General features: G+C 53.4%; 49 protein-coding genes (1 of these 49 running past the window's edge). 14 read left to right on the top strand and 35 right to left on the bottom strand.

The features are described 5' to 3' along the window. Positions 1-103: 103 nt before the first annotated feature. From BLR09_RS12740 to BLR09_RS12715, 6 genes are all read right to left on the bottom strand, one after another. Positions 104-1,405, bottom strand: coding sequence for a vanadium-dependent haloperoxidase (locus BLR09_RS12740; RefSeq protein ID WP_093202531.1), 1,302 nt, complete (start codon positions 1,403-1,405; stop codon positions 104-106). Further along, positions 1,402-4,653 carry a VCBS repeat-containing protein gene (locus tag BLR09_RS12735; protein ID WP_093202528.1) on the bottom strand — a complete coding sequence of 1,084 codons (3,252 nt, stop codon included), beginning with the start codon at positions 4,651-4,653 and terminating at the stop codon, positions 1,402-1,404. Before BLR09_RS12735 ends, BLR09_RS12740 begins: the two co-directional genes overlap by 4 nt. 79 nt (positions 4,654-4,732) lie before the next feature. After that, on the bottom strand, positions 4,733-6,346 hold the full coding sequence (locus tag BLR09_RS12730; protein WP_093202525.1) for a SusD/RagB family nutrient-binding outer membrane lipoprotein: 1,614 nt from the start codon (positions 6,344-6,346) through the stop codon (positions 4,733-4,735). Between the two features lie 9 nt (positions 6,347-6,355). Next, the gene (locus BLR09_RS12725; RefSeq protein WP_245689922.1) at positions 6,356-9,433 is read right to left on the bottom strand and encodes a SusC/RagA family TonB-linked outer membrane protein; all 3,078 of its coding nucleotides are present in this window, start codon (positions 9,431-9,433) and stop codon (positions 6,356-6,358) included. Between the two features lie 1,011 nt (positions 9,434-10,444). Then, the gene (cysM, locus tag BLR09_RS12720; protein WP_093202520.1) at positions 10,445-11,320 is read right to left on the bottom strand and encodes a cysteine synthase CysM; all 876 of its coding nucleotides are present in this window, start codon (positions 11,318-11,320) and stop codon (positions 10,445-10,447) included. Positions 11,321-11,353: 33 nt separating this feature from the next. Further along, positions 11,354-11,929, bottom strand: a complete 576-nt coding sequence (locus BLR09_RS12715) for a thioredoxin family protein (protein WP_093202518.1) — start codon at positions 11,927-11,929, stop codon at positions 11,354-11,356. Between the two features lie 111 nt (positions 11,930-12,040). Between BLR09_RS12715 and BLR09_RS12710 the strand changes: the two genes are divergently transcribed. Then, a complete protein-coding gene (locus BLR09_RS12710) occupies positions 12,041-13,012 on the top strand; it encodes a polyprenyl synthetase family protein (RefSeq protein WP_093202515.1) in 972 nt (323 codons plus the stop codon). A 102-nt stretch (positions 13,013-13,114) separates the two neighbouring features. Here the strand turns inward: BLR09_RS12710 and BLR09_RS12705 are convergent, their stop codons facing one another. From BLR09_RS12705 to BLR09_RS12670, 8 genes are all read right to left on the bottom strand, one after another. Continuing rightward, entirely contained in the window at positions 13,115-13,885 is a 771-nt protein-coding gene (locus BLR09_RS12705; RefSeq protein WP_245689921.1) for a TPM domain-containing protein, read from the bottom strand. 17 nt (positions 13,886-13,902) lie between these two features. Continuing rightward, positions 13,903-14,325 (bottom strand): TPM domain-containing protein, encoded by a 423-nt coding sequence (locus BLR09_RS12700; RefSeq protein ID WP_093202510.1) that lies wholly within the window; start codon positions 14,323-14,325, stop codon positions 13,903-13,905. Positions 14,326-14,330: 5 nt separating this feature from the next. Continuing rightward, positions 14,331-14,912, bottom strand: a complete 582-nt coding sequence (locus tag BLR09_RS12695) for a LemA family protein (RefSeq protein ID WP_093202508.1) — start codon at positions 14,910-14,912, stop codon at positions 14,331-14,333. Between the two features lie 176 nt (positions 14,913-15,088). After that, a complete protein-coding gene (locus tag BLR09_RS12690; protein ID WP_093202505.1) occupies positions 15,089-16,036 on the bottom strand; it encodes a glycosyltransferase family 2 protein in 948 nt (315 codons plus the stop codon). Positions 16,037-16,087: 51 nt separating this feature from the next. Next, positions 16,088-17,749 carry a hypothetical protein gene (locus BLR09_RS12685; protein WP_093202503.1) on the bottom strand — a complete coding sequence of 554 codons (1,662 nt, stop codon included), beginning with the start codon at positions 17,747-17,749 and terminating at the stop codon, positions 16,088-16,090. Next, a complete protein-coding gene (locus tag BLR09_RS12680) occupies positions 17,733-18,692 on the bottom strand; it encodes a glycosyltransferase family 2 protein (RefSeq protein WP_093202500.1) in 960 nt (319 codons plus the stop codon). Before BLR09_RS12680 ends, BLR09_RS12685 begins: the two co-directional genes overlap by 17 nt. Before the next feature lie 12 nt (positions 18,693-18,704). After that, positions 18,705-20,111, bottom strand: a complete 1,407-nt coding sequence (locus BLR09_RS12675) for a hypothetical protein (protein ID WP_093202498.1) — start codon at positions 20,109-20,111, stop codon at positions 18,705-18,707. After that, positions 20,111-21,247, bottom strand: a complete 1,137-nt coding sequence (locus BLR09_RS12670) for an acyltransferase family protein (RefSeq protein WP_093202922.1) — start codon at positions 21,245-21,247, stop codon at positions 20,111-20,113. The genes BLR09_RS12675 and BLR09_RS12670 overlap by 1 nt, the downstream gene beginning before the upstream one ends. Positions 21,248-21,708: 461 nt before the next feature. Here BLR09_RS12670 and BLR09_RS12665 point away from each other — a divergent pair, with 461 nt between their 5' ends. Next, positions 21,709-22,458 (top strand): polyprenol monophosphomannose synthase, encoded by a 750-nt coding sequence (locus BLR09_RS12665; protein ID WP_093202495.1) that lies wholly within the window; start codon positions 21,709-21,711, stop codon positions 22,456-22,458. 40 nt (positions 22,459-22,498) lie between these two features. Here the strand turns inward: BLR09_RS12665 and BLR09_RS12660 are convergent, their stop codons facing one another. Further along, positions 22,499-23,242: a glycosyltransferase family 2 protein gene (locus BLR09_RS12660; RefSeq protein WP_093202919.1), complete on the bottom strand. Its 744-nt coding sequence runs from the start codon at positions 23,240-23,242 to the stop codon at positions 22,499-22,501. Between the two features lie 226 nt (positions 23,243-23,468). Here BLR09_RS12660 and BLR09_RS12655 point away from each other — a divergent pair, with 226 nt between their 5' ends. Further along, positions 23,469-27,338 carry an AAA domain-containing protein gene (locus BLR09_RS12655; protein WP_245689920.1) on the top strand — a complete coding sequence of 1,290 codons (3,870 nt, stop codon included), beginning with the start codon at positions 23,469-23,471 and terminating at the stop codon, positions 27,336-27,338. Here the strand turns inward: BLR09_RS12655 and BLR09_RS12650 are convergent. The 4 genes from BLR09_RS12650 to BLR09_RS12635 are packed head-to-tail and all read right to left on the bottom strand — an operon-like array spanning position 27,332 to position 29,194. Further along, entirely contained in the window at positions 27,332-27,820 is a 489-nt protein-coding gene (locus tag BLR09_RS12650) for an NADH-quinone oxidoreductase subunit C (RefSeq protein ID WP_093202490.1), read from the bottom strand. The genes BLR09_RS12655 and BLR09_RS12650 overlap by 7 nt on opposite strands. Beyond that, positions 27,817-28,353, bottom strand: coding sequence for an NADH-quinone oxidoreductase subunit B (locus tag BLR09_RS12645; RefSeq protein ID WP_093202488.1), 537 nt, complete (start codon positions 28,351-28,353; stop codon positions 27,817-27,819). Before BLR09_RS12645 ends, BLR09_RS12650 begins: the two co-directional genes overlap by 4 nt. After that, entirely contained in the window at positions 28,350-28,814 is a 465-nt protein-coding gene (locus BLR09_RS12640; protein WP_093202485.1) for an NADH-quinone oxidoreductase subunit A, read from the bottom strand. The genes BLR09_RS12645 and BLR09_RS12640 overlap by 4 nt, the downstream gene beginning before the upstream one ends. Further along, entirely contained in the window at positions 28,811-29,194 is a 384-nt protein-coding gene (locus BLR09_RS12635) for a DUF4296 domain-containing protein (protein WP_093202483.1), read from the bottom strand. The genes BLR09_RS12640 and BLR09_RS12635 overlap by 4 nt, the downstream gene beginning before the upstream one ends. A 79-nt stretch (positions 29,195-29,273) precedes the next feature. Between BLR09_RS12635 and BLR09_RS12630 the strand changes: the two genes are divergently transcribed. The 11 genes from BLR09_RS12630 to BLR09_RS12580 all read left to right on the top strand — a co-directional run bounded on the left by BLR09_RS12630 (position 29,274) and on the right by BLR09_RS12580 (position 39,452). Next, on the top strand, positions 29,274-30,131 hold the full coding sequence (locus BLR09_RS12630) for a DUF58 domain-containing protein (RefSeq protein WP_093202480.1): 858 nt from the start codon (positions 29,274-29,276) through the stop codon (positions 30,129-30,131). Beyond that, on the top strand, positions 30,128-31,036 hold the full coding sequence (locus tag BLR09_RS12625) for a hypothetical protein (protein ID WP_093202478.1): 909 nt from the start codon (positions 30,128-30,130) through the stop codon (positions 31,034-31,036). Before BLR09_RS12630 ends, BLR09_RS12625 begins: the two co-directional genes overlap by 4 nt. Before the next feature lie 15 nt (positions 31,037-31,051). Beyond that, positions 31,052-32,059: a VWA domain-containing protein gene (locus tag BLR09_RS12620; RefSeq protein WP_093202475.1), complete on the top strand. Its 1,008-nt coding sequence runs from the start codon at positions 31,052-31,054 to the stop codon at positions 32,057-32,059. Positions 32,060-32,219: 160 nt separating this feature from the next. Then, complete coding sequence (locus tag BLR09_RS12615) at positions 32,220-32,870, top strand: ribonuclease HII (RefSeq protein ID WP_093202473.1); 651 nt, start codon at positions 32,220-32,222, stop codon at positions 32,868-32,870. 208 nt (positions 32,871-33,078) lie between these two features. Continuing rightward, a complete protein-coding gene (locus BLR09_RS12610; RefSeq protein ID WP_093202471.1) occupies positions 33,079-33,918 on the top strand; it encodes a MotA/TolQ/ExbB proton channel family protein in 840 nt (279 codons plus the stop codon). A gap of 110 nt (positions 33,919-34,028) precedes the next feature. Then, positions 34,029-34,649, top strand: a complete 621-nt coding sequence (locus BLR09_RS12605; protein ID WP_093202468.1) for an ExbD/TolR family protein — start codon at positions 34,029-34,031, stop codon at positions 34,647-34,649. 33 nt (positions 34,650-34,682) lie between these two features. Then, complete coding sequence (locus tag BLR09_RS12600; protein WP_093202465.1) at positions 34,683-35,225, top strand: ExbD/TolR family protein; 543 nt, start codon at positions 34,683-34,685, stop codon at positions 35,223-35,225. Between the two features lie 96 nt (positions 35,226-35,321). Further along, a complete protein-coding gene (locus BLR09_RS12595) occupies positions 35,322-36,161 on the top strand; it encodes an energy transducer TonB (protein WP_093202463.1) in 840 nt (279 codons plus the stop codon). A 68-nt stretch (positions 36,162-36,229) separates the two neighbouring features. Then, positions 36,230-36,457, top strand: a complete 228-nt coding sequence (locus tag BLR09_RS12590; protein WP_093202460.1) for a hypothetical protein — start codon at positions 36,230-36,232, stop codon at positions 36,455-36,457. A 2-nt stretch (positions 36,458-36,459) separates the two neighbouring features. After that, the gene (locus BLR09_RS12585; RefSeq protein ID WP_176785532.1) at positions 36,460-37,410 is read left to right on the top strand and encodes a PstS family phosphate ABC transporter substrate-binding protein; all 951 of its coding nucleotides are present in this window, start codon (positions 36,460-36,462) and stop codon (positions 37,408-37,410) included. 233 nt (positions 37,411-37,643) lie between these two features. Next, positions 37,644-39,452, top strand: a complete 1,809-nt coding sequence (locus BLR09_RS12580; protein WP_093202455.1) for a tetratricopeptide repeat protein — start codon at positions 37,644-37,646, stop codon at positions 39,450-39,452. 476 nt (positions 39,453-39,928) lie between these two features. On the opposite strand, the gene BLR09_RS12575 is transcribed toward BLR09_RS12580, so the two are convergent. The 16 genes from BLR09_RS12575 to BLR09_RS12500 form a co-directional block, all read right to left on the bottom strand. Further along, complete coding sequence (locus tag BLR09_RS12575) at positions 39,929-42,739, bottom strand: T9SS type A sorting domain-containing protein (RefSeq protein ID WP_093202452.1); 2,811 nt, start codon at positions 42,737-42,739, stop codon at positions 39,929-39,931. A 217-nt stretch (positions 42,740-42,956) separates the two neighbouring features. Beyond that, entirely contained in the window at positions 42,957-44,684 is a 1,728-nt protein-coding gene (locus BLR09_RS12570) for a hypothetical protein (RefSeq protein WP_093202449.1), read from the bottom strand. Between the two features lie 21 nt (positions 44,685-44,705). After that, positions 44,706-45,713: a GTPase ObgE gene (obgE, locus tag BLR09_RS12565; RefSeq protein WP_093202917.1), complete on the bottom strand. Its 1,008-nt coding sequence runs from the start codon at positions 45,711-45,713 to the stop codon at positions 44,706-44,708. Between the two features lie 220 nt (positions 45,714-45,933). Next, positions 45,934-46,512: an adenylate kinase gene (locus BLR09_RS12560; protein WP_093202447.1), complete on the bottom strand. Its 579-nt coding sequence runs from the start codon at positions 46,510-46,512 to the stop codon at positions 45,934-45,936. A 105-nt stretch (positions 46,513-46,617) separates the two neighbouring features. Further along, the gene (kdsB, locus tag BLR09_RS12555; RefSeq protein WP_093202444.1) at positions 46,618-47,370 is read right to left on the bottom strand and encodes a 3-deoxy-manno-octulosonate cytidylyltransferase; all 753 of its coding nucleotides are present in this window, start codon (positions 47,368-47,370) and stop codon (positions 46,618-46,620) included. A gap of 101 nt (positions 47,371-47,471) precedes the next feature. Beyond that, the gene (locus tag BLR09_RS12550) at positions 47,472-48,485 is read right to left on the bottom strand and encodes a transaldolase family protein (RefSeq protein ID WP_093202442.1); all 1,014 of its coding nucleotides are present in this window, start codon (positions 48,483-48,485) and stop codon (positions 47,472-47,474) included. A 92-nt stretch (positions 48,486-48,577) separates the two neighbouring features. Further along, positions 48,578-49,099 carry a gamma carbonic anhydrase family protein gene (locus BLR09_RS12545; RefSeq protein WP_093202439.1) on the bottom strand — a complete coding sequence of 174 codons (522 nt, stop codon included), beginning with the start codon at positions 49,097-49,099 and terminating at the stop codon, positions 48,578-48,580. Between the two features lie 3 nt (positions 49,100-49,102). After that, positions 49,103-50,440, bottom strand: coding sequence for an argininosuccinate lyase (gene argH / locus BLR09_RS12540; protein ID WP_093202437.1), 1,338 nt, complete (start codon positions 50,438-50,440; stop codon positions 49,103-49,105). Positions 50,441-50,569: 129 nt separating this feature from the next. Then, positions 50,570-51,085 (bottom strand): NADH-quinone oxidoreductase subunit J family protein, encoded by a 516-nt coding sequence (locus BLR09_RS12535; RefSeq protein ID WP_093202434.1) that lies wholly within the window; start codon positions 51,083-51,085, stop codon positions 50,570-50,572. Positions 51,086-51,122: 37 nt separating this feature from the next. Continuing rightward, on the bottom strand, positions 51,123-51,641 hold the full coding sequence (locus BLR09_RS12530) for a NuoI/complex I 23 kDa subunit family protein (protein WP_093202914.1): 519 nt from the start codon (positions 51,639-51,641) through the stop codon (positions 51,123-51,125). Positions 51,642-51,732: 91 nt separating this feature from the next. Then, positions 51,733-52,881, bottom strand: coding sequence for an NADH-quinone oxidoreductase subunit NuoH (nuoH, locus tag BLR09_RS12525; protein WP_093202432.1), 1,149 nt, complete (start codon positions 52,879-52,881; stop codon positions 51,733-51,735). 37 nt (positions 52,882-52,918) lie between these two features. Further along, entirely contained in the window at positions 52,919-54,019 is a 1,101-nt protein-coding gene (locus BLR09_RS12520) for an NADH-quinone oxidoreductase subunit G (RefSeq protein ID WP_093202429.1), read from the bottom strand. Between the two features lie 28 nt (positions 54,020-54,047). After that, positions 54,048-55,397: an NADH-quinone oxidoreductase subunit NuoF gene (gene nuoF, locus BLR09_RS12515; RefSeq protein WP_093202427.1), complete on the bottom strand. Its 1,350-nt coding sequence runs from the start codon at positions 55,395-55,397 to the stop codon at positions 54,048-54,050. A 116-nt stretch (positions 55,398-55,513) separates the two neighbouring features. Continuing rightward, positions 55,514-56,011, bottom strand: a complete 498-nt coding sequence (locus tag BLR09_RS12510; RefSeq protein WP_093202424.1) for an NADH-quinone oxidoreductase subunit NuoE family protein — start codon at positions 56,009-56,011, stop codon at positions 55,514-55,516. 12 nt (positions 56,012-56,023) lie between these two features. After that, on the bottom strand, positions 56,024-57,298 hold the full coding sequence (nuoD, locus tag BLR09_RS12505; RefSeq protein ID WP_394331404.1) for an NADH dehydrogenase (quinone) subunit D: 1,275 nt from the start codon (positions 57,296-57,298) through the stop codon (positions 56,024-56,026). 51 nt (positions 57,299-57,349) lie between these two features. Beyond that, positions 57,350-57,671, bottom strand: partial view of an NADH-quinone oxidoreductase subunit C gene (locus tag BLR09_RS12500; RefSeq protein ID WP_093202422.1) — the 3' portion only. The gene runs 182 nt beyond the window's last position; 322 of the gene's 504 nt are visible here — the last part of the coding sequence; its start codon lies off the right edge, out of view; the stop codon is at positions 57,350-57,352.

Here is a 57,671-nt window from a genome sequence, read left to right as displayed (position 1 = left end):
TTCAACGGTGGTTTTATCTGCATGAACCGTTTTCTGGCATTCAAGGAGAAAGGAAAAAGGCCGCCTGGTGGCGGCCTGGCAGTACTTCCCGGCAACAGATTTGTCAGCGAGCGGGCCGGACCCCATTCTTTTGTAGCTTCTCCACCACAAACTGCCCGAGCCGGTAACCCTGTTCCTGTCCGTTTTCAATGGCGTCGCGGTAGTGGATGCCACCGTACAGACGGGAGATCGCCGCTTCGGCCGCTGCCGCGCGGAAAGAAGAAAACCGTCGCTCCGGCAGCTCAAAAAGTACTTCGGTGTTGTCAGTAAAGGCAAAACGATCCCCGAAGAAAAACGTCAGCAGCTCTGCCGCCGCAGTGGAGATGACACTATGCCCGCTGGTATATTCCGGAAAAGGCGGCGTCTGAAGGAGCGGTTGCCAGCGGCTGTCGATCAGCCGGTTGATCACCGTTTCAGGGCGGATACGGCTGCTCCGGTATTTCTCGTCCCAGCACGAGATAAACGCATCCCGCAGCGTCATGGCAGTGAGGGAGAGTATTTCCACCGATTTGTCAAACGAAATACCGGCCTGAGCCGTCGCCAGGCTCGCGATATTCATCCAGTGGCCGCCCGGGCTGATCTTTTTGAACCCGATGGACATATGCCCGGAAGTATTGATGGCGAACGGGTTGCAGTCCCAGTAGGAAGCGATAAACCGTTTTTCTTCCGTCAGGTTACGTCCTTCGGAGTACACTTCGCGGGTGAGTGCGTAGAAGGCGCTGGTTGTGTCCTTGCTGAAGGGTACCGGCGGCCTGGGTATGAATTGGGAACAGGAATCGATGAGCATCGGCCGGATGGTTTTCCAATGTGGCTCAATTCCTTCCATATAGCCGGGCGGCGTCGGATACCAGTAGCCTTCGCCTTTCAACGGGCGGTAGCGGAGCCGGGTACTGAGCCGGGAGTATTCGTCGGTCGCGGCGAGAGCGAGTACTTTTTTAGCCATTTCTTCTGCGGCAACTACCGCCGCCTTCAGCTCTTTTTCAGTATACCCTTCTTTCCGGAGCGCAGCGAGCAGTTTCGCTTCTTCCTCTTCAAGCATGTACCCCGACGGAAGGATCAGCCGGCCGGTTTCCAGTATGCAGTAAAGCGCCGCCAGCTGGTAGTTTCCGGTCCGGTTCAGTTCCGGTTTGTGAAATTCGCGGACAAAGGCAGCAGGCGAGGGAATAGCCGAATGCCCCGATACCAGTTCATGCGCACCCAGGAGGCAATAGGAATAAAACCGGCTGGCAGCAGGCGGGTTGACGACATCGTGAATCATCACCATCGTTACGGCAAAAACCGTCGGCTGCAGGTGGGTTTCGAGTTTCGGCGGACGGGCCAGTACGGTTCCGCCGGTCAGCGCCAGCAGAAGCAGCAATCGTTTCATGGTTTTTGGTAGCATTGAAGGGGCTGATTGAACGCCCCGATCAGGAAAAGGGTACCGGCGCCGGAGCTGAGTTCAAGTACAGATTTGACGTCTCCTGTCACCGACAGGCCGGAATCGGGTTGACGGACATACCGGAAGGAGCCGTCTCCGCTACCCTTGAGCAACGTACCGTAGCCCGCGTCGATACTGCCGATTTTCAGGCGGTTGTCCGATTTGTTACCGAAAAGCAGGAGATCCGTCTTTCCGTCTCCGTCAAAATCCCGGATCAGGGTATGGGTGACCGGCGAAAACTGCGCTTCCAGGGGAAGTACCTGTTTCTTGAAATGCTCTTTTTCCCGGAGATAGCAGACCGAACGGAGCTCGGTGACGGTCAGCTTCTGCGTTTTGTCGAGTTCCGCGGGCGTAAACAGGTTCTTCATGGTGGCGTCGGCATAGTCTTTGTAAAAGCCGAACTTCTTCCGCATGGCATACATCTGATCGTTGAGCTCGTCGCGGCTGACGAAGGGATACGACTTGCCCTGGATATAAAAATTGAAAAAAGGATCGATGGAGCCGTTCCGGTCAAAATCGGCGAAATACAGCTCGGCCGGTTCTTTTACGGACGCACGTATCTGGGAGTTGGTGCCGAAGTTGCCTGCAATCAGGTCGTTCTGCCCGTCGCCGTCCACGTCGCCGATGGCGAGCGACATCCACAGGCCCTGATCTTCACTGGGAAAGTACTGACTGGTTTTATCCAAAAACCCGTCCCGGGTATTCTGGTAGACTTTCACCGGCATAAATTCCCCACAGAGCAGGAGGTCTTTCCGCCCGTCGGAGTCAAGATCTTCCCACCGGGCATCCGTGATCATACCAATGTTGGAAAACGGAACGGAGATGGCTTTGAACTGCCCTTCTCCGTTGTTTTGCAGCAGGTAGGAGGTAGGCGCGAGCGGGTACCGGCCGGGAATGACCCTTCCGCCGACAAAAAGATCCGGATCGCCGTCGTTGTCAAAATCACACACACGGACGCAGGATTTACTGCTCGCCGACAGGTCAGGCAGCGCCGCTTTTTGCAGACGGCCGGCGCCGTCGTTGAGAAACAGTTCATCCTGCAACGAAGGCGTATTGGGTTCGAAGAGGGAATAGCCGCCTTTGGCTACGTAGAGATCGTCCCAGCCGTCGCCATTGGCGTCAAAAAAGACAGCCGCCGAAATGGCTGACATACTTTCGTCCCCGATCGTCAGGCCGGAGAGCAGGCGGAAACTTCCGTTTTTCTGCTGGATCCAGATGCCACCGGCTCGGCTTTGATCGCCGCTGACGAATACGTCTTCGAGTCCGTCGTGGTTGACGTCTCCCTTTGCCAGTACCGGTCCTGTTTGCGAGTACATAAACAGCATCAGCGGCTGGCGCTTGAAGTCGTTTTCGTTATAGCCCTGGTGGACAAGGGAGATAGGCGAGGTTACTTTTCGGAACAGACCTGCAACCGGCTGAAGCTTCGCCGGAGTCATTCCGCCTTCCTCTTTGATGACAAGCCGCTGATTGACAGGTACTGATGTCAGTTTTTGTACCCTCCTTCCCGGCCAGGCAATCAGCACAGAGTCGATCTGTGTGGCTTTGCCGAGACCGAAGTGCAGGGTTTGGGACTGACAGGAGAGGTAGCCGCGAACGGGAAATACTTCCTGGTACTGCTTCAGTCCGCCGGCATATACGGTCACCTTCGCGCCGATGGAAGACGATTTTCCTTCGAGTTGAAGGCGGAGGTAGGAAGTCTTGTGCAGCTCCCGGCTCATGTTCTGGTAAACAGAGGCGGGTTCGTTGATGTTGTTGACGATCAGTTCGAGATCACCGTCGTTGTCGAGGTCGGCATATACCGCTCCGTTGGACATGGTCGGCGTTTGAATACCCCAGTCGGCCTGTTTGTTCTGAAAAGTCAGGTCCTGGTTATTCCGGAAGATGTAGTTGGCGAGTTTGGTGGAAGGCATCGCCAGGACGAGGTCCATCAGCTGCACCGACTCCCGGTTCATGGCTTTCCGGACCTTGTAATCGCCCCAGTATTTCAGAAAGTCCTTGTTGGTGTAGTCGCGCAGGTAGCCGTTGGTGATGAAGAGGTCCTTGTATCCGTCGTTGTCAAAATCGGCGAGGAGGGGGCTCCAGCTCCAGTCGGTATTGGATACCCCGGCCAGCTGGGCTATTTCGCTGAAGGTGCCGTCTCCGTTGTTGAGTTGCAGCATGTTGCGCATGTACTGTTTGTACAGGCCCTGCTGGGTCATGAGTTCGAACGACTCGTAGTTTTCCTGGAGCTGCAGCAGTTTCTGCCGGCGGTTATCCTCCGGAAGCATGTCCAGGGAGAGGACGTCGGGGAGGCCGTCGTTGTTATAGTCAGCGATGTCGATACCCATTGAAAACTGCGCCAGGTGCCGGAAGCAATGCTGGCTGTCTTCGCGGAAGGTACCGTTGCCGTTGTTGAGGTAGAGGTAGTCGGGTTCGTTGTAATCGTTGGTGACGTAGATATCCGGCCAGCCGTCCTGGTTGATATCTGAAACGGCCAGGCCCAGGCCAAAAGTCAGCGGATACTGAAAGATTCCCGCTTTCTGAGAAATGTCGGTGAAGTGACCATTCTGGTTTTCCAGGAGGCGGTTGCCGGCGAGTTCGTCGGTTTCCTTGTGAAGCCGGGCGAGCTCCATGTTGTCGTACTTCTTGACGTTGTGATTGAGGAGGAAGCAGTCGAGGTCTCCGTCCCGGTCAAAATCAAAAAAAGCCGCCTGAGTACTGTATCCGGGGTGATCGAGGCCGTACCGTGCCGCCTGTTCTTCAAATGTCAAATTACCCTTGTTGATGAATAGCTGGTTCCGGCGGAGGGCTTCGTCGACCTTCCCCGAATAGCAGACATAAATATCCAGGAGGCCGTCGCCGTTGATGTCGGCGAGGGATACGCCGGTTTTCCACGCCCCTGTCCGGCCTTCGATACCGGCAGCCGCTGAGATATCCCGGAAAGACAACCCGCCCTGATTGAGGTAGAGCTTGTTTGGCTTTTGATTGGCGGTGAAGAAAAGGTCGTCGAGGCCGTCGTTATTGAAGTCTCCGACTGCTACGCCGGCACCGTTGTAAAAGTATTCGTATGCCAGGACGTTGAGACCTTCGTTTTCATTGATGGTATTGCTGAAGTCGATATGGGTTTGCGTTACCGGCAGAGGCCTGAACAGCGTCTGGGCGGATAGGAGCAGGGGGCTCAGCAGAAGCCCGGTCAGGAGGACAGCCGATCGGTGCATAGGTTTTGTTCAAGCAGGGGTCGCTAAAAATAAGAAAAGGTAAGGCACGTTGGCCTTACCTTTTCCGGTTTCGGAGTGGTTACTTATCCCACCAGACCCGGGAGGTAAGCAGATCACCTCCGCTCAACCGGTTGACTGCCTCGGTATACGACGTCGGATTGGTTGATATTTCAGTCGACAGATAAATCATCCGTCGGGGAATCGTGCTGCCTGTCACATTGCCGGGATAATTGATCGGCGTGAGAACAGGATAGCCTGTCCGGCGCCAGTTAGACCAGGCTTCGATGAAGTTGAACATCGTTCCGGTAGCCAGCCAGAACTGTGTGTTGATCGCTTTGAGCGAGGCGTCGGTGGACGTAACATCCAACGGGTGCGCGGCTGCCCAGGTCTGAGCTGCTTCCGCCTTGATTTCTGCGGAGGCATCCAGCTGAATCAGCGACGTCATTGCTGCAACAATACCATTTTTGTAGTGGTCCGCCGCTGTTCCGCTCACATTCCAGCCACGCACTTTGGCCTCCGCCAGCAGAAATTCGACTTCCGCATAGGAAAGAACCATCATTGTGCCGTTTTTCTTCAGGTAGACGCTGATCCGTGGGCGGGAGTACTTGCCCAGGGGAGCGTCAGAGTCCTTGTCGTTTGCTGCCGGAGACGGACCGGGATATCCGGCCGATTTCCGGATGTCCGTGGCGCCGCTTGCCAGATCGTATCCGTTCGGCAATCCCAGTTGGGAAGCTGCGGTATTGTCTCCGGAAAGCGTCTTGTTCGCATTATTGGCTGCACCGGTTTGGGGAACCTCGGCAACAGCACTCAGACGCGGGTCCGAAGTTGACTTCAGCGCATCAATAAACGTCTTCGCAAAACGAAGCTCCCGGTAATCATCCGTTACCTGATAGACATTGTAGATACCGGAGGCCGCGTAGTTCGCGTCGGCCTGGATATACGCGTTGTCATCATTGGATGTAAACACGCCGCCTGCAATGGCCTTTTCCGCATAGGTCTTTGCTGTTGCGGCGTCAACTTTAATAAGCCGCATTGCTGTGCGAAGCATAAGCGAGTAGCCAAACTTCTTCCAGGCCGTCATTTTTGCGGTCGAAGAGGAAAGCCGGCTATAGATCATGTCACCGGTAGGTGCGGCCTGGTTGACATCAAGCGCAGCTGTTGCTTCGTCGATCTCCTTCAGTAATGCCGTATAAATGGATTGCTGGGTATCGTACTTCGGAGCAGTAGTTCCTGCTTTGGCCTGAAAGGCCTGCGTATAGGGGATGTCGCCATAGGTATCTGTGCCGCGGAGCACGTTCATTGCCTGAAGAATCCGGCCGATCTGATAAAGATTCGCATATTGAGGCTTGTCTTTCGAAAGACGGATCATTTCAGCAAGTGTCGTGCCGGTTGAATAGGTCCGGTTAAAAATTGCCCCCTGATAGCTGGTCGAATTCTGCGTATTGACATACTTGTCCCCGTTTCCGTAGTAAGTAAAGGTCGACGCCAGAACCTGAAGCATAGGACCTTGATACAGCATCTGGTCATACCCAAGGTTCACATAGTTATTCTGCGCATTGGGAAGGAAGAAATTGGGATCCCATTGCTGCTCCGTCGCTTGATTCGGATCGGTATTGATTTCGTCGAATTTATCGGTGCATCCCGCCAGTGACAGCATGAGAAGGGATAACACATAGACAGAAGTCCTTTTCATGGTAGAGTCTTATTTTTTGAACTTGGCGTTCAGCGTGAAACCGAATGTACGGGTTGAGGGCAACTGGGCGCCTTCCGTTCCGGCGTAGTTGATATTGGAAGAGAAGCCGGCTTCCGGATCAAAGTTGTCCGTATGTTTCATGAGAACCAGCAGGTTCCGGCCGACTGCCGACAACGTGACACTTTCGAAAGGCACCTTGCTGTTGCTGAACCAGCGGCTCGGCAAACGATAACCGATAACCACCTGACGAAGCTTGATAAAGTCAGCATTGAAGACGGACAGCTTGGAAACGTTGGTAATGAGTCCGCGGTAGTAGTCCTGAGCAATGACGTTTTTCGTATTGGCTGTAGAGGAAGTTCCGTCTGCGGAAAGGACCACGCCATTGGCAACCACTCCCGTTTCGCGTCCGACAAGCGTAGCTTTGTTCAACCCGTCTACGTAAGAATAGTGGTTGGTAGCTGACAGTACTTTCGCCCCGAACTTGTAATCGATCAGGAAGGAAAAGGAGAAGTTTTTGTAGGAGAAGCTATTGTTCAAGCCTCCATACAGATTCGGAATCGCGGAACCCATTGGTTTCAGATCGCCGCGGACCGGAATACCATCGGATCCGATGATCATTTTGCCGGCAGCATCATACTTGAAATCGTAGGCCATAATCTGCGCAGCAGACATTCCCTTGACGTGGGCAACGTTACCGTTCAACGGGCGATACGTTCCGAGGGTTAGTATTTTTGTGTTGCCGGCTCCGTCGATGTCAACGATCGTGTTCTTCACGTAGGTTACGTTGAACGAAGCATCCCACGTGAAATTCCTGGTTTTTACAGGTGTCCCGGTCAGCAATACTTCGACGCCCGCGTTTTTCGTCGAACCCAGGTTAAGCACACGGGAGGTGAAGCCGGTTGTGATCGACAGAGGTCCGCTGACTATTTCACCTTCGGTTTTGCGGTTGAAATAGGCAACATCCAGACCAAGACGGTTGTTGAAGAACTTCGTTTCAAAACCAGCCTCAAATTCCTTCATGCGGTACGGCTTGAGATTGCTGTTGGGCATCTGGGAACTGAAACCACCCTGGGGCAGTCCGTTGTAGGTGTTGCCAAGAGAATAGTATTGCGTTGTCAGGTAAGCATCAAAAGCTTCACCACTGGTCTGGGCATAGGAAGCGCGGATCTTACCGAAATTCATCGCATTCGGTTTCAACAGTTCCGAAAAGACAAAACTGGCCGAAACAGAAGGTGCGAAAATTCCTCGGTTGGCTGACGGAAGCGTTGAATAGACGTCATACCGGCCCGTCGTCGCCAGCGAGAGTATATGCTTATAGTCAAATTCCGCCGTATAGTATCCCGATTGTACCTGACGCTCGTTGTATCCATAGCTCTGACTTCTGGAAAGCGTGTTCGAGATAGTATAGAGGTACGGAATACTGAAGTTGCTGCCTGAAATTCCGACGCTTTCCAGACGGTTTTTCCGAAGGTTACCTCCGATCGCTACGTTCAGGTTCAGGTCTTGCGCAATGTCACGGTTGAGACCTAACAGTCCATCGACGTTGAGTTCTGTCGTTTGTGATCTGGCCCGGTTCATGCTTCCCAACGCCTGGTAAGCTGTTCCCCAGGGCGTAATGCTGAAAGCGCCGTCGTTAATGACGTCATATCCGGCACGCCCCTGAAGATAAAGCCAGTCGGTAAATTGGTACTTACCCGTTATCGCCGAGATCAACCGTTTACGGTCCTGCTGGTTTTTGTATTGGTTGACAACAAACCAGGGGTTGGTCTTATACGAGTCATCACTGAACGTCATTTCAGCGCCCGTGATTGGGTCATATCCGGGTTTCAACGCCAGCTGGTTGAAGGAACTAGCCAGCAGCGTGATACCGTAGTTGGCGTTCAGAGGGGCATCACTCATCATCGGCCGGTTTTTATCTTGTTGGTCAATGTAGTTGGCCATCAAGGTTACATCCAGCTTGCTGGTGACTTTCTGGGTCACATTCAGGTTGATGGTTTTCCGCTTTACCGTGTTGTTCCGCATTACCCCGGAAGCATCCATTGAGGACATCGACAGGCGGAAACTGGTCTTTTCATTTCCGCCGGAAGCAGATACGGTATTGGTAAACGTCGGCGCCGTCTGGTAGAATTGTTGAATGTTGTCCTTCACCGGCGAATAGGCATATTGCTTTCCGTCGAACTGCGTGTACATCGCTCCGTCCATCTTCTCACCCCAGCTGTATACTCCGGAATTACGGGCACTTGTTGCATCCGCAGGACGAACACCTTGTTGTCCCTGTCCATAGACGTACTGGAAGTCTGTAAAATTAATCACCTTGTCGAACTGGAGGTTACCATTGTATTCAACCGAAAGACCGGCGTTTTTGCCGCTTTTGGTTGTGACCAGGATAACTCCGTTCGTAGCGCGGGTGCCGTACAGGGCAGAAGCCGTAGCTCCTTTCAGTACCGTCATGGATTCGATATCGTCGGGGTTGATGTTGGAGATACCATCGCCGTTGTCCGATCCACCCCATTCCCCGGCGGTTCCCCGGGTGGTGTTATCCATCGGAACGCCGTTGATAACGAAGAGCGGGCTGCCACCCTTAAAGTTACTGACCCCACGAAGGTTGATCCGGGAAGAAGATCCCGGCCCGCCGCTTCCCGGGCTGATATTCAGACCCGCTACGCGTCCCTGAAGGGAGTTGATGACGTTGGATTCCCGTGCCTGGTTGAGCGCCGAGGCATCGATCGATGTCACGGAATAACCGAGCGTACGGGTATCTTTTTCAATCCCGAGCGCGGTGACGACCACTTCCTGCAGCGCCCCTTCACCCAAAGCCATCTGGATGTTGATCACGGTACGGCTGCCTACGGCAACTTCCTGCTTTACATAGCCGATGTAGGAGAAAACAAGGGTGGCAGCATCGTTCGGAACGGTAATCCGGTAGTTTCCGTCCGCATCGGTGTTGGTGCCGCGGGTGGTTCCCTTGATCGAAATCGTTGCTCCGGCCAGTCCCGTTCCCTTCTCATCCGTCACTTTCCCGGAAATCTCTCTGTCCTTCCCGAAGGCCGGATGCATTTCTCTGGCCGACGCAGCGGTCAGAAGCATCCAGGCACCCAAAAAAGCACAAAACCTGAAAAAGGTTTTTGGTAGCTTCTGTTTCATAAGCCTCATTGAAGTAGTGTGTTAAGGTTAAACAGTTTATGGAAATGATGTGGGTTCGAATACCGTAGCCGCCGGGCACGTAAGGTGCTCGTTCAGCCTGAAAGCGTTACGGGTGTGAACAGAGAATGAAACGCCGTCCTTCCTGCCGCAGTGCGGCATTCCGGCGGGTACTAAACGGACGAATGTCCTGATCTGAAGTTTAGAGGAAAACGGATACTTTAACCTAACCCGGGGCAATTATCTCCGGGAAATCAGGCGTGTGTATCTGAGTAAATCCGGGCGCTCGTTTTCCCGGTTTTAGGGCATGAAATGCAGTCCGGAAGGACCGCTGAGCAGTTGGGGTGAATAATAGCTGGTTAAGGTTAAATATTCTGTGAAACAGGAAAAAACAGAAATGTTAAGAAACTACTGCTTGGCCTTGCCAACGTTTCTTCTGGTTTTACATACGTTCCTATGCAAAAGCCGGTTCGCAAATCTATCCATATTTTTAAAAATTTAACAATATGTTGACGAGACAGAAAAAAAATTTTCGTAACCCGTCTCCGGATAGAAATGCGCCAACCGGATTTTCTTTCCCGGCGAAGCCTGTCCCCGGCTCCCCGAAATACACCCGGCAGGAGATGCTGTATATGAGGCTTACTGCTTTTATATTGTCTTTTGACAGTGGTGGAAGAGAACAACGTTTGTGAGTGATGCGGATTTTTATGTAATAATTTAAAGAATAAAATTATTTATTCAAAGAAATAGTCTGTTTTTCTGACGCTTTTTGATCGCCTCGTAAAATAGCCCTAACTGGCAGGAATACTTATAAACCGGTTGGCGGCGGGAAATTGTGCATGGAGCGGTATGCGGGTACGGTACCGGTATGAAGAGAAATCCCTAACCCGTCTCAATGAGCACAAAAAAACGGATTCCCGGCAGGAAATCCGTTTTCGAAGCGGGATTTACAATGGACTATTCCCCGAAAAGATCACTGGAAAGATACCGGTCTCCCCGGTCGCAGATGATACAAACAATGACGCCTTCGGTGAGTTCTTCTGCCAGCCGGATGGCTGCTGAAACACAGCCGCCGGAGCTCATACCGGCAAAAATACCTTCGACTTTTGCCAGCTGCCGCGTCGTCTGAACGGCGTCTGCTTCCGAAACGTCCATTACCCGGTCCACGCGTGACGGATTATAGATTTTGGGCAGGTACTCAACCGGCCACCGCCGGATACCCGGTATGGAAGATCCTTCTGTCGGCTGACAACCCACTACCTGAATCGCCGGATTCTGTTCCTTCAGGTACAGAGAATTGCCCATGATGGTACCCGTCGTTCCCATCGAGCTGACGAAGTGGGTGATTTTTCCGTCTGTATCACGCCAGATTTCCGGACCGGTCGACTTGTAGTGCGCCATATAATTGTCCGGGTTGGCAAACTGGTTGAGCTGAAAGTGAGTACCGGCGTCGGCTTTTTCCTGGGCGTAGTCGCGACAGATTTCGATGCTTTCGAGCAGGGTTACTTTGGCGCCGAAGGCCTCCATCGTCAAAACCCGTTCACGCGTTGAGTTCTGCGGCATCACGAGCTCAATAGACAGGTTATACAACCGGGCGATCATCGCCAGCGCAATGCCGGTATTGCCGGATGTTGCTTCGATGAGGGACGTCTGCGGTCCGATATCTCCCCGCTCCAGCGCGCTGCGGATCATGTTGAGCGCCGGACGGTCCTTAACGCTTCCGCCCGGGTTATGCCCTTCCAGCTTCCCGAAAATGCGTACGTTGGGATTGGGGTTGAGGCGGGTAATTTCCACCAGCGGCGTATTGCCGACGAAATCGAGTAGGGTAGCCAAGGTAAAAAGGCGGATTTGAATGAAAAATGCAGGTTATTTCCCGTATACTTTCGGGTAGATCTCGTCTTTGTAGGTCTCCCACTCCGTTTCCTGTTCGTGGTAGTTTTCTCCGAAAAACGTAGCGACCTGATGGAATTCCAGGGCCTTGAGGTAGCCGGGAACGGCCTGAATGACAGCGAGCTCCTTTCCATCCATGAAAATCTCATCGATGAAGACGGTGGAAGGGTAACTCATCTGCCCGTCGAGCATAATCGCCGCCAGCTGATTGAACCCTTTAGCGCCCTGCGGAATGAACTTGAATGTATGAGGACCCAGCCTGATCGTCGACCGGCTTTCAGCGTTGAAGCGCACAGCGTAAAACTTCTTGTTGACATACTCCGCCACTTTCGGATCGGTATAGGTCTCCTTGTCCATCACCTTACACCAGTGACACCAGTCGGTGTATACATCCACGAGGAATTTCCGGGGCTCCTTTTTGTTCCGGGCATAAGCTTCCTCCATCGTCAGCCACTCGATTTTTGACGTGGCAGGCACGGGTTTTTCCGGCAGAAACGAAAAGCAGAGCGAGGCCAGGCCGGCCGTCACCAGGAAGGTAAGGATCGTTCTCATTGCAGGATTTTCGGTTTACGGCGTTAAAGTTGGTGAAAATAATCCTGTATTTTGCCGGTCGCAAACAGGAAAACCTGGCTGCTTTTTGACCACTCAAGTCTGGAAACGAACATGTCGCTTACGAAGTATACTGCCGCTCTGGAAGAAGCGCTGCTGACCGTCACCTACGGAAGTACGCCCCCCGAGCTCTATGAACCGATCCATTACATCATGAGCCTCGGCGGAAAACGCATGCGCCCGCTCCTGACGGTTCTGTCGGCAGAGCTGTTTACCGATGACTGGCAGAAAGCGGTTTTTCCGGCACTTGGCGTAGAAGTTTTCCACAACTTCACGCTGATGCACGACGACATCATGGACCGTGCGCCCCTTCGCCGCGGTCATCACACGGTTCATGAAAAATGGAATGATAACGTAGCAATTCTTTCCGGAGATGTCATGCTGGTTTCCGCCTATGAATTGTTGTCGGAAGTGGAGGACGGAAAGCTGAAACGTGTACTGAAACGGTTCAACCGTGCGGCTGCCGAAGTATGCGAAGGCCAGCAGTTTGACATGAATTTCGAGAAACGCCAGGACGTCACGAAAGAAGAGTACCTGGAGATGATCCGCCTGAAGACCGCCGTACTGCTCGGTTTTGCCCTGGAGCTCGGTGGTATTCTCGGTGGCGCCGACGAGCATACGTGCGCGTTGCTGAAGAAAACAGGTGATGCAATCGGCCTTGGTTTTCAGCTGAAAGACGACCTGCTGGATGTTTATGGTGATCCCGACAAGTTCGGCAAGCTCGTGGGCGGAGATATTCTGGCCAATAAAAAGACCTTCCTGCTGCTCGACGCCCTCGAAAAGGCCGACGGAACCATCCGGCAGGAACTTCAGTACTGGATCACGGCGAAAGAATTCAACGCCATCGAAAAAGTACAGGCTGTTACGGCTTTGTATGATCTCCTCGGCGTACGCAGTACTTCCGAGCAGGTGATGAACGCCTATTTCGACGAAGGACTGGGGTACCTCAGCCAACTTCCCGTCGCCGAAGAAAAGAAGCAGTTACTGCGGTTTTACTTCTCGGACCTCATTGCGCGAGAAAGATAAAAAGCGGTTTTCGGTTGACAGTTTTCTGTTTTCAGTTGTGGTCGGGGAAAGTTGCCGCCAACTGAAAACCGTAGACTGAAAACTGTCAACCGAAACCCGCCTTCAATAGTCTCCGCCTGCGCCGCCGCCGCCGAAACTGCCTCCGCCAAAGTCCCAGCCACCGCCGCCGCCTCCACTGCTCCAACCTCCTCCGGAGGAACTTCCCCAGCTGGACATAGTCGTGTAGGGGCCAAACCAGGGCATTCCGCCGCCGCCGGTATTCCGGCAGCCGCGCCCGAGCGTCCGGCTCAGCAGGAAGAAAATGACCAGACCAATGAGCCCGAAAGCAATAAGGGCGAAGATGGCTTCCCCATCGCTGACATCGCTTCCTTCGTTTTTGTATTCGCCGCTGGCCCGCTGAATGATCTCGGTGGTGGCTTCGTCGAGGCCACGGTACCATTCCTGTTGCTTGAACGCCGGAACAATGACATCCGAGACGATGCGTTTGGCGACGGCGTCAGGAATAGCACCTTCGAGGCCGTAACCCGTCGCGATGTAGATCTTTCGCGTTTCGGTCGCCCAAAGCAGAACCAGCCCGTTATTCTTTCCTTTTTGCCCGATACCCCACCGCCGGCCGATCTCAAAGGCGTAATCACCGGGAGGATAATCTCCGGTATTTTTGACGACGACGATAACAATCTGATTCGACGTCGAGTCCATATACCCCTTCAGCTTCGATTCCAGCATGGCCTGCTCCTGTCCGGAGAGGGTACCGGTAAAATCATTGACGAAGCGGGCGGGGACAGGTTTTTCCGGAAACTCCTGCGCCAACCCGGGCAATGCCAGGACCAGCAGAAAGAAAAGCAGGAAGGAACGGAACAGGGAGGAATGCATCGGTGTCGGGGAAAATATCATCCGAAAGAAATGTCGTCCGGGAGTTCATTGACATCGTCCGACTGATACGGGAAATAAGTCTTGAGCTGCTCGCCCGCCATCCGGATACCGGTACAAAGGGCTTGTACCAGATCTCCGTCGCGGAGGTGTATTTTCATGGCATCCCGGGTACTGTCCCAGAAATCAAGCGGCACTACCCGGTTGATCCCGTCGTCGCCCCAGATGGCAAACCGCCGGGCATCTTCGGCGAGGTAGAACAAAACGGCGTTTCGATCCGCCGTTTTGTACATTTCCAGCTTGACAAAAACCTGCCGGGCGCGGTCGAGCGCGTCGATATCGGCCGAGGCGCTTTCCAGGTGGACGCGGATCTCGCCGGAGGTATTTTTTTCTGCCTCCCGGATCGCGCCAATGACTGCCTTCTGTTGCTCTTCGGTCAGCATATGCCTTAGAATTCTACTTTCGGGGCCTTGTCGGCGCCGGCGTCCGCTTCAAAGTATGCCTTGGCCGGGAAGCCGAAAATGCCTGCCAGCAGGTTGGTCGGGAAAGAGCGGACCTTTTTGTTGTATACCTGAACTGCGTCGTTGAAGTCATTCCGGGAAACCTTGATCCGGTTTTCCGTGCCTTCGATCTGCGCCTGAAGATCCCGGAAGTTCTCGTTCGCCTTCAGTTGGGGATAGTTTTCCGCGACTGCCATCAGGCGGGAGAGGGAGCCGTTGAGCTGAGCCTGCGCTTCCTGGAATTTCTGGATGTTTTCAGGCGTGAGCTGATCGGCGGTAAACTTGATCGACGTAGCGTTGGCACGGGCGTTGATGACGTCCGTCAGGGTTTTCTGCTCGAAATTGGCCGCTCCCTTGACGGTATTGACGAGGTTCGGGATGAGGTCGGCGCGACGCTGGTAGTCGGACTGCACTTTCGCCCAGGCCGTTTTGACGCTTTCATCCTGAGAGACGAGGCCGTTATACGAACAACCGCCCATGAGGACGATCAGAATGAGAATACCAAGAATGGCAATGGTTCCGCGTGACATAGAAGTTGAAGTTTTTGGAACGAATGAACGTCACAGGCAAGGGATGTTAAGGGGTTGCTTGCCGGGGCCAAATCTATGCCTTTCCCTGAATTTTGCAACGCGGAAATGTGATGAACTAAAAATAGCCGGACTGGCGATCCGGCTATTTAGGGATGAATGGCGGCGATGCGGGAATACTACTCCCAGTTTCCGTTCCGGATTTTCGACTTGATGATGAACAGCGGACGCCCTTTCGACTGGAAGAAAATCCGCAGGACATATTCACCGATAATTCCCAGGCCGAAGAGATTCATCCCGCCAAAGAAAATGATCGTAAACAGCGTTGCAGGGAAGCCTTCCGGTACTTCCTGGCCGAGTACATATTTTTTGATGACGTTGTAAATGAAATACAGCATCGCAAAGGCAATCGCGGTACCGCCCAGGCGCGTCAGCAGCTTGATCGGAAATTCGCTGAAGTTGAAGATACCGTTGTAGGCAAGGCGGAACAATTGCTTGAAAGAGTACTTCGATTCGCCGGCAATACGCTCGTCGCGCTCATACTCAAAACCGATTTGCTTGAAGCCCACCCAGGTACGCATGCCGCGCAGGTACCGGCTTTCTTCCGGCATCTTGTTCATGACGTCCACGACACGACGGGACACCAGCGCAAAGTCGCCGCTGTCGAGCGGAATCTCGATATAGGAAATCGAACGAAGCAACCGGTAAAACAGGTGATAGCCCGCCCGTTTGATAAAGCCTTCCTTGCGTTTGCGCCGAACGGCGTAGACGACATCGTTTCCTTCCTTGTATAATTGGTAAAAATCAGTCAGCAGTTCCGGAGGATCCTGGAGGTCTCCGTCAATAACCATGATGGCTTCAGTGCCGCGCGCCTCATTCATACCCGCCGAAAGAGCGAGCTGGTGACCGTGGTTACGGGACAGAAAAACGCAGTGGTAGCGGGGGTCGCTCAGGGCAAGCGCCTGCATGAGCTCCGCTGTGCGATCGCGGCTGCCATCGTCGATCAACACGACTTCGATGGACAGCGGAGACGCGTCCATGAGCGCGTTGAGCCGCTGAATCAGGTGCGGAAACGTCTCGCTTTCGTTATAAAGAGGGGCTACTATTGAAATCTGTGGATTGTCCAATGCGGAAAGAAGGTTGCCGTCAAAACGAATGATCTAAAGTGCAAAAGTAGCTCAAATTGTTAACTTCTGCCCGGTGGGGTAACGTTTTGCGGCAGAACCGCTGATCTGGATAATCTCCAGTGTATAGACGCCCGGACGCAGCATGTGTCTGTAAAAATGGGCTCCTCCTCCGACGCCTCGTTTGAACGGATTACGGCCGGCGTTGGCAGCTGGTTCGAAAGGAATCACAAAGTCGTCCGCAGCCGTTTCAGACTTGATCCGAAGCAGCAGGAAGGCATCCCGACCGCCCGGTACCGGGAGTGTCGATTGCTGTACGCTGATCATCTCCTCCGTACCGGCGATAGAGACTGTATGCTTTTCGGGTTCCGTCGCTCGGGAAACCGCCGCATCGAAAAAATGTACCGGAGGGTGAAAAATGCCCGTCCGCATCGGTTCGCGGAAAGTCCGGTCGATGTAAGGTTCGAGGAACGAACCACGCGTAGCGCCCAGGCCGATCGAACTATAATACTGATTCCGCACACTCGCCAGTAACAGCGCTCTCCGGTTTGCCACCTTCGGGAAATAACTGGCATAGGAGATCAGGCAAATCACGAGACTGGCAACGACAATACCCATCGGCCGGGGCAGCGTATCCCGCCGGCGCTGAAGCCAGCCCAGGTATACCAGGCAGGTGAGGAGGATCGGATACAGGCGGTAATTACTGATCAGCATCACGAAATACCCGAAATGGGGGCGCATGATGGCGATCAGCAGGGAGTTTGCGAGCAGAAACAGCAGAATACCCAGCAGAAAATCGGTGTAAAATGGATTCTTCTCCGCCGGTCGTTTATAGCGGATGATAACCGGATAGACATATACCAGCAGCCAGCGAACAACGAGCACAATGAGTACCAGCCCGCCGATAGTCGGGAGTACATAACGCCAGGGTTCGCCCAGATCCGGAAAGAGGTCAAGCAACCCGCCGTTGTAGGTGAAGAAGCCGGCCAGGGAAAGATGCGGCATTTTGAAAAACTTGGCGAGGCTGTCGTCATTCGCTTTCGTCGCGAAATGATAGAAATAGCCCGCCATACCTCCCGCCATGCCGGCCAGCCACAGAACCAGCTGAGCGAAACGCTTGCGGAGGAGCAGGACACCGGCTCCGGCCGCCCAGACGAACATGCCGTTGCCCATTGAGAAAGTCGCCAGAACGGCAAAAAAGAACGCCGCCGCATACCATTTCCAGGTTCCTTTCGCAAGACAAAAGGCAGTCAGACTGACCAGCAGGAGTACCAGCTGGTGTTGCAGGCCGGTAATCGCCCAAAACGTCAGCAAATAGTACTGCGGGTGAAAAAGCAGGAGGGAAACCGGTACAAAATACCACAGCGAAAGCTGAAGCCTACGGAACGCCAGCCAAAGCAAAAGCCAGATACCGATGACGGAAAAATCGGCCAGTAATTGAATCCAGTAATAATTCAGTTCACCGGAAACATAGTAAACGCCGAGGACAAGCAACTTCCCGGCTACAATCCGGTGCTCATTGTTGGGGATAAACAGCCAATGGAATTTGTCCCGCCAGGTATCAGCCCGCAGGTATTCAATCAGAAAGCCGGAAAACGACTCGAAATCATCGAACCAGGGAATATTCTCGATATAGCAGGCAGCCACTCCGAACAGCGCCGCAACCGGCAAAAGCGCCGCGAGCCAGGAGAGGAGGGAATCAGGACGGGTTTTCATCGAAATTAATTTGTTCGGCGACGATAAATTCCGGACGTTTTTTTATTTCGTCGAAAATGCTGCCGAGGTACTCGCCCAATACCCCGATCGTCAGCAGCTGAACGCCTCCGAAGAAGACAACGGCAATTACAATGGAGGCCCAGCCCGGTACGAGGGTTTCAGGCCGGAAAAAGATACCCGTCACAACCCAGACCGCGAGGCCCAGGCCGACGAGGATACTCAGAAAACCCAGCGTCAGCGCGACCTGCAGGGGTTTTTTGCTGAAGTACAGTAATCCTGTACGGGCGAACCTGAGCATTTTCGAGAGGGGGTACTTCGTCGACCCGGCAAAGCGCTCTTCCCGCACATATTCGATGGGGACCTGTTTGAAACCCATCCAGCTGATCAATCCACGTATGTATTTATTCCGCTCCTGCAGGTTTTTGAATTCCCGGATGACGTGCTTGTCGATCAGGCGAAAGTCTCCCGTATCCAGCGGAAGCGGCACTTCCGACAGGGAATTAATAACCCGGTAGAAACTCCGCGCCGTCCAGAGCTTGAATGCACTTTCGCCTTTTCGCTCGCGGCGTTTGGCGTAGACGACATTGGCCTGCTCTTTCCGGTAGAGATCGATCATGTCCGGAAACAGTTCCGGTGGGTCCTGGAGGTCGGCATCGATGATGATAGCCACTTCCCCTGAACAATGCCGGATACCGGCCGACACGGCCGGCTGATGCCCGAAATTCCGGGAAAAGGAAAGTACGCGGACGTGTGCGTCAGCTGCTGCAATCTCGCGGAGGATGGACAGCGTCCGGTCCTTGCTTCCGTCGTTGATAAACAGGAGTTCGTAAGACCAGCCATGCCGGGTTACGACGGACGTCAGTCGCCGGTAGGTTTCGGCGAGGACCTCCTCTTCGTTGTAACAGGGGACGATGACAGACAAAAACGGCTCCTTCGGATCCAAGATAATCGTTGTTTAAGGCTGAATAATGATCGCTTTCTTGCCGAAATAAGTGGCTTCACACTTGTTCCATAGAAACGCGGGATTCTCCCGGATATCTTCTACAAAAAGAGATAAGGGGATGTGTTTCAGTGGTTTGACGAAGACGGTGTCGCTCTTCGACGCCCGGATATCTGCATAGCGCTGCGTCAGCTCCCGGTCATATTCACGGGCTGTGCCGTTTTTCAGGTCGCTGACCATCAACCGGAAATTCGAATTCCGCAACACCAGAACGGGAAGCGAAAGCAGCGCCAGACTGGTCACCAGGATCAGGGCTTTCCCCTGATCCAACCGGATACCTTTTTTTTCTCTCAGCCATAACAGGCCGACTAACAGGTTATAGAAAAAGCCAACGAGAAAGAAAAAATTGACGGAATTGGTAATGCGAACCGGAACGCCGTCGATACCCACCCCGTAAAAATAAGGGAAGTACAGCACAGGCGTGAGACCCATCCAGACGAGCCATCCAACCCACGGCCGGATCCGGAAGTACTTACGGAAGGTATCAGCCGATGTATTCCGGAACCAGAACAGTAGGAAAATACTGAAGACGAATGTTAACGGCGCCCATTGCCATGCGTAGCGCAGGGTAGTGAGCGAGGCCGTTTTAACAGAGTAAACAAGATTACCACCCAGTGGATTACTTCCCTGACGCACCTTGACCCCGGGCGACTCCAGCGCGAGGTAGCAGGATACCAGCGCAATACCCATCAATAGGGCGAGCCCCCAGTCTATTTTACGTTCAAATACCAGGCGATAGCCCAGAAACGCCGCCAGCAGCCCCGGTACGAGCAATACAAATAATTCGCAGAGACCGATGGTATTGAAAACCAGCGCCGCGCAGGCTACCAGCGTGAGCGTCCGGCGCGGCGACGCCGGTGCTTCTTCGTATTGAACGAGCAGTCCGATCAGAAGGGTGGTCAGGATTTGTGGCAGAATATAAGTGTAGGAAACCGTCGCCCAGAAAAATCCTTCTGCCAGACTTTCCTGCAACAGGATATACAGGATGAGAAATGCCAGACTAAAAATAAACCGCTGGCGCTTTGATATCCGGAAAAGCTGCCCGGTAAGGAAATAAAAGGACCAGCCGGTGCCGAGGACGTATAAAACAGGAAGTAACTGATAGTACCACAGCCAGCCGGCCCACAGCGGCGTCGCGTGGAAAAGCAGACTGGCGAAGTACCGTCCTGTCCATTTATCGTAGTAAAACTTCGTCGAATACCACATGCCGTAATCCCGGGTCATGTAGGCGAAGCAATAATCATCCGCGGCAGACGGATGGTTGTAGAAACTCAGCGCGATCAGCGGTAATACGATTGCTACAGCCAGCAACAGCCAGCCCGTCAGCGACCATCGTCTGATCGTATCGGCAGTAGTATTCATCAATAGCGAAACTTGTTTTTGAGATCGTTAACGGGTTTTTCGATCAGGTACCAGGACACCGTCGCGACGAGAACAGTAATCGCGAAATACATCACAAACTGGAAAAAATAGTTATCCGCCAGCGCCGGGAAATGCCCGTAAATGCGATGCATGAGCTTGTAAACGGGATGCGAAGGAGGCGTATGAAAGTGGTTGAAAACGAAGTTGTGATACAGGTACAATCCGTAGCTGATCTTGCCGAGGTATACGCTGGCAGGATGCTCGAGGAACGCCTTCATGACGCCGGTATACCCGTAAACCGCATTACCGATCAGGAAAAAACAGAAGATGGAAGACGTCAGTCGCTCGAAAACAACATAACTGATATGCTCCAGCGACGGCACCGGCGCGCTCTGTTGCCAGAGAATAATGCCCACCACGCCGCCGAGGCCCAGCCAGACCAGGTACCGGCGGCTGAACAGTTTCCGAAAAGAGTCTTTTTTGAAAATGAAAAGATAGGCCATGAGACCGCCGAGGCCGAAAGCATCCAGGCTGGTCGGCATCAATACGTAGCACTTGGCCCAGGAGCCGCCCTGGAGATAATAGTACAGACGGAGTAAGACACTGCCGGCAATGAATACCCAAAGCAGTTTTTCGAGGTGCCGGGTAGGGAAGAAAAAGACTACCAGCGGGAAGAAAACATAAAACTGTTCTTCCACCGCGAGCGACCAGAAGTGATCGATTACGCCGAGCCACTGATCATAATGCGCGACATAAATATTCGTCGCATAGAGCAGGCACCATGCCAGTTTTTCCCGTACGGGCGGTACGTTCAGCGCAAAAAGAACAAAAATCGTCAGGTAGTAAATCGGAAAAATCCGGAGCGTACGACGGATGTAGAACTTCTTGAGATAAATGCCCAACCCTCCTTCGCGCGGGGCATACTTATGCTTGCTTTCAATCAGAATCCGGGTAATCAGGAACCCGCTCAGCACAAAAAACATGTTTACTCCGAGGGGGCCGAGCGGAAAAGGAATGTATCCGCTCATCCAGTGATCAAACAGGACCAGAAACACCGCGATGAACCGGATGCCGTCAAGCTGATTAAAATAGATATCTTCTTTTGCAGGTATTTTTCCTACCGCGGATGCAGACATAATGAAGGTAGTATTGTTCGCTGGGTCGGCCGTTACCGCCGTACTCGGCCAGCCAAAACCGGCTGGCCTCAGGGCTTCAGGATCGGGAGAAGCGAAAAGGAACTTCTGCCCGCGACGCCCGAACCAAGGGGCTAATTTCTTAAAGTTCTTCCAATTGTGCCGGATTTTTCGGAAGAAAGTGATTCTTCGGCGGCGGTTCGGCGGGCGCCTGTCCTTGAGTCTGAACCGATTGCAGGGCGTTCGGACAGCCCGCCGGAAAGACCGGGAAAACATGGCTGCACCGGTCCGGGAAACAGGGATTACCGAAATATTATTTTTTGGAGAAAAAGTGATTTTGTGCCTCTCGATTCCGTTTTTTGGTAATTATTCACAATGTCTTTGCAGGACACGTAGAATAATTGCCCGTTTTCCCTGTTTTACAACCTGACAGGGTTTAAATCATCACACCTAGTTTTTCTGCGATGGATGGCTCACGCGAGCGGATAGTAGTGATTCCTACTTACAATGAGATTGAAAACATTGAAACCGTCCTGAGGCGGGTCATGGCGCTTGCCCCGCCGTTTGATGTGCTGATTGTTGACGACGGCTCACCCGATGGGACTGCCGCGAAAGTCAGGGAACTCGCACGGGAGTTTGGCGAAACCCGCATCCAGTTGCTGGAACGTTCCGGTAAACTCGGGCTCGGTACCGCCTACCTGACGGGCTTCAAGCGCTGCCTCGCAAACGGCTACGCGTATATTTTTGAAATGGATGCCGACCTGTCTCATAACCCGGACGACCTGGTCCGTTTGTGGCAGGCGTGCGTCGACGGTGCCGATATGGCCGTCGGCTCACGGTATATTCAGGGCGTGAACGTAGTCAACTGGCCTATCGGCCGGGTACTGATGTCGTATTTCGCCGGGGTGTATGTGCGGTTTATCACCGGTATGCCAATCATGGACGCAACCGCCGGGTTCAAATGCTATACCCGGAAAGTACTCGAGACCATCGATCTCGACGGCGTCCGTTTTGTCGGATATGCCTTCCAGATCGAAATGAAGTTCACCGCCTGGAAATTCGGATTCAAAATCAAGGAGGTCCCCATCATTTTCACGGACCGGACCAAAGGCGTCTCCAAAATGTCCACCCGGATTTTCAAGGAAGCTTTCCTCGGCGTCATTCAGTTGAAAATAAACAGCTTCTTTCGACGGTATATCCGGGAAGCAGCCTGATAATGAAAAAGGACCGCGTCGCGGTCCTTTTTCATTGTGACTATCTGAAAAGCAGCGGCCACTTGTATATGCCCCACTTTGAAAACCGATACAAAAGAGACGTCCGCAATACGCCCAGGCCGTATTTTGAACTGCGCATGAAATTGATGGACGAAGCCTCTTCGAAATACTTCGTCGGACAGGTTACTTCCCCGATTTCAAATCCGTGCCAGAAAATCTGCGCGATCATTTCGTTGTCAAAAACAAAATCATCGTCGCATTTCAGGAAAGGTACCGTTTCCAGCACTTCCCGGGAAAAAGCCCGGTAGCCGGTGTGGTACTCCGAGAGTTTCTGATTCAGCAGGACATTCTGGAAAAACGTCAATGCACGGTTGGCCACGTATTTGTACATCGGCATACCGCCTTTCAGCGCACCCTTGCCAAGAATACGGGAGCCGAAGACTACCGGGTACAGATCGTTCCCAATGATGGAAATCATAGCCGTCAGCAGCAGGGGAGTATACTGATAATCCGGGTGAAGCATGATGACAATGTCTCCGCCCAGCTCCAGCGCTTTCTGGTAGCAGGTTTTCTGGTTACCGCCGTATCCCTTGTTATTATTGTGCTGAATGACATGCCGGATACCGAGTTTCCGGGCTACTTCGACCGTATTGTCGGGACTGTAATCGTCCACAAGGATTACCTCGTCCACCAGGTCGAAGGGAATTTCACGGTACGTTCTTTCAAGAGTTAGAGCCGCCCGGTATGCCGGCATGACGACGATAACTTTCTTCTTATTATACATGTTATAAACCTGTCGCAAAGCCTGAACGAAGCGTACCGGAACTTTGGCAGAACAGAAGATCGGAATGATTTTGACCGCCAAAAATACACACCGATTATGTATCTTCCTATCCGGAATCGTTCTTTAGTCAGGCAATGTCCGTTCGGCGGGACTTTTATTCCGGATTCCGGCGCGGCATTGTTTTCGCCGGTGATGGAAAACAGCCGGAACCATGGATGGTATAACTATGCAGATTGGCAGACAGATATTTCAGGTTTTTCAGCGACGGCTGGCAAATCTGAGCCCGCGTAACCGTTCTCTCCTGCTGTTGTCTCTGCCGCAGGAGCAATTTCTCGATATCCAGGAACTTGATTTTCTGACGGGTGAAAAGGCTTTTCGTATTCCGGCGGCCCTGATGGAAGGCAAAATGTCCGTCTTCCTGTGCGATGCGGCGGACCCCCGGTATGAAAAGATAAACGAACTATCCCGCCGCCTCAGACGTATGGCCCGGGTAGCGGCTTTTATCGAAGCGGAGCAGGGGTCGGAAGACCTGCACCTCGGCTGGCCGATTGTACAGGGGAAGTTCAACGACGGGACCGTCGTCCGCGCTCCGCTGCTGTTCTGGCCCGTCAACCTGGCGCAGACACCGGAACCGCACCCCCGGTGGAAACTCGAACGCCGGGACGAACCTCTCGTTCTGAATTCCTCACTTTTGATGGCCTATGCCCATTACAACGAGCGTAAGCTACCGGACGAGGTACTCAATTTCGATTTCGAAGATTTTCCGGAAGACTCCCGCGCGTTCCGGACGGCACTATATGAATGGCTGAAGGAAACGCCCGTTCAGCTGGATTTCAACTCCGATCTGTTTGAAGACCAGCTGCAGTTTTTCCCGAAACTGGCGAAGAGCGACCTGGATCGTACGGAGGCCGACGGGGTACTGCGCCTTCTGCCGCAGGCGATTCTCGGAATTTTTCCTCAGGCCGGTTCCTACCTCGTGCGGGACTATGACGCGCTCATGGCCGGCGAGCGGGCCTTTGAAATCGGGCTGCCTGAGCGCCCGGATGTGCGGGAAGCGGATTTGCTGACGCCGTTTCCGATGGACGCGTCGCAGGAGGAAGCCGTCCGCCGCGTCAAAAAAGGGGAGTCGATTGTCGTACAGGGACCTCCCGGAACCGGCAAATCTCAGCTCATCTCCAACCTGATTGCCGATTTTACTTCTGCCGGAAAGAAAGTACTGGTTGTCAGCCAAAAACGTGCTGCGCTGGATACGGTATCAGACCGCCTTGCCACGGCGGACTGGTCTGAATTTGTCGCCAATCTCCACGATTTTCAACATGACCGGAAGGCCCTCTATACCCAGCTGGCCCGGCAAATAGACCATATCGAAGACTATAAACGACTGAATTACAGCCTCGATGCTATTCTGCTCGAACGGGAGTTTACCCAGACTGCCCATCGGATCGACCGGTTGCAGGCAGAGTTGCGGGAATTCCGAACCGCGTTGTTTGATGCATCGGAATGCGGTCTTTCGCCGAAGGAACTGTATCTGTCGTCGGATATTACACGTCCTCGCCTCGACCTGGGAAATAGCTTCCGCTCGTTTTCCTTTACCAATTGGCAGGATGTACTCCGCTCGCTTACCCGGTATGAAGCTTACCTCGAACGGCTCGGGCCGGAGCATCCCTGGACAGACCGGGTGGACTTCAGCGGCCGTTCGTTTCAGGATATTTCCGATGCCGGCGCGATGATCGATCAGATTTCCGCGCTTGCGGCCGAAGCATCGGCCGTAGCGGCTACCGTACTCAACCGTCCGCTGGAACTGGCCGATTGGCTGGAGATAGACGCGGAGGCGCTGTCCGCCGGGCTTTCCGACGGAGTACACTGGCCCTATGTCATTCAGTTTCATACCCGAAAGTTGATTCGCTACCCGAAATGGGAGGAATTATCCGAAAGAGAGATACGCCCCCGTCTCGGGGCCGGCGTAATCGGACCTACCCGGCGCCGCTCGGAACTGGCATCTTTCCGTCAGGAACTGGAAAAAGCCCTGGAGGCCCGCAAATCGCTGTTCTCCTGGGCATTTTACAAAGGAAAAGATACCATCCGAAAGGAGGCTGTTGCCCATGGTTTCTCGCTCGATGCACCGGATCTCCGCCTTCTTTTTGGCAAGCTGATCCGGCGGATGGAAATCGAGGCGTTTTTCGTCGAATGGGGGCAGTCGGCGGGTGCCGATCTCGTTCACGAAGACTGGGTAGTAACGGAACAGAACTGGCTGGATTTCCTCGCGCGGCTGGAAGCGGCCGATGAGCACCTGACCGTCCTGTACCGGCATCCATTGCTCGAAGAGCTGTTGCGGCAGTATCCCGGCCAGGAGGCGTTTTCGGCGGCGGTAATGCAGCTGGCGGCGACGGCCCGGCAGGTACAACAAGCATACAAACAGTGGCAATCCTGGCTGACGGAGGGGCAGATCCGGCGTATTGCCGCCGGCGAAGCCGACAGAAATGCTTTGAAAACTACGCTCAGCCGTGACTTCGACCTGCTGAAGGAATGCGATGAACTGGTGAATACGCTCTCATCGACCGAAAAGGACAGTATCCGGCAATGGGAGGAGGCCGGTCGGCCAGAGCCACTCGTGGAGATGTTTGCCAATTCCCTGCGTCTGTCCTGGCTTGACTACCTGGAAGGAAAGAACCCGATTCTGCGCAGCGTATCCGGTCTCCGGATGGAGCAAATGGAAACCGAACTCCGGCAGGCTGTGGAACGGAAACAGGAGCTTTCCGGAGAAATCGGCCGGATGCACCTGCGCGAGCAAACCTATAAGGTTCTCGAAACCAACCGTCTCGGCAATACCGTTACCTACCGGAACCTGCGCCACCAGGTCACTAAAAAGCGCCAGATATGGCCGGTACGACAACTGATCGGCGAGTTTGCCGAAGAAATTTTCCAGCTGATTCCCTGTTGGATGGCGTCTCCGGAAACGGTGTCGGCCCTCTTTCCCCTTGATCCGCTGTTTGACCTGGTGATTTTCGACGAAGCGTCCCAGTGTTTTTCCGAACAGGGTATTCCGGCCATGCTCCGCGGAAGGCAGGTGGTAATTGCGGGAGACAGCCGGCAATTACAGCCGTCGGACCTGTACCGCGTCCGGCTGGAAGACGATACGACTGACGACCCGGATCTGGAAGTAGTCAGCCTGCTTGATTTTGCCGCGCGGCACCTGCGGCCGGTGGGTCTGCGGGGGCATTACCGGAGCCGGTCGCTCGATCTGATCGATTTTTCCAACGTTCATTTTTACGATCAGAAATTACAGTTGCTGCCTGATTTCGAAGAAATTAATCGCTTTGAGCCTGCTATCCGGTACCTGAAAGTAGAAGGAACCTGGCAAAACCAGACCAACGAAACGGAAGCCGACCGTATCGTCATGCTACTGGATGAAATCGGGCAGAAGTACCCCGGTAAATCAATTGGTATTGTGACGTTCAATTTCCCGCAGCAGCGCTTGCTCGAAGAAAAGCTGGAAGGTATTTCCGTCCCTGCGGCAAAGGAACCGCTTTTCATCAAAAACCTGGAAAATGTGCAGGGAGACGAACGTGACATCATCATCTTCTCGATCGGCTATGCCCCTGATCATCACGGAAAAGTATCGGCCCAATTCGGCTCCCTGAATATGGCGGGAGGAGAAAACCGCCTCAACGTGGCTATCACCCGGGCACGGTACCGTATTTGTGTGGTGACGAGCGTCTGGCCCGAGCAGCTTCGGGTCGACGATACCCTGAACCCCGGTCCGAAATTGCTGAAAGCCTACCTCGAATATGCCAGAGACGTATCGGAAGGACATTTCCGGCCGCACTTGCCGAAGCATGAATCCTTGAAATCCAGTCAGTTACTAAAGGACAAACTCCGGCAGGAGCACGCCGACTGGGAGGAGGAGCTTCCGTTTACCGATCTGGTTGAGAAGAAAGACGGGAAGTATACCCGGTTGATCCTGACAGATGACGATCTGTACTACCAAAGCTCCGGTCCGAAAGAAGCACAGGCATACTTTCCGATCAGCCTGCATCGGAAGGGATGGGCGTTTCAGCGTATATGGTCGCGGGAGTGGTGGCGAAACCGTCAGTAGCGCACTTGAATACCGTGGTAGCGCTCCTGCTCGTCGTAGTCCTTGCGGAGGGGGTGGCCTTCCCAGTCTTCCGGCAGCAGGATACGGCGCAAATCCGGATGGCCGGAAAACCGGATGCCAAAGAGGTCAAACGCTTCGCGTTCATGCCAGTCTGCCGTCTTCCAAACGCTTGAAACAGAAGGTATTTCGGTATTCTCTTCCCGTGAAACCCTGACCTTTAAACACAGCGGAGCCTCGTAGGGTATGGAATACAGGTTGTAAACGACTTCAAAGGTCTGTGCCGCAGGACCATTATCGATGCCGGTCAGACAGGACAGTGAATCGAAATACGTCTTCGGATGGTCGTGCAGAAACCGGCAGACATCGGCGATGCGGGAAGTACCGATGACGAGATATGGCATCAGTCCCGTCGCTTCTTCTTCCCGAATGACGTCCGGGCCGAATTCGGCAGCGAGGAGGGCATGGATTTCCGGGAGCGTCATGAGGCAGATTCGAGACGTTCCAGCAACTGCTTGGCAGCTACCGGTTCGATCACGCTTTCGTTACGGATTTTTTCCTGAAGTTTGAGAATAGCGCCGATGAGCGCTTCCGGGCGGGGCGGGCAGCCCGGCACGTATACGTCGACGGGAATGATCCGGTCTACGCCTTTTACCACGTGATAGCCATGTTCCCAATAAGGACCGCCGCAATTGGAACAGCTTCCCATCGAAATGACATAACGGGGCTCGGGCATCTGTTCGTAGAGGCGCCGGATCCGGTCAGCCATTTTGAATGTCACGGTTCCGGCTACGATCATCACGTCCGACTGCCGGGGCGAAGGCCGTGGAAAGATGCCGAAGCGCTCCAGGTCATAGCTTGAGGCATAGGTCTGCATCATTTCGATGGCGCAGCAAGCCAGTCCGAAACCCATTGGCCATAACGAGTTCAGCCGTGCCCAATTGAGCAGGTCTTCGGCTGTCGTCAGGACGACGCCCCCCTCTCCGGTTTTGAACCGGCTGTCGAGAAAGCTCTTCATTCGTATTTCTTGTTAATCTTTTTGTAGAGATCGTCCGGGACAGGAGAGGAGAACTCCGGGGTTTTGACCGTCGGCCGTATCCAGTCCAGGTGCCCTTTCCGCCAGGCGTAGGCCAGTCCGAGCGTCAGAATGCCGAGAAAGAGAAACATCTCCGAGAGGGAAAACCACCCCCAGAGCCCGTTGGTTTCACGGATGAGTTCTTCCTGACCGAAAACGGTCGCCCAGGGAAACAAAAAGACCAGTTCCACGTCGAAAAGCAGGAATACCAGCGCGATGATGTAGAACCGTATATTAAAGGAAATATTGGCGTTGCCTTCGGGCTCTTCCCCCGATTCATAGGTAGACAGCTTTTCTTCATTCGGGCGCGCAGGGCGGAGCAGCCGCGCTGCAAACAGCATGACCACCAGAAACAGGATGGCGGTAACAACGAAGAGCAGGATATAGCCGAAGTCTGAGATCATTGCGGTTTTCGGGAAGTACTGTCAGGCCCGGTATGCTGCTGTTTGCGCGCACGTTCGTCGCGGGCGGTCAGCGTATCGATCACACCCTGGTAAATTTCCTTGAACTGGTCCGGATGCGCCATATAATAGGTATAGCTTACCCGGTATGCGCCTGTGTCGGCTCCGTATTTTTTCAGGATCTTGTTTTCGAACGATTCGAAGACGATGAGCGACGAGTCCTGGGTATTCATCCGAAGGCCGCTGACGCGCTGTTCGGCCAGGTGTACATCCGTCAGAATCTGCACCATGTTTTCACGGGAGATCAGGTTGTCGGGTGGTGCCGGACCATTGGAACAGGCGCTGCCAAAGACCAGCAGCAGGAGCAACAGACGTGTTTTCATTTTTTATTGTAAGGCAAAGTTAGGTAGTTTTGGCTTTGGACGGGTACCCGGCAGGGGCTCCGCGTGACTATTTTCCGCTATGAACGAACTGCTCTCCAAACTCCGCAACTATGAAATCCGTATCCGGAAGGCCGTGGATTCCCAGATGCACGGGAATTTCCGCTCGGTTTTCAAGGGTTCGGGGCTCGAGTTCACAGACTTGCGGCAGTATCAATATGGAGATGACATCCGCCTCATTGACTGGAACGCATCCTCGAAGGGACACGGTCTTTTCTTAAAGATTTTTAAGGAAGAAAAAGAGCAGACGGTATTTTTTTTGGTGGACGTAAGCGCTTCCCAGGAAATCGGTCGCGGAGACCGGACCAAGCTCGATACTACGAAGGAACTCTGCGGCGTGCTGGCCCTTTCGGCCATGCACGAAGCCAGCCACGTAGGCCTGTATTGTTTTTCCGATCAAAAGGAGTGCTATATCCATCCGTCGAACGGCCTGAAACACGGTTACCAAATGATTCTGGAGCTATTCCGCCTGAAGCCGGAATCGCGGAGGACCAACCTCTCCGAAGCCATTTTGTTTGTACTCAACCGGCTCAAACGGAAAAGTGTTGTCTTTCTCATCTCCGACTTTATCGATACGGGCTACGAACAAAACCTGAAGGCACTGGCCCGGAAGCATGACCTGGTAGTCGTTCATTTATACGACGACCGGGAGATTAACCTGCCCCGCCTCGGGATCATTCCGGTATATGACAAGGAAAGCCGGCGGACCTTGTGGGTGAATACCTCGTCTGCCCAGTTCCGCAAGTCCATGCGGGGCGTATTCGAAGAAAATCAGCAACGGCTCGAGCAACTGTGCAAACAGTACAAGGCGAACTATCTTTCGGTTGATACGCAGGAAGATTACGTGCCGAAGCTGATCAAACTGTTCCGGGTCCGATGAGTCGATCACTACTGAAAACGGGAATCGCCGGCGTTATCATGCTGATCCTGCTTGGCGCTGCGAGCGGACCGGCGCCGCACGGAACCTTCCTTTCCCGGAAAGTGAAAGTCGGCAGTCCGGTGAAGTATGCCCTGAGCTATCGGCATGACGCCTCGCGGGATGTCTTTTTCCCGGATTCTGCTTTTGATTATTCCCCGTTCCGTTTTCTGAAAAGAGACTATTTCCCGACGCGCACGACACCGGCGGGAAGCGTCGACAGCGTTGTGTATACCCTCGTATCCTTTGAAACGGATTCGACACAATACCTGAAACTTCCCGTATTTGTCCGAAACGGGAAGGATTGTACCGCTATATACCCGACGGTCTCGGCCGTTCAGCTGCAATCACTCCTGCAAGCAAAAGATATCCGGCAACCGGTACTGCGGACCAATACGCAACTGGTATTCCTGGGAGATCAGGTCAATTATCCGCTCCTGTTTCTCCTCCTCATCGCAGCGGCGGTGCTGGGCGGACTGAGTAACTGGCTCTTCGGAGAATCCATCCGTCGGCAGTGGCAGCTTGTTCAGCTCTGGAGACGGCATCTCAAGTTCAGGGGTACCTACCAGCGCTATTTCCGCGGGGCAGCCGATCCGAAGCAGGCAGTATCCAATGTAGAGCAGGCGGTATTTCTCTGGCGCCTGTACCTCGAACGGATGGAGGGGAAACCCTATTCGACCTTTACGACCAAAGAAACGGTTGAACAGTTCGGTCAGGAGAAAAACCTGGAAGGCGCCCTGCGGGACGTCGATTCGGTCGTTTACGGGGGAGTAGCGTCGCCCCAGACCCAGGAGTCCCTCAAGATTCTGCGGGAGCTGGCAGGCAGGGCGTATGTCAAACGAAAAAAGCAGATTCTGACCCGTATCTGACGGGTTATGTAACGCATGGAAGACTGGCTTTCACTGAAGTGGTTCAGTTTCAGTACCCTGTCGGGATACCAGTGGGCCGTTCCTTATTATTTGTACGCTATTCCGGCCGTGCCGCTGCTGTTTTTCTTGCGCCGCGCATTTCACGGAAAAGCCCGGCAGAAGCTGAACGTAGCCTTTCTGGCGAAAGAAGCCGCCTCGGGCTGGATACGGTATCTCCGGCATATTCCGGGTGTCTTTATGTTTATCGGCATGCTGCTGGTGCTGGTGGCATTGGCCCGCCCCCAGATCGTAAAAGACCTGGAAGAACGGTATGCCGATGGGATCGAAATTGTACTGGCGCTCGACGTATCCGATTCGATGCTGGAGAAAGACCTGGCCCCTGACCGACTGGAATCGGCCAAGAAGGTGGCAATAGATTTCATTGACGGGCGTTTTCAGGATAAGATCGGACTGGTGGTATTCGCCGGGCAATCATTTTTTCTCTGTCCGCTGACGACCGATTATGCGCTGCTCAAAGAACAGATTCGCTCTATCAAGTCCGGAATCATTCCGACGGCCGGTACGGCCATCGGTTCGGCGCTGGCCAACTGCATCAATTTGATGCGCGAAACAACAGCCCGAAGTAAAATCGCCATTTTACTGAGCGACGGGGACAATACCGCCGGAAATCTTGACCCGTTGACGGCTGCCCAGCTAGCCGCTTCCTATAAAATCAGGGTATATACCATCGGAATAGGGCGGGAGGGCGCTGTGCGGGACTCGGTAGGCCTGGAAACCCTCGATACCGGCGTCCTGCGCCAGATCGCCGGGACCAGCGGAGGGCAGTTTTTTCAGGTAGAGGATGCAGGAGCCCTGCGGAATGTCTTCGGGGAAATCAACCGGCTGGAAAAAACCGAAATCAAAACGTCCCGGTATCAGGAAGTAAAAGATTACTACCATGTATACCTGCGGTGGGCGATCGTCTGCCTGCTCGCAGCGTTTGCCTGCAAGCTGACGTTCATCTCCAATATTCTGGAAGATTGAATGAAATAAGTGTCATTCTTACACGTTGATTTTGAACAAAATAGGACTTTAGGTTGAATTTGTAGGTTATTTTTTCGTCTCAGGGTGTCCTTAATTCAAAGAACTCTCCGCATATTGGATGCCCGAAAGCAAAACGGAGGAGATGACGGCCTGACAACATATGTTGAAACCCTTTTATACCAAAGATTGTGTGGAGGCGGGACTGGATGAGGTAGGACGGGGATGTCTGGCCGGGCCGGTCGTAGCAGCGGCCGTGGTACTGCCTCCGGACTATGCACATCCCTGGCTGACGGATTCGAAGCAGCTGACACGCGCCGAGCGGGACGAACTGAATGTGGAAATACGGAAAGAAGCGGTGTGCTGGGCAATCGCCGAAGCAAGCCCGGAAGAAATCGATCAGATCAATATCCTGAAGGCGAGCTTTCTGGCCATGCACCGGGCGGTAGATCAGCTGACGCGGCGACCGGAACACCTGCTGGTCGACGGCAATCGGTTCACGCCCTATCCCATGATTCCGCATACGTGCATCATCAAGGGAGACGGCCTGTACCTGTCGATCGCGGCGGCGTCCGTACTGGCCAAAACATACCGGGATGAGCTGATGGAGCGGCTGGCGAAAGAATTTCCGGCGTATGGCTGGGAGAGTAATGTCGGGTATCCGACTCCGCGGCATCTGCGTGGATTGGAGGAACACGGGCCGAGCAACTGGCACCGGAAAAGTTTCGGACCGGTCCGGAACGTGTTATATCAACGCGAGACATTGTCTCAAAAAAATACAGATTTGGTCGATTTATTGTCTCCTTCTTCTTAGAAAAGTGCAAAAATTTACCATTGCTGCAAAAATTTTCACAAATCCTTAACGTCGGGAATGTGAAAAATTACAGTAGATTTGCTGAGTCTTTGCCCGGCCTAACGGATCAAAAACAAAATTTTCTTTCGTAGTTGTTTGGAACATCAAATTTTATTTTTCTTTACACCAACAAACCAAAGTTTCACTAAACCCTAAAATTACCAAACTAATGAGTAACACTACCAAAACCCCTACTCCCGCTGCTAAGCCTGCTGCTGCTCCGAAGAAGAAGTCAGGGGGCGTTTCATCTGGTTTGATCATTTTGATTCTGGCGGTGGTGGCGCACTTATTTTATCACCTGTACCTCGGAAACGGTAGCCACTTCGAAGGCGGTGATAACGCCAACGAGCCTATCCCTGGTGATTACTTCGGTATCGTTTACAAAGGTGGTTTCATCGTTCCCATTTTGATGACCTGCTTCCTGACGGCTCTTACCTTCACCCTCGAGCGTTTCTTCACGCTGGGTAAAGCAAACGGAACCGGCAAAGTAGACGAATTCGTTCGCAAGGTTCAAACCCTGCTCAACTCTAACGACATCCCGGCTGCGCTGAAAGAGTGCGACAAGCAAAAAGGATCTGTGGGTAACGTTGTCAGCGCCGCTCTGAAAAAATATCAGCAACTGACTACCGACACCGAACTCGACAAGGAGCAAAAGCTCGTTGCCCTGAGCAAGGAAATCGAAGAAGCTACCACGCTGGAAATGCCGATGCTCGAGAAGAACCTCACGATCATCGCTACCCTGGCATCTGTTTCTACGCTGGTTGGTCTGCTCGGAACGGTATTGGGTATGATCCGTTCATTCGCTGCAATGGGTCAGTCAGGTCAGGCCGATTCTTCTGCACTGGCACAAGGTATCTCTGAAGCACTTATCAACACGGCTCTCGGTATCGGTACCTCTGCTATCTGCTTGATCGCTTACAACTACTTCACCAGCCAGATCGATTCGCTGACCTATAACATCGACGAGATCGGTCTCAGCATCTCCAACAACTTTGCTGCTCATTACTAGGCGTCTCGGGGAGGGTTTTCTTCCCGCATGAAAATTGGGTTGTTTTTTTCGAGACAAGCCAATACATTTGATCAACGAAACGTTTAGTTTGAAAATTTAAACACGCAGCAATGTCAAAGGTTAAAGTAAAACGCCACGGGGTGTCGATGGATATGACCGCGATGTGTGACGTTGCCTTCCTGCTGTTGACATTCTTTATCTTAACAGCGAAGTCACGTCCCGTTGAAGCGGTTCAGGTCACGACGCCTACGTCGGTAGCCCAGGAGAAGCTGACGTCACAGGACATTATTACGGTGCTCGTGTCGGCAGACGGTAAGGTGTACATGGGGGTTGATAACCACCCGGTACGTCTGGGTATGCTGGACCAGATGGGCAAGCGGTACAATGTTTCTTTCACCGACAAGGAAAAGGAAGCGTTCCGTCTGTCTGAGAACTTCGGCGCACCGATGGCCAACATGAAGCAGCTTCTGGACATGGAACCCGCGGACCGTAACAAGCCCGGCGTTCAGCCCGGAATCCCCTGTGATTCTGCCCGTAACGAACTGTTCTACTGGGTGTTCCACGCCCGTCAGTATTACACGAATCAGGGTGCCAAGTACAAGGTCCTGATCAAGGCTGACCAGAACGCTCCGTATAAGACGGTGAAACAGGTAATTGCCACCATGCAGGAACAGGATGTGAACAACTTCAACCTGATCACCGGTCAGGAAACGAAGCCGACCGCCCTGTAATTCATTCACGCACGTTTTTAACTACACAAGACAATGGCAGAAATAGCCCAGGAAGGTGGCGGTAAAAAAGACGGTGGCAAAGTCCGGAGTAAAAAAGCGTCTACCCGTATCGACATGACGCCGATGGTAGACCTTGGCTTTCTCCTGATCACCTTCTTCATTCTGACTACAACTCTTCAGAAACCGGTAACGATGTTTTTGGGGATGCCTGATAAAACCAAGGAAAAGACGGAAACGTCTCCTATCAAGGAATCGGAAGCAATTACGATTCTCCTTGATAAGAAAGACGGACAGGATGTCGTCTATTGGTATCAGGGTACCGGTAAGGATGTTGCCTCTACGCAGATCGAAAAGACCAGCTTTGCGGCCAGCGGTGGTCTCCGCGATGTACTTCGCCGGAAAAAGCGCGAAGTCGGAGAGAAGTTTTTCGTCGTAATCAAGTCCAAGGACGAAGCCTCTTACAAGGCGCTCGTGGACACGCTCGACGAAATGGCTATCTCTGAAATCGACAAGTACGGTATCACCGACATCAACCTGAATGACATCAAGTTGATCGCCAAAGCAGAAGGTAAGTAATCAAAATAAAACGAAGAGAATAGTTGATAAACTAAAATCTTAGTTTTATATTTGACTCAATCATTCGAACAACAAACAAAGTTTGCCTCCTATAACATGGCAGAGTTAATCAAAATCACCCCCGATACCACCTTGGAAGACCTGATTTTTGCAGGTCGGAACAAGGAGTACGGTGCATATGACCTGCGGCGGCGTAGCTCACGCTATGCCGTGATCTCGACAGGGATTGCGATTCTGATTGTTCTGGCGTTTCTGGCGATTAAGCTGCTTGCAGCGTCAATCGGTTCGGAAGAGAAAGAGGTAGAAGTGAAGCTGGCAAGTATGTCAGAACTTCCTCCTCCGCCTGAACAACCCAATCAACCCCCGCCACCTCCGCCACCACCACCACCACCACCAGAGGTACCGGTAGTGAGCACGACGGCGTTCCTTCCTCCCGAAATCAAGGAAGATACGGAAGTTCCGCCCGATGTGGAGCCTCCTAAGCAAACGGAACTCGTTGATGCACAGGCTGGTAAGGAAACGGTAGTAGGGGACCCGAACGCCGTTGAAATCGTTGCCATCCCGGAAGGAACCGGGAAGAAGAAGGAAGAAGTAGTCGAAGTGAAGCCGGCTGAAAAAGAGGAAATCTTTACGGTCGTAGAACAACAGGCTCAATTCCCCGGCGGCGAATCAGAAATGTACAAGTTCCTTTCCAAGAACATCAAATATCCTGCTCAGGCTCAACGGGCCAACATTCAGGGTAAAGTGTTTCTGAGCTTTGTCGTTTCTCCGGATGGTAGCATCTCCGATATCCAGGTCCAGAAAGGTCTTGGTTTCGGTTGCGACGAAGAAGCAATCCGCGTAGTAAAGTCTATGCCGCGCTGGAAGCCGGGTCGTCAGTCAGGCCGCGCTGTAAAATCGCGCTTTAACCTGCCGATCTCTTTCGTTCTCGAATAGGATTGAAGAATTGATTTGATAATGGGTCAGCATCTCACGATCTGACCCATTTTTTCTAAAAAAGGAAAATGCCCAGACCTGCCAATCAACAACTGAATGACCTCGTTGGTCTGATTATTCCGTTCGGTTATGCGGCGATGGGGTATTACCTCGTTTCGTCGGCCGAGGTCTTCGAAGAACAGGGAATCCTGTCTGCTACGGTTGCTTATGTGCTGGGTGGATTGTTTTTTGCCTACGCCTTACTGAAAGCCTACTGGGCCTTTAGCAAGTGGCGCAGAAATCAGGAGGAGGAATGACCATGAAAACGATTCAGAATTTTTGCTGGTACGGTTTTTTCGCTCTGTGCGTCGCACTGGCCGGATGCCAGGAGAGGACGCCGAAGGATGAAGAAACAGTCTCCCGGGGAAATATCAGTATTTCGGTCGACGAGTCGCTCCAGCCCTTGCTCGATGCCGAGCGGGATGCCTTCGAAGCCCGGAGCAAGAATTACGCGAAAATCAACACGATCTATGTGCCGGAGGAACTGGCTGTACAGCTCATGCTGCATGACTCCACCCGTGTGGCAGTTGTGACCCGCCACCTCAAACCGGCCGAACGAAAAGTCTTTGACGACGCCAACCTGAAGTACCGGGCGTACCACATGGCAACCGATGCCGTGGCGTTCATTACCAACGGAGCGTCTTCTGATACCCTGATTTCGGTGGACGAAGCCGCTGATGTCATGAAAGGGGCTAAAACGACCTGGAACCAGCTGAAATACGGAAAGTCGACCGATAAGATTTCTTTCGTTGTCGACAACGATCATTCCAGCAACCTGCAGTACCTGTTGGACACACTGGGGGTTCCTGATAAGAAAAAGGCTCCGATTTTTGCGATGAAGTCCAACAAGGAAGTCATTGACTATGTAAAGAAGAACCGCGGCGCGATCGGCGTCATCGGCGTAAACTGGATCAGTGATATCGACGATCCCGAACATCCGCAGTTTCTCAACGGAATCCGTGTGATGGGCATCGCGCAGAAGGCGAGTGCCAACCGGGACGACTATTTCCAACCGTTCCAATACGCCATCGCGTTGAAAAAGTATCCGCTCAGCCGGAATGTATTCCTGATCACGAAGGAGGCCAAACGCGGTCTTGGAACAGGGTTCATTAATTACGTGCTGGCCGACGCAGGTCAGCGGATCGTCCTGAAGAGCGGGTTATTGCCTGCGACCCAGGTACTCCGGCTGGTCCAAATCAAAGGAATGTAAATCCCGGAAACAGTCGGTTTCCGTAGGTAAAGAGACAGGACTTCGCTGAAAACGGCCTTGCAGACGGGCAATTTTCCCGTTGCTGCTGCGGTAGGCATAGGGTAGATGCAAAATCATCACTTATTCGCCCAACTTTTTTTTCAGCAGAGGTAAATTTCCTGTAATTTCGTAATCTGTAATCCTAATTGTTGAACGTAAGGTATCACCTTCCCAAAACCCAATTTTCTTCTACGATGAGAGTGAAATTCAAATCGCTGTTTCTGGTAGCCGGGATGCTTGCCTTGGGTGCATCAAATGCGTTTGCACAGTCACCCGAAACTGTTGCCGCTTTGAAATCGCTGGACGGCGACCGTCTGGGATCTGCACGTGAGGCGTTTGAGAAAGCAGCGTCTTCATCCGCTTCGGCTGAAAATCAATTCTATTTAGGGTATTATTACCTGCGGGTGGCTGGTATTGAGGAAGAAGGTAGCCCCAAAATCGCAGAGTATCTGGAGAAGGCGAAAGCTGCTTTTGACAAAGGAGTAGCGGCCAACCCCAAGTACGTGCTGAACAATGTCGGCCTGGCCGGCGTGTTGCTCGGACAAGGCAAACTTGCTGAAGCAACGGCTATCATCGACAAGGCTCTTGCCGAAACGAAGAGCAAGGATGAAGACGTACTCTGGAGAGCAGCAGAAGTATATACGCTGTTCTCTCAGAAAGGTCAGGCCAACGATCCCGGCAAAGCGATCACGCTGATCGATGCCATCGGAGCGCTGAAAAAGAAGAAAGAACGCCCTGAATACCAGATCGTAAAAGGCGACGCATACCTGCTGAAGAATGACGGTGGTCCCGCTATTTCAGCGTATGAAGAAGCCCTGCGTCTGCAACAGGATACGCAAATGGCCGCTGAGGCTTATACCCGTATGGGCCGTGTCTGGAAGCGTGGCAAGAATTATTCTGCTACCCAGACTTCGTTCAACGACGCTATCAAGGCAGATGAAAAGTTTGCTCCTGTATACTGGGAATTTGCTGAACTCTGGCTGCGTGCAGGTAACTACAAAAACGCTGCCGAAAACCTTGACAAGTACATCCAGTACTCAGAAGAGTCTCCGGACGTTATCCTGCGCTACGTGAAATTCGCGTTCCTGGCTCAGCAATACGAAAAGGTAGTAGATGCCCTCTCCAAAATCGAAGGAAAGGTCAATGACCCGGATCTTCCCCGTATCAAAGGCTGGTCGCTGACCGAGCTGGGCAAGTATCAACCGGCTGCCGAGAACCTCGAACTGCTCCTCCGTTCAAACCCGAAGAAGGTTTATCCGGATGACTACCGCTACCTCGGTATCGACTACCGTGAACTGAAGCAGGATTCACTGGCTATCCAGGCGTTTTCGAAAGCAGCTGCGCTGGGCGATACGGTTTTCAACAACTACGAAGAAATCGCTAAGATTCAGCAGGCTGGTAAGAAATACCTCGATGCTGCCAAGTCTTACGGTCAGTCTATCGCCTGGAAAGAAGAGCGTCCTGACAAGAAGCCGTCTTATTCCGACTTCTACCGCCAGGGTCTTGCCTACTACTTCCACCTGAGCACGACGAAGGACACAACGGTTATTCCGCAGGCTACTGCAGCATTCGGCCGTATGGGCTTTATGGCTGACAGCATCCTGAAATCCAATACGACGCTGACGGATGATCAGAAAGATGGTTTGAAGACGTTCGCTGTGATGGCTCCGCTGTGGCAAGGCCGTTCCAACCGTCTGCTCGCTGACCGGAGCGTAGCGCTGCCGTACTACGAACAGTATACGACGGTTGCCGACACGACGAAGAACAAGAAAGAACTGATTGAAGCCTACCAGTATGCGGCCTACTACCAGTTCCTCGTGACGAAAGACAACGATAAGGGTAAGGAGTTCATGAAGAAAATCATCGAACTGGATCCCGCTAACCCGGAAGCCAACCGTATCCTGAACCCGCCGGCACCTCCGGCCCCCGCTACCAAGCCTAAAGCTGGTGCGAAGCCTAAAGCAGCCGGTGCAAAAGCTGCCGCCGCTCCCGCGAAACACTAAGGATCGGCGAATACAAAAAAAGGTCTCTGAAAAGAGACCTTTTTTTGTTGCCTGGCATCGGAGGATAGCGGTAACACGTGTGGCAAACCGGCATTGATACCTGTGGTTTCCTTCGTCTTTCATATCCGGGAATAGTTGTGGTGAGGGAATTATGCAGTATTCACGCTGATGGTTTTCGCTATTGAGATCTGAGCGTCGAGAAAGGAACAATACGCTTCGCTCTTCGAGATGTTCCGTAGAACATCCCGAAGTACAGATATTAAAGATGTATTTCTTTTTTGACCTTGCCTGAAAGGCTTCGGTAGACAGGGTAGTTGTCTTTCATGTTGAAACAGATGCTGCGTGACTATCGGATTTAAATCCGACGCATCTATACTTCGAAATGTCCTGCGGAACATCTCGAAGAGCGACAAGATCACTACGAAACAGAAAAGGCTTCCACCAGGAAGCCTTTTCTGTACGATATACTATCGAACTCAGTAGGGTGCGACGGCGATGCGCCGTGTCCGTTCGTTATTCTTGTTTTTGATGCGGAGGATATACATCCCGGGAAGACGGCCCAGGTAGATGAACTTCCGCTCGTTGAATTCCGCTACTTTTCCCTGATAAAGCTGTACACCGGTAACTGTAAAAACGGTGATTTCAGCGTCGATCCAGTTTTCCTTTGTTTCAAGGGTAAAATTGCCGTCAGGACTCGGGTTGGGATACAGGCTGAAGCCGTCTTCCAGTTTCGGGTCATACGCGTATGTAAACGGCGCAGAAATGCCCGAATAGCAGGTAAACTTACCGACAGGAGCAACATCATATTCAATCGCCGCCTTAACCCGGTAAACGCCTTCCTTCAGCGGTTTGAGGTAAAGAGACTTGTAGGTAATAGTATCGCTGTCGATATACCAGCTATTGATTGATCCGGGAAGCTTGGAAGTTGCTTCGAGCGTATACGGACCTACCTGCGTAATGGCAGGTGTTTGCGGGTTCGGACGGGACGCGACGGTAACCTTATCCGAATAGTTTTTACAATTATTGGCGTCTGCCGCCTGCGCGTAATAGTCGCCGGAGATGGTTGCCGTCAGCAATGCATTGTTCGAAACCTCCGTATTCCCCAGAATCCAGGAAGCTTTTTGCGTTGTGACTGCCTGAAGGGTAACAGAACTGCCTTCACAAAACGCCAGCTTCCCTCTCACGACGTTAACGGTCGGCTTATTGGGGATTGGGTTCACCCGAACAAAAACGGGGTCTGAGACAGGCGAAATGCAATCAAATTTGCTGACCGTTTGCACTTGATACGAATTGGCCAGGTTGACGGAAATACTAATCGAGCTCTGGTTGTTGTACGACCACTTGTACGATCCGTCAGACGGACTCGACGTCAGCTCCACATTTTCATTGGCACAGATCGTAACGGTACGACTGCCGTCGATCGCCCGATTGGCCTGTATCGTCGGTTTAGACGGGATCGGATTAATCTGAATCTGAATACTGTCGGAAGATACGGAATAGCAACGGTTGGCATCGGCTACTTTCACTGAGTAATACCGTGAACTTTTGGGCTGAATGTCTTTTGTCGTCTCGCCGTTGTTCCAGAGGTAACCGGCGTTGGTTTCCACCGTGGATAATACCCGGGGAGTGCCCTCGCAGAAACTTGTCGCACCATCTGCTTTGACGGAAGGTTTGGCCGGCTGCGGACGTTGCGCAAGCATGATCGTTTCAGAGGAATACTCACAGCCCATAACGTCTTTGAATTTGAGGCTGTAGGTGCTGCCGGTTGTTCCGAGAATACTCGGCGTTACCGCTCCCGTATTCCAGGTATTATTTGTGTTGTAATTCGATTGAAGAAGGGGCGTCACGCCGGCACAGTAATAGGCGGCCCCTGAGGAAGGATCGCGGAGGGCAGCTCCGCCAATCACCGGGCGATCGGGTACTTTATACGGAAGTGAAAACTCCGTATTACCGACAGGCGTACGGGTCTTGGCGACGTAAACGCCCTGCCCGACGGTAACGGAGGCAGTGGATTGACCGCTGTTCCAGCCATAAATCTGTTTGTCGGCAACCGCGAGTGTCAACGCATTGTTGGCTGCACAGACAGCATTAACTGCAAACTGATTTCGGGCCGGAATAGGGCTTGAGGTAGCAAAAAACTGATTATTCATCGCTTCCGACCAGGCATTTCCGAGCAGGAGCAGCCCATCGGGACTGAAGTGGGCGTCGAAACCGGGCGGATCAGCGGTGTTCTTCCGGGGCGTTTCAATGAGATCGGTGTAAGGACCCTGATACACAGCGGGAAGAGTCGTCGTTACTGCCGTCTGTGCGTCGATAATTGGCTGCCAGGTTTGTCCGAAGGTATACGACGTTTTCGCGACTACCCATGTCACATTCTTGCCAAGATGCTCCCGGCTTTTGTTGATCACAATACTCAGATCGCTGAGATAATCGTCCCTGGTTGTATAGAGCGTATACCCGTCAGCCTCTCCCTGCTCCCATAAAACGGCCCGAACGCCTGTCAGTGATACGTAGTACTGGAGGGCAACCTTCAGGTTGCCATACGGCTGCCCGGCAGGAAACAATTCGTCGGGCTGGCCCATCCGGTAGCGGCTGCTGGTCCGAAGCCCCTGAGCCGATTCCCGCCAGTTTTTGATTGTCGTAGCAGCCAGCGCTCCGTTAAAAAAGAGAATCGGTACGTTGAGACGCTTTGCCAGGACATCTCCCAAAGCACCCCAGGCCCATCCGTTCATGCCATATGGAGCAATGTGACCGTTGGCAGTCATTTTGGAAAAGACGGGGTAGTTCGGATCACTGGAAAAACCGTTGTCGTAAAAGTCGTTGACGGCATTGACCCGATCGTCCTGCGGCTCATGAATCGACTGATTGGGATTCAGGACGCCCTGTGCGTTCGACTGCCCGGCCACGACAAAGACCTCTCCGACGCCTACACGGTCTACTTTATAGGATGTGACGACGTTGCCGCCGAAAATACCCCGCACTTCGAGCGTATACCAGCCCCCGCTGACGACAACTGCTCCTGAAAACGCGCCGTTTACAGGGTTCTCCTGAACCGTAAACCAATCAATACCGGTGCCCCAGCCCGAAACGACAGGTATAAACCGGGCTTCAACACGATCAAGAGGTTGGTAGTAATTACCTGCTATCTGCATCGTAGCCTTATTGGCATTGTCGCGCTGCAGAACGATGCGATTCGAAGGGAAAGTGACAACAACCTGGCCGAACAGCAGACTGCTCGTCAGAAAAAATGTACATAAAAAGGAAAAACAACGGGTAAAAGACCGCATAACGTCGTTTTTTTCGGTAGTTAGTCCCGGGCAGGGGAACCCGAAAAAGCGTTCCGGTTCAACAAGGGAAATGGTAGATTCTATTGAAAATACGTATAGAATGCCCGGAAAAGATGTAAAGATGAATGGAAACCGCTAGATAAAAACGGTTTCAAGCTATCATTTTACATTTTTAATGAGCATTTCGCTTGCTGCTCCGCCCCAGGCCCGGTTGGGATTAAGGCTTTTGTTGGGTGAAGCTTTTCACTTCCCCGTTTTCTTTGATAAGGCAGGTATGGGTCGGGAAGAGAGTACGCTCATTCCCGGAAATATGCAGAATCTGAAGGGTGTAAATTTCCTTTTCCCGCAGGTAAACTGTGGCTAGACCGGCCGTAAAGCCGGGCGCATAGTATTTTTTTCCGAAGGAAGACAACCACGGACGTAACGAATAACGGTTCTGCTGAGTCGGCAGAATATGCTGCTCCTGTCCGCTCCTGAGGACAATGTATGCGCCATCATTCCGCTTTCCTGTACGAAGATATTGTTGATTTTGAAACGAAACATAAGCAGGGGAGGACGCAACCGCTACCGGAATACTATTTCTTCCGGATTGATAAGGTCCGGCAAACGGATAGGGATCCGGCAAGCGGTAGACACCGTTTCGAATTGCTTCGTTGCAAATTGAGTCCAGCTGAGCGCGCAATGACATATAAATTGGCGAACTGGGTATGGCCCGGTTATGTTGCCACTCATACATGTCGGTATAACGCTCTTTGTAGTAAAAATCGAGCGGCGCGAGGTACTGAAAATAGCTGAAACAGCAAATGAGGAGACTCCATCCGGCATAAACCAGGTAATATCCCGGACGGGCGCGGTTTTTAAGCGGTATCAGCGCCAGAAGTGTGATCAGGATAATCCAGAGAAATCCAACGTGCTTGTACCGGCTGATCAGCACGGCATCCAGGCCTTCAATGGCGCGGCCCACTGCGAAAGCGGCCATCGTAATGGCGAGGTGAAAAATACCGCCCCAAACGGTCAGCCAGCTGACGGACATAACCGGACCCGACAGCGCCGCGCTCCCCAGCTGCCAGCCGCGAACGACAACCAATACCCACGTTGCCACGCCAAGCGCAAGGATTGGAACTATCCGGGCCGTACCGGACAGTATTCCGTTGAAATCAAACGCCAGTCCGCTGAAGGCGAAGAAGTTAGTCAGTACCAGGAGCGGATGCATGAGGTTATCCCCCAGCTTCGGGCGGTAAGCCGGTACTTCGAGGTGGTAGAAATACAGGAAGACGATCAGCCCGACTACCCCGGCCCAGATCGCCGCATCCCGCCAGCGCCGCTGGAACACAAGCAATGCCAGACCTGCCGGCAGGAAAAAGCTCCCGTTGACATCACAGAATACACCGAGTACCGCCGCGATAATGGCGAAGACAAGTGTTTTCGGACGGGCCAGAAAGTAGCTGGCCACCAACGGAAAAAAATATACTGCGATTTGCTGGACGGGAATCAGCCCCCAGAAAATCGCCTCATAGTAGTGAATGTTAAACAACAACAACGCAAAGCTCACCAGCAGGAGTGCCGGAAGCTGTTCATGCCGGATGACCCGGTAAAATACCCAGAGCATACCGGGTACGGAAAGCAGCCCGATAAACATCTGTACCTGAAAGCTGAAACGTCCGGTAACAATACATTGCCCGATCGCAACGAGCCGGTCCAGTACAATGCGGCGTTCGTCGTCCTGCGTCCAGACAATGTCAATAAAGCCGGAAAGTGATAACGGACCGGAACGGGAAAAGCGTGCGACGGGTTCGAGGATTCCATCGAAATCATCCCGGAAAGGCAGGTTTCCCGAATATTGAAAGAATACGCAGAAAAAGATGCCAATCGGTATCAGACACAGCACGAAGAGCCATTCCGACGTCACCCATTGGAAGGAACGCCAATTTTCAGCACGTTTCATGGTTTGAAGGTATTCCGGTAATCAGGTCGGTGAGTTGGATTTTTGCAGACCATCCCACACCATATCAATGAGCGGGGTCAGTCCTTCTTTCGTCAGCGACGAGAAAAACTGGCACGGAACACCGGCCGGAAGCTGTTTCCGGATGCGGGCGAGATCTTCTTCCGTGGCGATGTCAATTTTGGAAATGGCAAGCATACGCTCTTTGTCCACCAGTTCCGGGTTGTATTCCCGCAGTTCATTGAGCAGGACTTCGTATTCTTCCCCGACGTCTTCCGACGTAGCCGGAATAACGAACAGCAGAATGGAATTTCGCTCAATATGCCGCAGAAACCGCAGGCCGAGTCCTTTTCCTTCCGACGCGCCTTCAATGATCCCCGGAATATCGGCCATGATGAACGACTTGAAATCCCGGTAGGGTACCACACCCAGATTGGGTACGAGGGTGGTAAAGGGATAATCGGCGATTTCAGGCTTAGCAGCTGAAACGACTGACAACAGGGTGGATTTCCCGGCGTTGGGGAAGCCGACCAACCCGACGTCGGCCAGTACTTTCAGCTCCAGAATAAACCATTGCTCCTGGCCGGGTTCGCCGGGTTGAGCATGCTCGGGAGCCTGCTGTACAGAAGACTTGAAATGGCTGTTGCCAAGGCCGCCGCGACCACCTTCGAGGAGGATGACCTCCTGGCCGTCTTCGGTGATTTCAAAGAGAATTTCTTCGGTTTCTGCGTCTTTGGCGACGGTTCCGAGGGGTACATCCACGTAGACGTCTTCTCCGCGCGCGCCGCTGCGCCGTCCGCCCTCACCGGGGTTTCCGCCGGTAGCGATGACGTGCTTGCGGTACTTCAGGTGAAGAAGGGTCCAGTGCTGCGCGTTTCCGCGGAGGATGATGTGGCCGCCACGGCCGCCGTCTCCGCCATCAGGTCCACCCAGGGGAACGTGTTTTTCCCGCCGGAAATGCCGGGAGCCTGCTCCGCCTGCGCCTGATCGACCGCAGATCTTAACGTAATCTATGAAGTTGCTGGTCACAATCCGTATGCTTGAATCGGGAGGCCGCCATCCGGTCCGGAGGGGTATCCCGCGATGAAATATGCTGCAAAAATAAGAGAATGTTCCCCCGAAGCCTAAACCGATGCGTTTGAGGTAAGGGAAACTGATCCTCCGGGCTTGCCGGAAACATCCTGTTCCTTTCAAAAAAAGAAGCTATTCCGGAATATCCTTCCGGAATAGCTTCAGGTCAGAGGAGGAATGATCAGACGGAAGCCTTTTCGATGGCTTGCGTAATCTTCCCGAAAATTTCGTCAATGGCGCCGATTCCGTAGATCGACGAGTATTTCTGCTGCCCCTGGTAGTAGTTGGCTACCGGCAGGGTTTTTTCGTTGTATTCCTGCACCCGTTTGCGGATCAGGTCTTCGTTCTGATCGTCGGGGCGGCCGGAAGTCTTTCCGCGTTCGAGCAGGCGGCGGGTGAGTTCTTCTTCTTCCACCTCGAGGGCTACCATGCAGGTAATGGACGTTCCGTTTTGCTCCAGCAGGGCGTCGAGTGCTTGTGCCTGCTTGACCGTCCGGGGAAATCCGTCGAAGATAAAACCGGCAGCGTTGCGGTTTTCCTTCAGTTTGTTGTCAATCATCCCGATCACCACTTCGTCCGGAACCAGAATACCCTGATCCATGAGTGCCTTGGCTTTCAGACCTAATTCCGTTCCTGCTTTGATTTCTGAGCGGAGCAGGTCGCCGGTTGACAAATGAACGAGCTTGTATTGTTCAATCAGTTTTTCGCTCTGGGTTCCTTTCCCGGCGCCCGGAGGGCCGAAGAGTACCAAGTTCAGCATGTTTGACATTTCAGAATGAAACGAATGATTTCGGGGACGCAAAGTTACGATTCCGGACCCGAACGGAAAGCATTCCGCCCGAAAATCCTGTGGGGTACTATCCGGTTATTTCTGCAATAGTTTTAACACTTTTTCGACGTCCTCTTCGGTGTCGATGCAGTGACTATCGTATTGGGTTTCAACCACTTTGATGGAATACCCGGCTTCCAGCCAGCGAAGTTGTTCCAGTGACTCCGCTTTTTCGAGGGAAGACGGCGCCAGCCGCGTAATGGCTTCGAGGATATCCGTGCGGTAGGCATACATGCCGACGTGCCGGTAATACACGTGGTGCAGGTGCCATTCCTCCGGCGCCACATTCCGCAGATAGGGAATCGCCTGCCGGCTGAAGAGCAATACTTCCCGCGCGGCATTGAGGACTATTTTCGCTTCCCCCGGATCATGCAGGGCTTCGGCTGTATGGACCTGAATCATCTGCGTGGCGAGTTCCACCGTGCCGTCAAGCGCCGCCGCCAGCTCGTCAATCTGAGCCGGGTCGAGGAAAGGCTCGTCTCCCTGGATATTGACGACGTACTGCGCCGTTTCGCCGGGATGAGCTTCCTGCCAGCGGAGAAGTGCCTCCTGGCAGCGGTCGGTGCCGCTGGGGTGGTCTTCCCGCGTCATGACAGCCTTTCCGCCAAAAGCTTCGACGTGTTCGCGAATACGGATGTCGTCCGTCGCGACCACTACATCCGACAGCAGGGCAGAAGCTTTGGCAGCTTCGTACACCCGTTGAATCATGCTTTTTCCCTGAATATCGATCAGGGGTTTGCCCGGGAAGCGCGTCGACGCGTAGCGGGCAGGAATAATGCCGAGAATCATATCGGTACAAAAAGAAAAATGCCTCCGGAGCTGAACAAGCTTACCGGAGGCATTCAACTGGTATTAAAACCAGCAGGTTATCTTACTCCGGATGGCCGGAATCAGTCGTTTTTCAGGTCCTGGATATCCAGCATGCCGACAGGCTTGCCGTTTTCCGTTACCAGGATGGTGTCGACGCTGGTCTTCTTGAAGAGCGCGGCAGCGGCGTCGAGCAGCTGTTCGCCTTCAATCGATACCGGCGTACCGTAGGTGAACGATCCCATCGTTTGAGAGAGGATTTCACGTCCGCCTTCGGCGAGTTTCCGGCGGAGATCGCCGTCAGTGAAGACGCCTTTCAGGTTACCGGCGCCGTCAACAACCGTGACGCAGCCGAAGCCGAACTCGGTCATCTTGACGATCGCTTCCGTCAGGGTAACGTCTTCGGCTACCACCGGGTTGATGTCGTTGATCGCTTCCTTCACCTTCACGGTGATGAGGCGGGTATGCTCGATGAACTGGTTGGTTCCGATGGCCGTGAAGTTGTTTTCCGTCAGGGCTTTCATCAGTTTCCAGGGTACCGTAATGGTGTGGCAGCCCAGTTCAATAGCGTTGCGGACGTGTTCTGTATTCCGGACGGAAGAGAACATGACCTTGGAATCGTATCCGTAGGAATCAACGAGTTCCACCACGTCGCTGATCAGCGTCAGGGCGTCATACCCCTGATCCTGCATACGGCCGGCCAGTACGCAGATATAGGTTGCGCCGGCAGCAGCTGCCATATAGGCCTGCTGGATCGTATAAACGAGGTGAATGTTGACTTTCAGACCACGCGCTACCAGGGCACGGCAGGCTTTCACACCCTCAAGGGATACAGGGATTTTGAAGACGGTCCGTTGGGGATCGAGGCCCAGTGCCAGCTGGCGGTCAGCATCGGCAACGATGTCTTCAGCTGTTTCGCCAAGGGCTTCGATCTGAAGAACGGGGACTATTTTGGAAAGTTCCACGATGGTCGCGTCCAGATCGCGGACACCTTCGCGGTGCATAAATGTCGGAGTGGTGGTAAGTCCGGTCAGAAAACCGAGCTGAAAGGCTTCTTTGATTTCTTTCAGGTCGGCTGAATCAAGGTATAACTCCATGTGAGTGATGTAATGGTTTTCAGGCTAAATAAGGCAGCCAAGCGGGTGCAAAGTTGGTGATTTTAAACGAGAAATTACTGAGAAAAGTAAACTCACCAGTCGGTTTCCCGGAACCAGCCGGCATACATGACGTAGTTATTGGCCGTCCGATCGAATACTTCTGCGGCTCCTTCCGACACCGGTTTCAGGAACCGGGCGGGGTTTCCGGCATAAATACTACCCGGAGGAACGATGGTGTTCTGGGTCACAATCGCGCCGGCAGCGATGATGCTGCCGGTACCGATCACGGCGCCGTCCATGATGATGGCGCCCATGCCGACCAATACCCGGTCTTCGATGGTACAACCGTGCACAACCGCATTATGGGCGATACTGACATAGTCGCCGATGACGGTCTGCGTTTTCTGGTACGTGCAGTGGATCACCGCGCCGTCCTGAATATTGGTCCGGTTGCCGATTCGGATAGCGTTGACATCGCCGCGGATAACGGCGTTGAACCAGACTGTACAGTCGTCACCCATGACGACATCGCCGACCAGCGTGGCATTCGGAGCCAGCCAGCAATTGACGCCGAGCTGCGGGGCTGTTTCGTTGACAGGAAGAATAAGAGCCATAGATTATTGGCCGAGCAGGCGGTTAATGGCGGCATGTACCCGGTCGAACCCGAAGCCCGTAAGCTGCTGATCCATCAGTTCGGCAATCTGCGCCGTAGCCGGATTGCCGATGCTGCCCAGGTGCGTATGGTGCAACTCGCGGGAGGCGGTGTACGTACCCTCCCCAATTTCTTTCCCTACCTGTTTGTAAGCATCCCGAAAGGGTACTCCCTGAATCACCAGTTCATTCACCCGCTCAACGCTGAAGAGAAGATCGTACTTCGCATCCGCGAGGAGGTTGGTTTTGACCTGCAGGTGTTCGAGCATGTAGGCGGTGACGTCGAGGCAGTCGAGGATTTCCTCAATCGCCGGCATCAGGATTTCCTTCAGCAGCTGCATATCCCGGTGGTAGCCGGAAGGCAGGTTACTCAAGACCAGCGTTACTTCCATCGGAAGCGCTTTGAGGCGGTTGGTCTTGCCGCGAAGCAGCTCAGCCACATCCGGGTTTTTCTTATGCGGCATGATGCTGCTGCCGGTCGTCAAGGCATCGGGCAACGTCAGAAATGCGAAGTTCTGCGAGTTGTAAAGGCATACGTCCATCGCCAGGCGCGACAACGTCTGCGCGAGGTTGGCAATCGCCGTCAGCGCGCTCCACTCCGTTTTTCCGCGGCTCATCTGCGCATAGACGACGTTGTAATGCAAGCCCTCGAAACCGAGCAGGTCAGTCGTTTCCTGCCGGTCGAGCGGAAAAGAAGAACCGTACCCGGCGCCGCTGCCCAGCGGGTTCCGGTTGGCAAAATGATAGGCCGTTTTCAGCAGCGCGACATCGTCGACCAGTGATTCGGCATATGCGCCAAACCAAAGTCCGAATGACGACGGCATGGCAATCTGAAGGTGAGTATAGCCTGGCAGGAGGTCATTTTTATGTTCTTCGGACCGTTTCTGAAGAACATCGAAAACCCGTTTGGTCTGCACCACGATTTCTTCCAGCCGGCTCCGGGTGAAAAGCTTGAGGTCTACCAGTACCTGATCGTTCCGGCTGCGGCCTGAGTGGATTTTCTTGCCCGTGTCGCCGAGCCGGCGGGTGAGGAGCAGCTCCACCTGGGAATGGACGTCTTCCACGCCGTCTTCAATCTCAAATTCACCCGCTTCGATGCGCTGGTAAATCACCTTGAGTTCCCGCTCCAGATCGGCGAGTTCAGCGGTTTCGAGCAGGCCGACCGACGCCAGCATGCGGGCGTGGGCGAGGTTGCCCAGTACATCAAACGGAGCGAGGTAGAGGTCCATCTCGCGGTCCCGTCCGACCGTAAATTTTTCTATTTTCTCGGACGTCGAGACACCTTCTTTTTGCCAGAGTTTCATTCGATGGAATAGCGTAGCCCGAAGGGCCTTTTGATCATTCAGTTACAAAAAACCGAAAATCCTGTGAGGTATGAAAGAAAAAACCCCGCCGGCAGGCCGGCAGGGTCGTTATAATATACAAAAGGCACATCAGAAGTGACGTTCGCCTTTCTCGCGTTTTCCGAGCATAACCGCTCCGACCATGGCCACGAAGAACAGCACCGTTACCAGCTCGAAGGGGAGTAGGTAGTCCCGGAAGAGTACTTCACCCAGCGTTTCAACGAAGCCCGTGCGGACGTCATACCGCATCGGCATCGGGTATTGTACCTTTTTGAGGGCGGCGATGATCGCTACAAGCGTCACCCCGCCGACAACCGCCGCACCGAGTTTGGCGAAATTGGATTTGGTTTCCTCCGTATACTCCCTGAGGTTCAGGAACATAATCACGAAAAGGAAGAGTACCATGATAGCCCCCGCATACACAATGATGTTGACTACCGCCAGAAACTGGGCGTTCAGCAGAACATAGTGCGCCGAGAGGCAGAAGAACGTTACGACGAGCGACAGAACGCTGTGAATAGGGTTTTTCGCCAGAACGACCAGCAGAGCCGCCAGGATAGTCACAGCGGTCAGCAGATACCAGACGTAAAGAATTTGATTTTGCATAGCCAACGAGTGAGGCGGGAAAACCCGCCTTTTGAACTTATTTCCAGCCTTCCCGGAGATACCGGTGGTTCATGTCTTCCACGAGCTTGTCTTTTCCGTAGATAACTTCGTCCCGGTTCATGAAGACGGGAACGAACTCGTCGTGACGGAGGTAGATCGCCTGTTTCGGGCAGGCCTCTTCGCAGAAACCGCAGAAGATGCACCGGAGCATGTTGATCTCGTATACCGCGGCGTACTTTTCCTCGCGGTACTTGTGCTCTTCGCCTTCTTTCCGTTCGGCTGCGACCATCGAAATAGCTTCCGCCGGGCAGGCTACAGCGCAGAGACCGCAGGCGGTGCAGCGTTCGCGGCCTTCCTCATCCTTTTTCAGAATGTGGTGCCCGCGGAAAACCGGCCCGAGGTACCGTTTCTGCTCCGGGTAATTGATCGTAGGCTTCTTCTTGAAAAAGTGCTTCAGCGTGATGGCCATACCCCCCGCAATCGCAGGAAGATACATGCGCTCCGCCAGCGTCATCTCACTTTTGTCAATTTTTTTGGCCCTGTTGGTCAGTTGCATGGTGAATACTGTTTTCCGTTTGCGGTTTGCGGTTTTCTGTTTCTCACCCGGAGGCAACTGAAAACAGAAAACTGAAAACCGGAAACACGATTTATCTTGACGGTGCCGCCTCCAGAATACCTCTGGCCGACTTCGGTTTCATGGCCGACTGAGCCACAGCGATGATCACAATGGCAATCATGGCTACCCAGCTGAACCAACGGATGTCCAGGAGAATGCCGATACCCGTCGTGATCACGTTCAGGATTGCCAGCGGAATCAGGTTTTTCCAACCCAGGTTCATCAGCTGATCGTAGCGGAAACGCGGCAGCGTCCAGCGTACCCACATGAAGAAGAACACAAAGAACAGCGCCTTGGCAAAGAACACGCCGAAGCCGATGGCTGTAGCGATGTTATGACCTGTAGCGTCGCTTCCCAGTGCCTCGGCAACCTTGTCCATGAACGGATAGTTGAATCCGCCGAAGTACAACGCCGAAATCACGCAGGAAGACACAAACATGTTGATGTACTCCGCGAAGAGGTAAAAGCCCAGCTTCATGGAAGAATACTCGGTGTGGTACCCGCCAACGAGCTCGGCTTCGCACTCGGGAAGGTCGAACGGCGTACGGTTACACTCCGCAAAGGCACAAACCAGGAAAATAATAAATCCGAGCGGCTGGTAGAACAGGTTCCAGGCAGCGCCGTGCTGGCTCAGCACGATGTCACGGACGGAAAGACTGCCCGTCAGCATAATAATCGCGATCAGTGACAGACCCATCGCGAGCTCATAGCTGATATTCTGGGACGCGGCGCGAATCGCACCGAGGAGGGAGAATTTGTTATTGGACGCCCATCCACCGACCATTACCCCGTAAACACCCAGCGAAACAACGCCGAATACCCAGAGAATACCGATGTTGACTTCGATGCCCTGCACCTGAATTTCGTGCTCCCCGATTTTGATCGTATCGCCGAAAGGCACAACCGACGAAGACATAAGCGCCGTCAGCATCGCCAGACACGGGCCGGCGATAAACAGCCACTTGTTGGCCTGAAGGGGAATGAAATCTTCCTTGAAAAACATTTTCCCGGCATCGGCGAGCGGTTGCAGCAACCCACCCCAGCCGGCCCGGTTCGGACCCGGACGGTCCTGCATGTAGCCGGCAACCTTCCGTTCGGCCCAGGTTGAATACATGGCCACGACCAGCGACAGGCCAAAGATGACCAGGACGATGATGGCTTTGATCCAGAATACTTCCATGTGAATTGATCGTTATCGTCTATGTTTCCGTCGGAAACTACTTGTCGTCAGCCCAGTTTTGGATGGAACGGATACCCGCTACAGCCGATTCTCCCGCAGGAGCAACCAACTGCTTGAAGCGCTCTTCCGGAAGCTGTTGAATAGACAGCTGCTCCAGGTTCCGGCCTTCCTTGACGTCCTTGTATTGAGACGCTGCCAGACGGCGCGCAAATTCCGGAACGATTTTGTTCGCGCCGTATTTGTTGGCCGAGATAACCGAGTGGCGGGCCACTTTCGTCGGGCCTTCAATCACCCAATCAGAAGTCTTCTTACGTTCAAAACGGCATTTGTTGCAGATAAAGGCCGTTACTTCACCCCACTGGTTCTTGCGGGCCGTTACGCGGATCACTTCATCGCCGCGGTACCACAGCGTTACATCTCCCTTACACTTGTCGCAATCACAGTGCGCATCTACCGGCTTGGTAAACCATACCCGGTTTTTGAAGCGGTAGGTTTTATCGGTCAGGGCGCCTACCGGGCATACATCGATGACGTTTCCGGAGAAATCGTTGTCGATCGCCTTTTCCAGGTACGTCGAAATTTCCGCGTGATCGCCCCGGTTGAGGACACCGTGTACCCGTCCGTCCGTGATCTGATCCGCCGTAAACACGCAGCGGTAGCACAGGATGCAACGGGTCATGTGCAGCTGGATATTCGGACCGAGATCGGTCTTCTCGAACGTCCGGCGCTCTTCTTCGTAACGGGTTTGCTGCATGCCATGCTCAAATGCGAAATCCTGGAGGTGGCATTCGCCGGCCTGGTCGCAGATGGGGCAGTCGAGCGGGTGGTTGATGAGGAGAAACTCCACGATGCCCTTGCGGGTGTCGAGTACCTGCTGGTTAATCGTGTTTTCCACCACCATTCCATCCTGTACCTGCGTGATGCAGGAAGGGACCAGCTTCGGCATCGGGCGGGGATCTTTCTCCGAACCGGCGGTTACCTTGACGAGACAGGCCCGGCACTTTCCGCCGGAAGCCTTGAGCGGCTCGTAGTAACACATGGCAGGAGGAGCGATCTCCGGACCGATTTTCCGGGCGGCCTGCAGGATGGTGGTGCCGGGTTCGACCTCCACCGTAATGTTATCTATCGTGACTTTCATGGGAAAGTATCGGTTAAAACAGGCTGACCTAGGCCAGTTCCATATGACCGCGGTACACGGCACCCGGACGGGTGGCTTCCTGCGGGAATTTAATATGCCATTCGAATTCGTCGCGGAAGTGACGGATCGCCGAAGCGACCGGCCAGGCTGCTGCGTCTCCCAGCGGACAAATGGTATTTCCTTCGATTTTCTTCGAAACGTCGACGAGCAGGTCGATGTCGTGCATCGAACCATGACCGTGCTCGATCCGGTGGAGAACCTTCTCCATCCAGCCCGTACCTTCCCGGCAGGGAGAGCACTGACCGCAGGATTCATGATGATAGAACCGGGAGAAGTTCCAGGTATTCCGTACGATACACGAGGTTTCGTCCATCGCGATGAACCCGCCCGAACCCAGCATGGTACCGGTGGCAAAACCGCCGTCGGCCAGGGATTCGTACGTCATAAGCCGGTCTTCGCCGTTGGCCGTTTTCAGCAACAGGGCGGCCGGCAGAATGGGAACGGACGACCCGCCGGCAACAACCGCCTTGAGGTGATGGCCGTCGCGGATACCGCCGCACCATTCGTCCGAATAAATAAATTCATTGACCGTAATACCCAGCGGAATTTCATATACACCGGGCTTTTTCAGGTGTCCGGAGGCGGAGATGAGCTTGGTGCCCGTCGACCGGCCGATACCTACCGCCGCATATGCTTCGCCGCCGTTATTGACAATCCACGGCGTTGTGGAAATCGACTCTACGTTGTTCACTACCGTCGGGCACTGATACAGGCCCTTGACAGCCGGGAACGGAGGTTTATTCCGCGGATTACCGCGCTTGCCTTCGAGCGATTCGAGCAGGGCGGTTTCTTCTCCGCAGATATAGGCGCCGCCGCCGGGCTGTACATACAGCTCCAGGTCATAGCCGGATCCGAGGATATTTTTTCCGAGAAAACCGGCTGCTTTCGCTTCGGCAATCGCTTTTTCGAGGATTTTGACGACGTACATCAATTCTCCCCGAACATAAATATAGCTGGTATTCGCACCCAGGGCGAAACTGGAAACAATCATTCCCTCAATCAGAAGGTGGGGAATGGTCTTCATCAGCCAGTGATCCTTGAAGGTACCGGGCTCCGACTCGTCGCCGTTGCAGACCAGGTAGCGGGGTACTCCCTCGGGCTTGGCCAGGAACGACCATTTCATCCCCATGGGGAAACCAGCACCGCCGCGCCCGCGCACGCCCGACTTCTTCACTTCTTCCACGACGGCGTCGGGTGTCATGGTCTTCACAGCCTTTTCAACAGCCGTGTACCCACCGTGCTTGCGGTATACTTCAAACGTCTCAATGCCGGGGATATCGGCGTTGGCTGTCAGGATTTTAAGTCGCTCACTTGACATATCAACTGGCTTGTGAGACAGTTTTCGGTTTTCGGTTTTTTGTTTTCAGTTTGGGGAGGGAATATGCTCTCCTCATTCGAAACTGAAAACGGAAAACAGAAAACTGAAAACCGAATCTATTTTTTCAACTCATCAATAATCTCATCCACCTTCTCAATCGTAAGATGGGTGTAGTATTTTTCCCGGATCTGGAAGCACGGGCCCCAGCCGCAGGCGGCCAGGCATTCTACCGGCTTGATCGTGAACAGGTTATCGGGAGACGTCTCGCCGTCGTCCGCACCGATTTTCTTCTTCAGGTGCGCGTATACCTCTTCGCCGCCCATGATCATACACGGACCGGTCCGGCAGTATTCAATGACATGCTTGCCAACCGGCTCGAGGTGGTACATCGTGTAAAACGTCGCCACTTCGTATACTTCAATCGGCTTGATGCCCAGAAAATCGGCGATGTAGTCCATCGCTTCCGGTGAAGTCCAGCCTTCCTGCTCCTGAATCAGGTGCAGTAGGGGCAGCAGGGCCGATTTTTGTTTTCCTTCCGGGTAATGGGTCAGGATTTCCCTGGCCCGCTCAAGACGCTCGGGCGTAAACTGGATACGGGGTTTCTCTGTAATCATAAAAGATCCGTCTTATGCGTCCAACTCTCCGGCAATCACGTTCATACTACTCAGGATGATGATCGCGTCGGAAAGCGTCACGCCCTTGCACATTTCGGGATACGCCTGGTAAAAAATATAGCAGGGTCTTCTCATTTTCAGCCGGTACGGGCTGCGGCCGCCGTCGGAAATCAGGTGGAAGCCGAGCTCGCCGTTTCCGCCTTCTACCGAGTGGTATACCTCGCCGACCGGAATCGGAATTTCGCCCATCACAATCTTGAAGTGATAGATGAGAGCTTCCATGTTCCGGTATACTTCCTGCTTGGGCGGGAGGTAGAATTCCGGCGCATCGGCGTGGAAGGGACCTTCCGGCAGGTTTTCGAGTGCCTGCTGAACAATCTTGAAGCTCTCCCAGATTTCTCCGTTGCGGACCATGTACCGGTCGTACGTATCGCCGGTGTAGCCCACGGGAATATCAAAATCAAAGTCTTCGTAGGAAGAATACGGGCTCATGACCCGCATGTCGTAGTCAATACCGGCAGCCCGGAGGTTCGGGCCGGTGAAACCGTATTGCAGGGCCATTTCCTGGGAAACGGGGCCGACGCCCACCGTCCGGTCGATGAATATCCGGTTCCGGTTGAGCATCTTTTCAAATTCCTGCATCACGGCCGGGAAGGTGCGGATAAACTCCCGGGTCTTGCGGATGGCCTCGTTGGAGAGGTCCCGCTCCATGCCTCCGAAGCGACCCATGTTGGTCGTCAGACGGGCGCCGCACATTTCCTCGTAAATTTCGTAGATCTCTTCCCGCTTCTGCATGACATAGAGGAAGCCGGTAAAAGCGCCGGAGTCTACGCCAAGGATGGAGTTACAGATCAGGTGATCAGCAATACGCGCGAGCTCCATCATGATGACCCGGATGTACTGGGCACGCTTCGGTACTTCAATACCGAGGAGCTTCTCCACCGTCATGTGCCAGCCCATGTTGTTAATGGGGCTGGAACAGTAGTTCATCCGGTCCGTCAGCGTCGTGATCTGGTAGAGCGGACGGCGTTCGGCGATTTTTTCAAACGCCCGGTGAATGTACCCGATCGTGGGTGTTCCCGACACGATTTTCTCCCCGTCCATCTGAAGGATGTTCTGAAAGATACCGTGCGTAGCCGGGTGGGTAGGGCCGAGGTTCAGGGTGGTGAGTTCCCGCCCGTCTTCCGACACCGTAGGTACCCCGTTTTTCAGGGCCAGGTTTCCAACCTGCGGACCCATCACGTTCCCGGGTTCCCGAGGGGTTATGTTGCTTACTTCTTCGCTCATTATAGTCTGTAATGAATGAGAGAACAGGGTCTGTTCCGCGTATATCTTGACCTACCGGCCGAACAGGGCGTCGATCTTGTCCTGCCGTGTCGCATCTTCCATCGGGTATTCCTTCCGCATCGGGAAGTAGTCCATCTCTTCGATGTTCAGGATGCGGAGCAGGTTGGGGTGGCCGACAAAATTGATTCCGAAGAAATCATAGGCTTCCCGCTCCATCCAGTTGGCACAGAGGTGAAAGTCAGAAATCGTCGGAACATCGGGTGCTTCCACCGGCACAAAGATCCGGAGCATGAACCGGTGGTTATGCGTCCAGCTATGCAGGTGATAGATCACTCCGAGCTCGCCTCCCTTGTTGTCAGGATAGTGAATCCCG

The sequence above is a fragment of the Siphonobacter aquaeclarae genome (assembly GCF_900103285.1).
Lineage (GTDB): Bacteria > Bacteroidota > Bacteroidia > Cytophagales > Spirosomataceae > Siphonobacter > Siphonobacter aquaeclarae.
This window is presented reverse-complemented; position numbering and strand designations above follow the sequence as displayed.

Coding starts and splice junctions, on each gene's coding strand:
- BLR09_RS12740 (WP_093202531.1), bottom strand. CDS start 1,405: ATGAAACGATTGCTGCTTCTGCTGGCGCTGACCGGCGGAACCGTACTG.
- BLR09_RS12735 (WP_093202528.1), bottom strand. CDS start 4,653: ATGCACCGATCGGCTGTCCTCCTGACCGGGCTTCTGCTGAGCCCCCTG.
- BLR09_RS12730 (WP_093202525.1), bottom strand. CDS start 6,346: ATGAAAAGGACTTCTGTCTATGTGTTATCCCTTCTCATGCTGTCACTG.
- BLR09_RS12725 (WP_245689922.1), bottom strand. CDS start 9,433: ATGCTTCTGACCGCTGCGTCGGCCAGAGAAATGCATCCGGCCTTCGGG.
- BLR09_RS12715 (WP_093202518.1), bottom strand. CDS start 11,929: ATGAGAACGATCCTTACCTTCCTGGTGACGGCCGGCCTGGCCTCGCTC.
- BLR09_RS12710 (WP_093202515.1), top strand. CDS start 12,041: ATGTCGCTTACGAAGTATACTGCCGCTCTGGAAGAAGCGCTGCTGACC.
- BLR09_RS12705 (WP_245689921.1), bottom strand. CDS start 13,885: ATGCATTCCTCCCTGTTCCGTTCCTTCCTGCTTTTCTTTCTGCTGGTC.
- BLR09_RS12700 (WP_093202510.1), bottom strand. CDS start 14,325: ATGCTGACCGAAGAGCAACAGAAGGCAGTCATTGGCGCGATCCGGGAG.
- BLR09_RS12695 (WP_093202508.1), bottom strand. CDS start 14,912: ATGTCACGCGGAACCATTGCCATTCTTGGTATTCTCATTCTGATCGTC.
- BLR09_RS12685 (WP_093202503.1), bottom strand. CDS start 17,749: ATGAAAACCCGTCCTGATTCCCTCCTCTCCTGGCTCGCGGCGCTTTTG.
- BLR09_RS12675 (WP_093202498.1), bottom strand. CDS start 20,111: ATGAATACTACTGCCGATACGATCAGACGATGGTCGCTGACGGGCTGG.
- BLR09_RS12670 (WP_093202922.1), bottom strand. CDS start 21,247: ATGTCTGCATCCGCGGTAGGAAAAATACCTGCAAAAGAAGATATCTAT.
- BLR09_RS12665 (WP_093202495.1), top strand. CDS start 21,709: ATGGATGGCTCACGCGAGCGGATAGTAGTGATTCCTACTTACAATGAG.
- BLR09_RS12660 (WP_093202919.1), bottom strand. CDS start 23,242: ATGTATAATAAGAAGAAAGTTATCGTCGTCATGCCGGCATACCGGGCG.
- BLR09_RS12655 (WP_245689920.1), top strand. CDS start 23,469: ATGCAGATTGGCAGACAGATATTTCAGGTTTTTCAGCGACGGCTGGCA.
- BLR09_RS12650 (WP_093202490.1), bottom strand. CDS start 27,820: ATGACGCTCCCGGAAATCCATGCCCTCCTCGCTGCCGAATTCGGCCCG.
- BLR09_RS12645 (WP_093202488.1), bottom strand. CDS start 28,353: ATGAAGAGCTTTCTCGACAGCCGGTTCAAAACCGGAGAGGGGGGCGTC.
- BLR09_RS12640 (WP_093202485.1), bottom strand. CDS start 28,814: ATGATCTCAGACTTCGGCTATATCCTGCTCTTCGTTGTTACCGCCATC.
- BLR09_RS12635 (WP_093202483.1), bottom strand. CDS start 29,194: ATGAAAACACGTCTGTTGCTCCTGCTGCTGGTCTTTGGCAGCGCCTGT.
- BLR09_RS12630 (WP_093202480.1), top strand. CDS start 29,274: ATGAACGAACTGCTCTCCAAACTCCGCAACTATGAAATCCGTATCCGG.
- BLR09_RS12625 (WP_093202478.1), top strand. CDS start 30,128: ATGAGTCGATCACTACTGAAAACGGGAATCGCCGGCGTTATCATGCTG.
- BLR09_RS12620 (WP_093202475.1), top strand. CDS start 31,052: ATGGAAGACTGGCTTTCACTGAAGTGGTTCAGTTTCAGTACCCTGTCG.
- BLR09_RS12615 (WP_093202473.1), top strand. CDS start 32,220: ATGTTGAAACCCTTTTATACCAAAGATTGTGTGGAGGCGGGACTGGAT.
- BLR09_RS12610 (WP_093202471.1), top strand. CDS start 33,079: ATGAGTAACACTACCAAAACCCCTACTCCCGCTGCTAAGCCTGCTGCT.
- BLR09_RS12605 (WP_093202468.1), top strand. CDS start 34,029: ATGTCAAAGGTTAAAGTAAAACGCCACGGGGTGTCGATGGATATGACC.
- BLR09_RS12600 (WP_093202465.1), top strand. CDS start 34,683: ATGGCAGAAATAGCCCAGGAAGGTGGCGGTAAAAAAGACGGTGGCAAA.
- BLR09_RS12595 (WP_093202463.1), top strand. CDS start 35,322: ATGGCAGAGTTAATCAAAATCACCCCCGATACCACCTTGGAAGACCTG.
- BLR09_RS12590 (WP_093202460.1), top strand. CDS start 36,230: ATGCCCAGACCTGCCAATCAACAACTGAATGACCTCGTTGGTCTGATT.
- BLR09_RS12585 (WP_176785532.1), top strand. CDS start 36,460: ATGAAAACGATTCAGAATTTTTGCTGGTACGGTTTTTTCGCTCTGTGC.
- BLR09_RS12580 (WP_093202455.1), top strand. CDS start 37,644: ATGAGAGTGAAATTCAAATCGCTGTTTCTGGTAGCCGGGATGCTTGCC.
- BLR09_RS12575 (WP_093202452.1), bottom strand. CDS start 42,739: ATGCGGTCTTTTACCCGTTGTTTTTCCTTTTTATGTACATTTTTTCTG.
- BLR09_RS12570 (WP_093202449.1), bottom strand. CDS start 44,684: ATGAAACGTGCTGAAAATTGGCGTTCCTTCCAATGGGTGACGTCGGAA.
- BLR09_RS12560 (WP_093202447.1), bottom strand. CDS start 46,512: ATGCTGAACTTGGTACTCTTCGGCCCTCCGGGCGCCGGGAAAGGAACC.
- kdsB (WP_093202444.1), bottom strand. CDS start 47,370: ATGATTCTCGGCATTATTCCTGCCCGCTACGCGTCGACGCGCTTCCCG.
- BLR09_RS12550 (WP_093202442.1), bottom strand. CDS start 48,485: ATGGAGTTATACCTTGATTCAGCCGACCTGAAAGAAATCAAAGAAGCC.
- BLR09_RS12545 (WP_093202439.1), bottom strand. CDS start 49,099: ATGGCTCTTATTCTTCCTGTCAACGAAACAGCCCCGCAGCTCGGCGTC.
- argH (WP_093202437.1), bottom strand. CDS start 50,440: ATGAAACTCTGGCAAAAAGAAGGTGTCTCGACGTCCGAGAAAATAGAA.
- BLR09_RS12535 (WP_093202434.1), bottom strand. CDS start 51,085: ATGCAAAATCAAATTCTTTACGTCTGGTATCTGCTGACCGCTGTGACT.
- BLR09_RS12530 (WP_093202914.1), bottom strand. CDS start 51,641: ATGCAACTGACCAACAGGGCCAAAAAAATTGACAAAAGTGAGATGACG.
- nuoH (WP_093202432.1), bottom strand. CDS start 52,881: ATGGAAGTATTCTGGATCAAAGCCATCATCGTCCTGGTCATCTTTGGC.
- BLR09_RS12520 (WP_093202429.1), bottom strand. CDS start 54,019: ATGAAAGTCACGATAGATAACATTACGGTGGAGGTCGAACCCGGCACC.
- nuoF (WP_093202427.1), bottom strand. CDS start 55,397: ATGTCAAGTGAGCGACTTAAAATCCTGACAGCCAACGCCGATATCCCC.
- BLR09_RS12510 (WP_093202424.1), bottom strand. CDS start 56,011: ATGATTACAGAGAAACCCCGTATCCAGTTTACGCCCGAGCGTCTTGAG.
- nuoD (WP_394331404.1), bottom strand. CDS start 57,298: ATGAGCGAAGAAGTAAGCAACATAACCCCTCGGGAACCCGGGAACGTG.